A 57,671-nucleotide genomic window follows, 5' to 3' on the forward strand; every position below is an offset into this window, starting at 1 on the left:
CAACGCGAAAAAAACAAACTCACTCCACGCGAACGCATCGCTTATCTCACCGATAAAGACAGCACGTTTACCGAACTCGGCGCTTTTGCCGGTTATGAGATGTATGCGGAATATGGCGGTTGCCCCGCCGGTGGTACGGTTGCCGGTATCGGCTATGTAAGCGGGCGGCAATGCATGATCGTGGCCAACGACCAGACCGTAAAAGCGGGTGCCTGGTTTCCCATCACCGGTAAAAAAAATCTCCGTCTCCAGGAAATAGCGATGGAAAACCATCTGCCCATCATCTACCTGGTGGACAGCGCCGGTGTTTTCCTGCCGATGCAGGATGAAATTTTTCCTGATAAAGAACATTTCGGCCGCATCTTCCGCAACAACGCTAAAATGAGCGCCATGGGCATCACACAGATTGCAGCAGTGATGGGCGCCTGCGTGGCCGGCGGGGCTTACCTGCCGATCATGAGCGACGAAACATTGATGGTCACCGGCAACGGCTCCATTTTCCTGGCTGGTCCCTATCTCGTGAAAGCCGCCGTTGGGGAAGACATCGATGCCGAAACACTGGGCGGCGCAGCCACGCACACCGAACTGTCCGGTATAGCCGATTATAAATTCGACACCGAACAGCAATGCCTCGACCAGGTCCGCCGCATTATGTCGCTGCTCGGAGAAACTCCTCGTGCCGGCTTCGACCGCATCGAACCCAAAGCACCCGCAAAAGACCCGTCCGAACTATATGGCCTGTTCCCGCACGACGGCAAACCTTATGATATGGTCGACCTGATCGAACGCATCGTGGACGACTCGGCTTTTGATCAATTCAAGGAAGACTATGGTAAAACCATCGTATGTGGTTATGCACGAATTGATGGCTGGGCCGTGGGAATTGTGGCCAACCAACGCAAGATTGTGAAAAGCCGCAAAGGTGAAATGCAGATGGGCGGCGTTATATATAATGACAGTGCCGACAAGGCCGCACGTTTTATTCTTAACTGTAACCAGAAAAAAATTCCGCTGGTCTTTTTGCAGGACGTTACGGGTTTTATGGTAGGCAGCCGCAGCGAACATGCCGGCATTATCAAAGATGGTGCGAAGCTCGTGAATGCCGTGGCCAATTCCGTGGTGCCGAAGATCACCATCATTCTCGGTAATTCATTTGGTGCGGGCAACTATGCCATGTGCGGAAAAGCTTATGATCCGCGGTTTATCTATGCCTGGCCTTCGGCCAAAATTGCGGTGATGGGTGGTGAACAGGCGGCCAAAACCTTGTTGCAGATCCAGACAGCCGGCCGCGAAGTGGATGCGGCTGAAGAGAAAAAACTGCTCGATGAGATCAAAAACCGGTATGATACGCAGACCACTCCTTATTATGCTGCCGCACGGCTTTGGGTGGATGCCATCATCGATCCGCTGGCCACCAGGCAGGTTATTTCCGAAGGAATAAAGGCCGCCAACCAGAATCCTGTGATCCCCGAACTGAAATTAGGCGTGTTTCAGGTATAAAAACGACGGATTTTGCTTTTTTTCGGTACTTTAGCAGGCACGAAAAACTCTAAAAAGAGAAAAACCATGACAAAAACTGCTTTATATCGCTACGCCCTGCTTGGCGTATTAGCGACTGGTCTGATGACCTCCTGCCAGGACAAGGACGAAAACATTACAGAAGAGCCTGTTGCAGATCAAACCTTCTCCGAAGAATTTGACAACCTTGCTGCTGCTGAAGGCAGAGGCTGGATTTTTGCCAACAAAAGCGATGAAATTCCTGTAGGTATCGAAAAAGGATGGATCACCACAAGTGCGGTTCCTCCTCAATCCGGTTCCGGGTTCCTGCTGTCTACCTATGAGGCAAGCGAAGGTGATGTGATCAATGCATGGGCGGTTTCTCCCGAGATCACTGTACAGAACGGCGATAAAGTTTCTTTCTATACCTTCTCTATCAACGACTATGTTGATCCGCTGGATATCTACCCTGACCGTCTGCAACTGCGTCTTACCACCAAGCCCGGTGATGACATGCTGAGCGACGATCCGACAAGCGCAGGTGCTTTCACCATCAACCTCGTAGACGTTAACCCCTTGCTCATTGGCTCTGAGGCCGGTTATCCCAGCCGCTGGACTAAATTTGAAGCAACTATCTCAGGTTTGAACAAGCCTGTAAAAGGCCGCGTTGCTTTCCGCTATTTCGTTTCTGACCTTGCGGCAAACGGATACGGCATCGGTATCGACAAACTGGAATACACCAGTGTGAACCACTAAGATTTCATAAATAATCATAAACGTTTAAGGCAGCTTTGGCTGCCTTTTTTCTTTTACCTTGCACACCATGATCACAATGTATACGGATGGAGCAGCCAGGGGGAATCCCGGACCGGGAGGTTATGGTGTCATCCTCATGTTCGGTGACAAACGCAAAGAACTTTCACAGGGCTATCGCCTCACAACCAACAACCGGATGGAGTTACGCGCCGTGATTGCCGGACTGGAAGCACTGAAAAAAGACGGATTACCCATAACCGTTTATTCCGATAGCCAGTACGTAGTGAACTCCGTGGAAAAAGGATGGTTGAAAAACTGGCTGGCTACGAATTTCAAAGGAGGAAAAAAGAATAAAGATCTCTGGACGCGATACGCCCAACTCGCCGCGAAACACCAGGTGCGTTTTAAATGGGTAAAAGGCCATGCCGACAATCCCTTCAACAACCGTTGCGATGAACTCGCTACCCAGGCAGCCGACAACGGGCCCCTGCTAATCGATACCGGGTATGAAGCAGAGATAGGCGGAGGACTTAAGGCATAATGGCGTTGTTGGCTTTGACCTCAACAAGGGTTGCGGGTTCGTGAAAACATCCAAGAGTTAGGTACGAAGTTGACCTTAACCTATCAAAGAAACCTGACGCTTGCTTGTTGGTCGGGAGACCAACAAGGGCAAAAAAAAGCGTGAAAGAACCTTCCACGCCTGAATATCATTTATTCACCTATTGACTTATTCACTTATTGTCCCACTGCCACAGTGGTTGTGCGCAGCACCTTCTTCGTAATCAGGTAGTGACTGCCGAACAACACACCAGAGAAAAACAAATCACCCAACAACGGCATCAACTCGGTACCGGCATACTGACGGTAAAACGCCAGCGCATCACCATAACACAACATCAGTCCTTCAAATGTCTGAGGGCGTCCGAGACCACCACTACCGGCCCATACCAGCAGGTTGGAGATCAGAAAGAACAATACAGAGCCGGCGACGGTAAAGCCCAGCACGCTCAATACATTTATTTTCTTCATCAGCATACCAAAGAAAGTAAGGCCGATGAACAACAGGTAAATACCCCACTGACCGGGATAAAAACCCTGGATGGCCGTAAGTCCGTTGCGGAACATCACTTCATATAATACATCAGAAAGGAACAGCGATACCAGCGGCAGAATAAATGCCATACGTTTGTTGCTGATCACAGCGCCACCGAATATGGCCATCGCCATTTGCGGAGCAAAACCATAAGGACGGTCGCTCCAGATACGGTACAGACTGGCGGTAAGAATCAATATAACAAAAGCCCAGATCGTTGATTTACTCAGTTTCATGATTTTCGATGCGGTTTAACTGCAAAGTAAGGGAATTTAACTGACATAGGTTAGTTAGCCGGCACACCGGCGCGGAACACCACCGCCGGCTCCAACGCGCGGATCTTTGTTTTTTGACCCGCAAAAGCCGCTGCTGCCAACTCCCCTTTCCGCAGTTCAATGGTGTTTTTCCCGTCAGACAAGGACACACTGCCTTCTGTAAGCAGGAATATTTCCGCAGTATCCGATTCCACTGTGAGCGTATCGTCTTTTCCCAGTGTTATTTTACTCAATTCAAAATCGGGGGCAGGCGTGCGGTAACGAAGCAATGCACCTTCCTTTTCTCCGTCCAGTATCTTCACTTCCGTTGGTTCACATCGTGTATGCTTAAGCAATTCCGGCACATCGATGTGTTTGGTGGTGAGACCGCCGCGCAGTACGTTGTCTGAACTGGCCATGATCTCCACATTTTGTCCTTCGAGGTAAGCATGCGGGACACCTGCATCCTGGAAAATAGCCTGCCCTTTTTGCAAATGCACCAGGTTAAACAGGTAAACAGAAAATATCCCCCTGTCTGTAATGCCTTCATGGTTGAAGGTGAGTGCCGCTCTTGCCGCCCAGAAGTCGGCAGAGGAGCGATTGAGCTGTCCCGCCTGGTATTGTGGCAGAATGCGGTCCAGCAATGGTTTCAGTTGCTGGTTCACCTGTTGCTGCGGCATCTCCATTACATAGCGGTAGAGTGCTTTGTAATCACTCTCTTCGCCAAAAACCGGCAACAAATTATTCAGCTCCGGCACTTCGCCCAATGTTTTTTTCAGTTCCGCTACGGGTTTAAATCCATGCAATAACCAGAATTCACCCATGGCTACCATGAGTTCGGGTTTATGATTATCATCTTTATAATTGCGATGAGGCGCATCTGGAGGAATGCCGGCGGCATTCTCTTTTGCATAATCCTGCACCGCCGCTTCTTTGGACGGATGCACCTGGATCGACAACATATCTTTTACATCCAGCAGTTTCAGCAGGTAAGGCATATTACCAAAACGCCGGGCTGTCGCTTCTCCCAATAATTTTTTATCCGATTGTATGTATTCGAGTAAGGATTGTTGATCGCCGCCGGGCCAGATCAGGGTGGAAGTGGCTTGCGGGTGTACGCCAAACCAACATTCTGCAAATGGCTGATGTGCGGGATTTTCAATCTGCAGCATGTCGGGGATAAAAACGTATCCGCCCCAGTCATAATGCCGTACGGTTCCTCTCAATTGAGCAATACCTTTCATGATTATTAGATTATCCGTAAAGATACAATATGGCAGCGCACAATGAATTGGGAAAATGGGGAGAAGAACAGGCCGCAACCTGGTTGCAGCAGCAAGGTTATGCCATCATCGCCAGAAACTGGCGGCACAGGCATCACGAGATCGACATCATTGCACACGATGGTAAAAAACTACATTTTATCGAAGTGAAAGTGCGGCGAAGTACGAGCATGGGTTATCCCGAAGAGAGTGTAACAAAAAGGAAATTCAATCACCTGAAAAAAGCAGCCGATGAATACCTGCACCTCCACCCGGAACACAAGTGGATACAATATGATATCCTCTCCATAGTGTGCCCGAAAGGAAAGGCCCCCTCGTTCTTTTTACTGCGTGATGTGTATTTGTAATGTTAATCGACAGCTATGAGCTTCCCGTCCTTATGCATGGATTCGATTTCGCTGATCGAAAAGGCTTGCTTTTCACTATCGTAAAGATCCTGCGACTTAAGATTTTTCAAGCCGCTTTTTTTATTGGTCTCCAGCATATGATAAAGTACATACACGCTGTCTTTACTTACGTCTGTTACTTTATAAAGGGTGAACCGCTCCGGCGCTTCTTCGATCGAATAAACATCGCCTGCCTGGGGGTGTGCGACCTGTTCGCGAAGGCGTGCCTGATCTTTTTTACCGGTGATGACAGCTGCAGTAATCAGCAGACCGAGCAGTATAAGTCCCGAGTACATATATACAGGCGGGCGGCGGTTTTGTTTTACCTGGTTATAAAATTCGCGGTATTCATCATTGAATTCTTTGACGGTCAGTGTCTGTTTGCAATGCGAACAGACACTAACACCTTTTTTGCCTATGGGGAAAAAAGGAATCCAAAATACATGTGCGTAACGTTGTACAACCACAAACTGCACTGTTGAAAGCTGTCCGCAGTGTATACATTTTCCCTGGAAAGTTTCTTGCGAGATTGCTTTGTTGCGGGTACCAAATATGATCATGCCGGAGGATTGGTTTAGATTTTGCCGGATTGCTCTACCCAGCCTTTTATCTTTTCTACCATCTTGTAAGTGGCGGGGCAGTATTCTATGTTTTGCTTGTGAATATGTATGTAGTCCACCATTTTCTTTTTAGGTAAATGCGGGAAGCCTGCGCAATCTACCGGGCGTATTTCATAGATGCTGCATTTATTATCCTCGAGGTTGAGGAATTGGCAGGGTTGTTTAACGTTGAGCCAGTCGCGGTTGCCACCCCGCTCCTGCCGCAGCCATTTCTTTTTGAATTCGTCCTGCGTCATGTTGAAATGTGCACTGATGCGGCGGATATCTGCCGGGGTAAAAGTCGGCGTCATTGTTTTACAGCAATTGGCGCAACTCAGGCATTCCACTTCTTTCCATACCTCGCCTTCTGCGCGTGACGTCAGTTTGTCGAGCCCGCGCGGAGGATTCTTTTCCAGTTTGGAGAGGAACCGGCGGTAGCGGCCTTTAGTATCTTTCATCACTTGTTGAAAATCGCGGAATGTAAACATGGGAAATAATTCAAAAGTCAAAAACGTGAATGGTCAATCGTGAAACGTGAATGGTGAATGGTCAATAGCGAAACGTGAATGGTGAATGGTCAATAGTGAATAACAGCTGAGAATCCCGAAGCCTGCCCCTTCGAGAGGCCAAAGCTTCGGCCTCAGGTATCTCCTTCCGAAACCTCTGGCTTCAACCTTACTCCTTAGCCCGAAGTATCGGGCCTTAGGCCTTCCCTCTCTCGCCTCCATTCGAAGATAAAAGAAAATTGCCGTCCAAGCCCCTGATTGGTTATTTTTGTCCATATCCAAAAAAACTGACGTATATGCGATTATTCTTTTTGCTTGCGGGCTCTGCAGCCCTGGCATTGGCCTTAGGCTCCTGTGGTTCAGGTAGCGGCTCTGCCACTTCTACTTCTTTCTGCGATACTGTTTGCCTCAAAGACACTTTGAAATATGAAGGCAGCAGCGCGATGAAACCTTTCGTCCATATCGTTCCGACCAACTGCTCGCCCGACTCTGTAACCTGGGGCATGGAGCGTAGTGAAAGCGATCACAGCTTTGCCTTCAGCGAATACCTCCGCCCGGGTATGAAGATCAACAAAGATTTTGTAAAAACTTCTTTCCGCGATACTGCCATGGCTTATGTTCAATTCAACGACTGCCAGAGTGGGCGCGGTTACCTCCTCAAACTTCCCTATGGCAAAGGCCAGAACATCCAGGTAAAACCAACGGCCGTTACACCATTTGATAAGAAATTCTCTATCACCGGTGACCTGGTCGTATATACTGACCGTGGCAACATCTTCGTGGAAGAAGTTGCTACCGGCAAAGAAGCCATGATGACCTTCGGCAAACAATTAGACATCAACTACGAAGATCTTCACCAGACACTCGACTCCGTCAACATCACAGCTACCCGTATCTGGGCCAAAGTGAAAATTGACGACAAGTGGCAGGAAATGGAAAAAAATATTACGCTGAAATAATTTATCCCGTGCGGGATGTGGGAGGCATATAAAAAAGGATTCAAGGCTTATCTGCAGTTGGAGAAATCATTATCCGACAACTCAACGGAGGCATATCTCCGCGACATTGATAAGCTTACGCAATACCTGCAGGAAAAGAACAACCTGCTGACGCCGGCCCAGGTCCTCCTGGAAGATTTACAGCAATTCATTCACTGGATAGCGGGCCTGGGCATGACAGCATCATCCCAGGCCCGTATTATTTCCGGGATCAAAGCCTTCTACCGCTATTGCGCTGCGGAGGAAATCATCACGGCCGATCCTACCACCCTGCTTGCCACACCCAAACTCAAACGCACATTACCGGATATTCTCAGTTTTGAAGAAATCGAAGCGATGTTTGACCAGATCGATCTCAGCAAACCCGACGGCACGCGCAACAAAGCCATGCTGGATACGATGTATAGCTGCGGACTACGTGTAAGCGAAGTAGTCAATTTACGTATTTCACAACTCTACCTCGATGTTGGTTTTATCCGTGTGATTGGCAAAGGCGACAAAGAAAGACTGGTGCCTATCGGCGATAATGCCATTAAAAATATCCGGTTGTACGCCGAACATGTACGCGTCCATATTCCGGTAAAGCCCGGCAATGAGGACATTGTATTCCTCAATCGCCGCGGTACGCATCTCAGTCGCGTGATGGTCTTTTTAGTGATAAAAGAGCTGGCGGCAAAAGCGGGTATACAAAAAACGGTATCGCCGCATACGTTTCGTCATTCCTTTGCCACCCACCTGGTGGAAGGAGGTGCCGACCTGCGCGCTGTACAGGAAATGCTTGGGCATGAAAGCATTACCACCACAGAAATCTACACGCACCTCGACCGTGAGTTCCTGAAAAAAACATTGGAAAAATATCACCCCGCCTTCTCGCGTTAAAGCCTGACGACTTTAGAAGAAGCCTGATATTGACCATCCGCGCTGCTCAAGCGAAGAATATAGGTCCCGGCCGGCCATTGCTGCACTGGCTGCCAGGTATAACGATTTACACCTTCTTTCGCTTTGATGTCAGTGTTCCATAACAGCTTCCCTCCCTGATCAAATACCTGCAAAGTATACGACGATGTTTTTCCAGCCGTCCATTCGATGGCCTGCTGCTGACCGCGGGGCAGAGGATTGGGGTAAGTTAAGAATTGAGTGTTTGCGGAAATCCTGTCTTCTTTTTTCTGCTCATTAATTGTAATCATGGTCAGACCGCAAACCATGTAACATACTCTCCTGATACGGTTTGTAGCTACTACCGTTACGTTCTCCTCACATACCGCTTTCCGTTGCATTTTGATGCTATCGGGCATATAGCCATCCGTTAATGAAAGTTTTACCGGTAGATAACCAATGGCGGTGACCTGCACGGTATACGAATTTCCATTTACCAATTTTTTCTTTATCACCTGTCCACGTTCGTCGGCCGCCTGCCGGGAAGAATCTTTTGCGCTTATGAGTTGAAGACTGGCGGCAGGTATGCCTTGCCCGTTCTCTTCATCGGCGATAGTGAGTACATTTTTTATTTTCTTCAGCGTAACAACGATAATACCTGAACGGCCATTTTGATGACATCCAATTAACGTATCATTCTTCAGGATATTCACCGATTCGATGGTATTGGGATCGATCGCGGCAACCTGCTCTTCTGTAACAACAATGCCGTCTACTACCCACAAAGGTTTATTGACTGTATCACGCTCACCGACTTTACAGCGCAGCTTAATTCTTGTCGCACCATTTTCCGGCGGACAGGCCTGCGCGAAAGCAAATTCGCTTATCAGCAGGAAAATGGAAAAGTAGAAAATTCTCATAAGCTTTGTTTTAAGTATTATCTTTTTTCGCTTTGACCGAACTTCATTTTCATGCAAAGGCGCTAAGAAATTAAGCCGCGGAGATTGGTATCAATATTCCTGCAATAAATTCGAGCCCTTTTATACTGTTTCGTGAAGACACGAACCAGGGATCATCGTACACACCATTGACTTACTCACTATTCACTATTGACTATTCACTATTGACTATTCACTATTGACTATTCACTATTGACTATTCACTATTGACTATTGACTATTCACTATTCACTATTGACTATTGACTATTGACTATTCACCTGTAGCTCATCTCCTTCCCCATCACCTTCGCCGCCAGCTTCTGCGCATTCTCGACAATGCAGATAAACTCCGCACGGTATCCCTCCGGATCGCGGTACTGCGCATTACGCGCCAGGTGTAATACCTGCTGATAGTTTGCACTGCCCTTGTATTCAGACGCGCGCAGCAACATACCAAACTCTGCTACGGCTGCAGCGAAACGGAAATTCTCGGATGCTTTTTCATAATTCTTTTCATTGTTGGCTACCACTGTTTCCATCAGTTGGCTTGTCTCGCTGTCGGGTTGTTTGTAACGCAGTTTCACGGTCATCAGTTCTGTTGTATTAGCAACTGCTACTACCGGCGTCTGCTGATATTTCAATGAATCGGGTTGCGCAAGCAAGGGATCATTTATTCCTACCGGAATGATTTCATAAAATGCCGTAACGGTATGACCACTGCCGAGTTCGCCTGCATCTTTTTTATCATCATTAAAATCTTCCTTCGCCAGCAGGCGGTTTTCATAACCAACAAGCCGGTATCCCTGTACCACCGCAGGATTAAATTCGATCTGCAGTTTTACGTCTTTGGCAATGGTAAATAAGGTGCCGCCGAATTCTTCCACCAACACTTTTCTTGCTTCGGCAATGCCATCGATGTAAGCATGATTGCCATTGCCCTTATCGGCCAATTTTTGCATTTTATTGTCTTTGTAGTTACCCATGCCATAGCCAAGTACAGACAGATAAATACCGCTTTTTCTTTCTACTTCAATCATTCTTTCGAGCGAGGCATCGCTGCTGGCTCCTACGTTGAAGTCGCCATCTGTGCAAAGGATCACGCGGTTGTTACCACTGCGCATGAAATTTTCTCGCGCGGTTTCATAAGCAAGGCGGATGCCTTCTCCACCTGCAGTTGAACCACCGGCTTCCAGGTTATCAATTGCATCGAGAATTACTTTTTTATCACTACCCGGTGTCGGTTCCAATACCAGTCCCGCAGCTCCGGCATATACGACTATCGAAACCATATCCTGTTCACGCAGCTTTTCCACCAGCAGTTTCATCGATGCCTTTACCAATGGTAATTTATCGGGCGAACTCATCGAACCCGATACATCGATCAGGAAAGTAAGATTGGATGCAGGCAATTTATCCATCGGAATATTTTTTCCCTGCAACCCGATCATCACGAGTTTATGCGATGAATTCCACGGCGCGGTGGCTACTTCCGTGTGCACACTGAAAGGGTCTTTGCCTTTCGGTTGCGGATAATCGTACTTAAAATAATTCACCAGTTCTTCCACACGGATCGCATCGGCGGGAGGCATTTTGCCGTTATTGATAAACCTGCGCATATTACCGTAAGCGGCTACATCTACGTCGATGGAAAAGGTGCTGAGCGGATTGTCTGTTGAACGAACAAAACGGTTGTCTGTTATGCGGTCGTAATCTTCGGTATTCCAATCCTCGTCTCTGTGATATCCCTGGCCGGTAGCCTGCAACCCCGGAGCACTTGCCGATAAATACGTTGTTGGACCCGGCGCACCGGATTTACGTTTACCATAACCTGTCACCACCACGTCTGCCAATTCGTTTGAAGTAGCTTTGAGCACAACGTTGATCGTGGTTCTGCCCGCGACTTTTACATCCTGCAGTTTAAACCCGACCATCGCAAACGAAAGGGTGCCCTGATTATTGGATACGGTAATGGTATAGTGACCTTTGGTGTCAGAAGTAGCGCTGGTTTTGGTCCCTTTCTCCGTAATGCTCACGCCCGGAACCGGAGCTCCTGAATCATCTGTGATCACACCGGAAACTGTATGAGAATGGACGGGTCTGAATGCGAGCCCCAGCAACAGCAAAGGCATCAACATAAAAAGTAAACGCTGCATAATAGGTATTTTGCTTATTGGATGCAGTGTTCGGAACGATTGCACAAATCGTTGTTATAATTTAGTAATTTTAGGCCCTTGGCATTTCTGAAAAATACATCCAGCCACGCGCTCAGCGATGGTCAGTTGGTTCAACAATACAAAGAAACCGGCGACCTGGCTATATTGGGCGAACTGTACCAGCGATATATGGAGCTGGTATATGGTGTGTGCCTGAAGTATTTCAAGGAACCCGAGACGGCCAAAGATGCCGTGATGCAGATTTTCGAAGAGCTGGTGACCAAACTCCGCAAGCACGAGGTGGAAAACTTTCGCGGATGGGTGCATCAGGTGGCTAAGAATCACTGCCTTATGCAATTACGCACACCCCGCAACCTGAAAACTGTAGAGTATAATGCGGAAGTTATGCAAAACGAAGAAAGTGTGCATCTGAATGGCATATTAGAGAAGGAAGAGCATTTTAAACAGTTGGAAAACTGCCTGGGCACGCTCACCAGCGATCAGCAGGAGGCGATCCGGTTGTTTTACCTGGAAGGGAAATGTTATAATGAAATCGTAGAACAGACCGGCCGTGAATGGAACCAGGTGCGGAGTTTTATACAGAACGGCAGGCGTAACCTAAAGAGCTGTATGGAAAAGAGTGAATCGGCAATCGTGAATCGGCAATCGTGAATCGTGAATATGGCTGTTTACTTAATACCTATAACTTTTTGATTTTGACTTTTGAATTTTGAATTATAAAGACAACATACCGTCATTTACCGCCGCTGATATCGAACGATATCACCGCGGTCTGCTGAACGCTGCCGAAATGCACCGCATGGAAAAAGCAGCGCTCGAAGACCCGTTCCTGGCAGATGCACTGGAAGGATATGAAATATCCGGTACGCAGGCGCAGGCAGACCTCACTGATCTGCAGAAACGCCTGGAAGCCCGTATACAGGAATCTGCCGATGAAAAAGTCATTCCCATTTCCCGCGCCGGCAGCAGAAATTTCCCCTGGATGCGCGCCGCCGCCGCTGTTATACTTATCGCCGGAGCAGGCTGGCTCACCTATCGTTTTGGTTTTGATACCAACAACGATAAAGGCAATGTTGTACAAAACATTCCTGCCAAAACAGATAATACGGTTACCCCGACTCCAGATTCCGTATCCAACGGATTCAACGCAATTACACCAACCGATTCAAAAAAATATACCATCACCGCTGATAAGCCTGCAGCAAAAACACCTGCTGATAATCCGGGTGCGGAACAACCCTTGTCCCAAGCCACAAAAGACGATCAGGCTTCCGCTGTCAACCAGCCCACTGCCACTCAAAAAGAACTTGCCGAAAACGACAGCCGTGCCAAACAGGAACAGGCCGCTAATGTATCGGCCAAAACATCCGTGAATGCGGAAGAAGTCAGCAATGCGCAAGCCGTCAAAGCAAGAGCTGTTGCCGCCGCACCGCAAAAAAAGCAGGCTGACGAGCGGAAGCTCTATGAAGTTGATGCAGCCAATGCCAATAATCAGACCCGTAATCAACAGGCTTTTATTCCACGCAACGTATACCGTGGCCGCGTATTGGATGCCAACAATAATCCATTGCCCTTTGCCAACGTTACCAACGTGCAGGATGGCATTGGCACCTACGCAGATGCCAAAGGTAATTTTGTGCTTACCTCTCCCGATTCCACCATGAATGTGAAAGTGAGATCGGTTGGTTTTGAAACAAACCAGTTGTCGTTACAACGCAATGGCATCGCCAATCGCGTCGTGCTCGCAGAGGATCATTCACAGGTACAGACCATGGTGCTGAACAACCGCCAGCTCAATACCAACCGTTCCCGTTCTTCCACCATCGTATTCGAAGAACCAGAGCCATTGGATGGTTGGGAAAATTATGACGCTTATCTCGCCAACAATATCCAGGAGCCCGAAGCTTCTACCCAGCTCAAACGCGCCGCTTCCGGCGGAGAGGTATCCGTTTCGTTTGAAGTAAACGAGTACGGCGAACCCGTTAACTTTAAGATCGAGAAATCACTTTGCACCATTTGCGACAAAGAAGCGATCCGGCTGATCAAGGAAGGACCACGCTGGAAACGCAAAGCGGGCAAACGTGTTACCGTCAGCGTTCCTTTCGGATAAATTCAAACGCACTCCGCATCTGATTTGCCTTAACTTTGCCGGGCATTCTCGTAAACAACTTAAACTATTTGCATGAAACGTTTAGTTATTGCCATGGGCGCAGTCCTGTGCATGTGCACAGCCAACGCGCAACTTAAAACCCCGGCTCCCAGCCCGTCTCAAACCGTAAAGCAGGAGTTTGGTCTCTCTTCTATCGAACTCAGTTATTCCCGTCCCGGTGTTAAAGGACGCAAAGTATTCGGCGACCTCGTTCCTTATGGTAAAGTATGGCGTACCGGAGCCAACGGCGCTACCGTGCTCACCTTCGGCGATGAGGTGACCATCGGCGGCACCAAAATCCCTGCCGGCAAATACGGACTGCTCAGCATCCCTGACAAAGACAACTGGACCATCATCATCAGCAAGCAAACCGACGTTACTTCTCCTGCAGCTTACAAACAGGAACAGGATGTTGTACGCTTCACGGCAAGCGTAAAAAAGGCACGCAAAAAAGCGGAGAACTTCACCATTCAGTTCAACGAACTCAATCCTACCAGCCTGCAACTGCAGATCCTGTGGGATAAATCGGAAGTAAGCTTCCCCATCACCACCGATGTAGATAGCAAAGTGATGGCCTCTATCGAAAAAGCCATGAAATCAGAAAAGCCGCCTTATTTCCAGGCTGCCGTGTATTACATGGAAAATGGTAAAGACCTGAACCAGGCACTCGAATGGTTCAACAAAGCCGTAGAACAAAATCCCAATGCTTTCTGGATACAGTATCAGTGGGCCAATTGTCTTGCCAAATTGGGTAAGAAAACGGAAGCAAGAGCCGCTTCTACGCGTTCACGCGAACTGGCTATGGAACAGAAAAATGAAGATTACGTAAGACTGAACGATAAGTTCCTGAAAGAACTTGGCAAGTAAGCACAGTTTATTTTCTTTATAAAGAAAAGCTGCGTCATGACTGACGCAGCTTTTTTATTTCCCTGAAATAATTGTTTCATCCGCAGGTTCCGGCCATATCTTTTGTAAAAGATTACTAAGCAGCACGAGTCCAATGGCCCCGATCATGTTTAACCAAAGGAAACCGAGACTGATCACTTTGTATTGCGAAAGCACAAATAAACCGATGGTCATCAATTCGATTACGATGGCGGCTGCAAACACGGCTCTTCCCTGCACTTTCTTGCAATAAAACGCCACCAGGAAGATACCGAGTATCGTTCCGTAGAAAAGAGACCCCAAGATGTTCACGGCTTCGATCAGGCTATTGCCGATGTTGGCTGCAAACATCGCCGCTATCACACAAAACAGTCCCCAGGCGAAGCTGTACCACTTGCCTGCACGGTAATCCTGTATTGGTGTACAGTCTTTTTTAATATAACGTTTATGAATATCCACCACTGTACACGAAGCCAATGAATTCAGGGCTGCCGCTATACTGCCCCACGAAGCGAGGAAGATCACCGCGATCAGCAAGCCCACCAAACCTACGGGCAGGTAATCGACCACGAAGCGCATGAAGATATAGTTGGTATCTTTTTCGGCTCCACCGTTTTGTTTTACCAACCCTTTCACCTGCATCCGTACAGAGTCGGACTGGCGCTGCAGCACTTTCAACGATTGCAGATGATGTTCCGACTTGTCTTCGGTATATTGTTTCAGCACGATGTCTTTTCCGAATTGCAGATGATCCATGCGGGTTTGCAATTGATGCAGCGAATCTTTATAAACCGATTGCTCCAGCCGGTCGATCTCTTTTTGGTTAAAGAAAACCGGCGCACCGCGAAACTGATAAAAGGAAAACACCAGCACACCGATCAGCAGGATAAAAAACTGCATGGGAATTTTCACCAGTCCGTTTAACAACAAACCCATGCGGCTTTCCGTAACAGACCGTGCCGTGAGGTAGCGGCCCACCTGCGACTGGTCGGTACCGAAATAAGACAAGGCAAGAAAGAAACCTCCGATGATACCGCTGAACAGGTTAAACTGATCGCCCCAGTTGAAGCTGCCGCCTTCCATGCCGGTTGTGATCACATTCAATTTGCCCAGCCGGCCTCCGATATCGAGTGCATCTGTAAATCCTACACTGCCGGGCAGACTGTGCACCACATACCATCCCGCGATAAACATGGCGGCGAAAATAATCAGCAGTTGCAATTTTTGCGTATGCGCAACAGCCTTTGCACCACCGGTTACAGTATAAATGATCAGCAGGCCGCCCATGAGCAGATTGGTGAGCGTGAGATTCCATCCCAGCAGGGCCGATAACACGATGGAAGGCGCTACCACACTAATGCCGGTGGAAAGCCCGCGTTGCAACAGGAAAAGTAAGGCGGTAAATGTGCGGGTGCGTCCGTCGAAACGCTGCTCGAGGTATTCGTAAGCAGTGATGATGCGGAGCCTTTTAAATACCGGCACAAAAGTGATACAGATCACGATGGCGGCCAGCGGCAATCCGAAATAGTATTGCAGAAAACGCATCCCGTCGGTATAAGCCTGCCCGGGTGCGGCAATAAAAGTAACGGCGCTTGCCTGTGTGCCCATAATGCTGAGCAGTACGAGCCACCAGGGCATGTTGCGGTTGGACAAAAAATATCCCTCCATATCCTTGGAGGAACGGCTTTTGTACATCCCGTACAACACAATACACGCAAGCGTAATAACGAGTACTATCCAGTCTGTACGGGTCATGAAAAACGTTGGGTGAAGAAATAGAGTATCGCGATCATTGCCACCAGCGCTACCAGTACGATTATGTACCAGGCAGTCCAGCTGCGGAATAAGGGAACCCTTTCTTCAGGTCCATTTTGCATGGCAGTTGTTTTATTCGTGAGCCGTCAATCGGCAATCGTTGCGCTCCCTGAGGCCGATACTTCGGCCTCCCGAAGGGGCGCTCGTCAATCGTGAATGGTGAATGGTGAATGGTGAATAGATAATCGTTACTGAGATCTCACCATTTCCACATTGACACATTTACACATTATTTCCTTCCTCTTGTCCATCCCAGGAACACAATCACCGTTCCGATGATCAATCCTAATATTAATCCGAGTCTTACTTTTTTTATCAGGGCTCCCAATACTACGCCCAATATGATAGCGACGATAAACGCCATCTCTCCTCTTCTTCTATCGGGCTGAAGGGTACTCATCTTCAAAATGCTTTTTTACCATTCAATGCGATCAGGTTGGCCAGCAACCGGTAGGCACCCGGAACACCCGCCGGCAATTCACGGAAGAACACCAGGCCCGTGTAAGTGAAATATCCTTTTCCATAACGGGCCACCAGCAAACTTCCTTCATCTGGCCGTTCGCCGGGATCATTCATTGTTAAAATAGTTTCAAAGTTTTTGTCCCAGTTCACACCGTGATAGATACTCCGCTCCTGGATCCAGCCTTTGAAATCTTCCTGGGTGATTTTATTGGGAAAATTCAATACCGGATGATCCGGCTTCAACACCGTTACCGGCGCATCTTCCCGTGTTACACGGGTACGGGAGATATCAAACGGATAAGGGCCAATGCGCGCACGCACCGGACCGATATTCGTACTCGTGTTGTACTGCACGATCAGGTTGCCGCCGTTGTTTACATATTCCATCAATTTGTCATAGTACTGGTTCAGCCATTCATTTGTATTGTAAGCCCGCACACCGGTTAAAATGGCGTCAAAACGCGCCAGGTCATTACGGGCCATTTCTTTTTCTGTCAGTAACGTCACTTCGTAGCCCATTTGCTCCAGCGCAGCCGGCACTTTGTCACCCGCGCCCACAATATAACCGATCCGTTTGTTGACCGTTTTGAGATCGAGACTCACCAGCCTTGCCGTAGCATCTTTGTAATAAACGATGTAAGGAATATGCGGGTATTGAATACTCCGGCTGTACCGGTCATAGGTCACGCCATTTTTTCCCCGGGCCTGCAACAATACCTGCTCTGAATTGCCTTTTTTCAACGGCCGCACTTCGGGTGCAAAATAATCAGACGGATTATTGGCTGTGCCGTATGCAAAACGGTCTTTCGAAAACCACCAGTCGGCAGTATGTTGCAAGCTCATTGCGTACTCAGCGCTATCGTTCAGGTTGGTTTTGAAATGTGTCCATACTTTGGTGACCGTATCATTTACCCAAAGATTGTTTTCATTGACAAAATTCAGTTCTACCGGTGGCAATACGACAAACGGTTCATACAATTCTCCTTTCACCGGATCCGTGAATTTGTATTTTACGGGAAGGGTCAGGTTGAGTGACTGACCGCCGATTTTCACGGTTGCCATTGCTTCGTAAGCAGGACTTACATCCGGCTGCCCGATCAGCAGTTGATCTTTTACGTTAAAATAGCCTTCTTCCATTTTATTGGCCAGCCAATACGGCTGCGTCACCGGTTTAGTGGCAGGAATGACAAAGTTTCTGGTGAAATTAATATTCTGGTTGGCAACCATTCTTTGCGCAAATACGGTATCAAATCCATTCAGCGCAATTTTTTCGAGTACGGCATCGGCACCCAGCCTGTTGTTGAAAATAAAATTCACGCGCATGGTGCCGGTTTGCACACCAAACTGGCTCGCGGTAGTTGCTTCGGCAAAAAGTCCGGCACATTGTTGGATCAATTGCGCCGTTTCCTTCAACTTTTGTTCTTTCCAATAGCCTTCGGGCAACCCGGAAATATTTTTATACAATTGCACTAATCCTTTCACGGATTGCTCGGGATGGCGCAGGTCAAACGAACGGATCAATGCCTCCACTTCATTGCTGATGGCGGCGCCTCCTTTTATTTTGTTCCAGCTTGCATCTATATTATCCAGCAGATCGTTCACCGGAGCTTTGCCGCCGGTGGTTTTGAAACGTTCGAATGATTCGCCGCGGCTGGCGGGTACGCCAAAACCCTGGCTTTTGTGCTGGCTGCGGCTTTCTGCAGCGATCTCGCCATAACTTTTTCCCAGCAATGGATTGAATCCGCCAACGTCTAGTTTGAATTGCGTATCATCCTGTGTATTGGTGCCACCAAAGTTGAAAGAGTTGAATAAGATACGGGTGGCCTGCCAGGGTTGTACATATTTTAATTGTTCCGGAAAACGCTTGGGATCGGCAGCGGCCGTAAAGGCTTCGTTGGCCAGGATAGCAGAGGCCGTATGGTGGCCATGTCCGCCTTCGCCGGTAGTGGGGAATCTGGTGATGATCACATCCGGTCGGAAACGGCGGATCACCCAAACCACGTCTGCCAGGATTTTTTCTTTATCCCATTTGGTAAATGTCTCTTCCGGGTTTTTGGAAAAACCGAAGTCGTAGGCCCGGCTGAAAAATTGTTCTCCGCCATCGATGCGGCGTGCTGCCAGCAGTTCCTGCGTGCGGATCAACCCCAATTCAACACCCTGTTCATCACCGATCAGGTTTTGTCCGCCGTCACCGCGGGTGAGCGACAAATAACCTGTTCTGTACAATTTATCTTTGGCGAAATACGTGATCAGTCTTGTATTCTCGTCATCAGGATGCGCGGCCACGTACAACACAGTACCCAGCACATTCAGTTTTTGCAGGCCCTGGTAAATATCGGCGGAGGTCCAGGTGGAAGGAGTCTGCGCCATGGCCCGCTGCATTAAAACCGTCAACAATAAAAACAAAAAACATTTCTTCATACCACCGGATTATTCAGCGAATATAAAGCATGTTGGGGAGCCTTCGGTTTTTGAACCTTTTAAGTACCTTTCACACAAATTACGGCACAATGATCAGACCGGTCCTGGTTTTACTAACGATGAGTACGCTGCTTGCCTGCCATTCTTCCCGCAAAGCGGCTGCTCCCAACCCTCCTATCGATTCTTATCATTATTCCATTGAAAAAACAGTAACCGGCAATAAAGGTGCTGTCGTTTCCGCGCATCCGCTGGCAAGCGAAGCCGGGGTGTTGGTATTAAAAAAAGGAGGTAATGCGGTGGATGCCGCCATCGCCACGCAACTGGCGTTGGCCGTGGTATATCCCGGAGCCGGCAACCTGGGCGGCGGCGGATTCCTGGTGGCGCATCTGCAAGACGGAAAGGAACTGGCGATCGACTACCGCGAGATGGCACCTTCGGGTTCCTCACGCGACATGTACATAGATAAGGATGGCAAAGCGCGCACCGATCTCAGCCAGGACGGACACCTCGCGAGTGGCGTGCCGGGAACAGTTGCCGGATTGTTTGAAGCCGCGCGATACAGCAAACTATCGTTTAAGGAATTAATAGACCCTGCCATAGAACTGGCTGAAAAAGGATTCGTGATCACCGAACGCGAAGCAAGGTCGCTGAATGGCATTCAGCAAGACCTGCAGCAACTCAATACACGTCCCAATGCTTTTCAGAAAAAAGACAAATGGAAAGCGGGCGATACGCTGGTACAAAAAGATCTTGCGGCCACGCTTCGCCGTATCCGGGAAAAAGGAGCAGCCGGTTTTTATGAAGGAGAAACGGCCCGCCTGATCGTGGAAGAAATGCAGCGGGGAAAAGGTATTATCAGTTACGCCGATCTGAAAAACTATGTAGCCCGTTCACGCCAGCCCCATCGTTTTGATTACAAAGGTTACGCGGTCGTGAGTATGCCGATGCCAAGCAGTGGCGGCCTGCTGCTGCACCAGATGTTGAAAATGATCGAAGGAAAAGACATTGCCACAATGGGATTTCATTCGCCGCAGGCGGTGCAATTGATGATCGAAGCGGAACGCCGTGCTTATGCCGACAGAGCCGAGTATATGGGCGACATGGATTTTTACAAAGTACCGGTTGCCGCCTTAACCGATAAAAAATATATCGCTGACCGCATGAAAGATTTTACCCCCGGCAAAGCAAGCGACAGCAAGATCATTGGCCCCGGAAAAGCTGCGGCAAAAGAAAGTGAAGAAACCACTCATCTCAGTGTGATCGACGGAGATGGCAATGCCGTAGCGGTAACCACTACCCTCAATGGTGGTTATGGCAGCCGCGTGGTAGTAGGTGGTGCCGGTTTTTTTCTGAATAATGAAATGGACGATTTCAGTATCAAACCAGGTGTGCCGAATATGTATGGCGCTGTGGGTGGAGAAGCCAATGCCATTGCGCCCGGCAAGCGCATGCTGAGTTCGATGACGCCTACGATCGTATTGCAAAATGGCAAACCTTATATTGTAACCGGCACGCCGGGAGGTACTACAATTCCTACTTCGGTCTTTCAAACGATTGTCAATATTCTTGATTTCGGTCTTTCTGCAAAAGATGCCGTGGACAAAGCCAAATTTCATCATCAGTGGCTACCGGATGCGGTGTTTGTAGAAAAGGATTTTCCTGCTGCCACACAGGAAGCCCTGCGCAAAATGGGTTATAAGATCGACAGCCGCGGCGATATCGGCCGTGTGGAATTGATCCGTGTATTACCGGATGGAAAATTTGAAGCGGTGGCGGATAAGCGCGGCGATGATTCGGCGAGCGGCTGGTGAGGACAATGTGTAAATGTGAAAATGTGCAGATACGGAAATTAGAAATACAAATACACTTGGGACCCAAGGTACGGATTGCGACCTACCTACGAATACGTTGAGGAGAAGCGATAAAACACGGCAACCCAAACACATTTACACATGGCCCCGGGCGAAGCCAGGGCACATTTACACATTCTTCCCCCGGTTACTGCGGTTTATAAAAAAAGCCTACTTTTGCCTGCCCCTGAACGGATCCAATCCGGTAGCCCGCCCTGCCTGTCTTCTTATGCCAAAGCCACTTTAATTAAAAAAATCAGCATTCGCCGGTGGCGATAACAACTGTAGTATGAAAACAATTGCCTTGATCCTGTCTTTTCTGGTAGCCGGTTTTAGTGCCCGGTCTCAGGTTAATTTTCTCGCTTTTGCCGGAGCGCACGGCAGCTCGGCGCAATATTTTGTCAAGGGACAACGCCAGGACGTATCTTATAAACCAGGCGGTATCGCCGGACTGGGTGTCAAAATCCCGTTCGAAAACAAACTCTTTTTCTCTCCGGCCGTTTTTTACAGCCTGAAAGGCTATAAAGTAGATTATACCCGTTTCTCAGAAACCCCGCGCCTCGATGCGGTGGCCAACAATACCACCATGCACGCCATCGAAGCGGCCTTCCTGTTCCAATTCGATTTTTCGGCTAAGCCCGGCCATTTCTTTATAAAAGCCGGACCCACCCTGGAAATGTATGTATCGGGTAAGGAAAAATTAAAACTGGATGATGGAACAAGTGTCGACCGTTCCATGCCTTTCGGTTTTCAGACTTATGGCCGTTATGGTGCCAATCTCATTGCACAATTCGGCTATGAAACAGCAGGAGGTTTCCTGATTGCGGCACAGTATACACGCGGTCTTACGGACCTGAGCAACCAGGATGGCGGACCAGATATCCGTCAGCGCGCTATCGGTCTGACCTTCGGAAAATACTTTCACCGTAGCAAGAACTGATTGCCATAAGCTTACGAAGGCAAGGATTAATTTATGTAAACATTCTTGCATATTTCATCAATTGCTGTACCTTTAGCCCGTATCCAAGTAATATAACCAGCAACTACAACCTGATTATATCACTCTAACCGCCTACGATTGACTACACTTCACTGACTCAATATCCTCCCAAGAATCAGGTAAATATCCTCGAGACATCACCCCGTCATTTTTTTCACGACCCATCAATGTATGAAAGGGATGTTGTATACATGTACCTCTTGGAAGCGGCTGTTTTTTATTCTCCTGGTGTGGACCCTGGCTACTCCTTTAGCCCGTGCACAAAACCCTATTGTGGTAGAAAATGCACTGACCGGTAATCCTCCTTCAGAATGGGATATCAACGGCGCAGGAGATTTGTCAATTCAGGGCTTCGCTACGGACATCAGTGTTAACCGTGGCGAACGTGTGCATTTTAAAATAAAAACGACTGCCCCCGCTTATACCATCGACATTTACCGCTTAGGTTATTATAATGGCAACGGCGCACGTAAAGTGGGCTCAGGCGTTGTCACCGCCACCTTACCCCAAACACAACCACCCGCATTTGAAGACGCCCTCACCGGTCTCGTTGATTGCGGCACCTGGGATGAATCCGGCTATTGGGATGTGCCTGCAACAGCGGTTTCCGGCATATATATCGCACGGCTGAAAAAGACCAGCGACGGTGGTGCCAGTCATATCATCTTCATCGTACGTGATGATGCCAGTACTTCCGATCTTTTTTTCCAGACTTCCGATGCCACCTGGCAGGCTTATAATGCCTACGGCGGCAACAGCCTTTATGTAGGCAGCACTTCCTACCCCGCAGGCCATGCTACCAAAGTAAGTTATAACCGTCCCTTCCTCACACGCGATGGCGGCGGCGGCGGTGGTGCAGCCGAAGATTGGGTGTTCAACGCCGAATACCCGATGCTACGTTTCCTCGAAAAAAACGGGTTCAACGTAAGTTATACTACCAATATCGATGCGGCACGCCGCGGCAACCTGATACTTAATCATAAAGTATTTCTTTCCGTAGGACACGATGAATACTGGTCATCCGAACAACGTGCCAATGTAGAAGCAGCCCGCAATGCCGGCGTTCACCTGGCTTTCTTCAGTGGTAATGAGATCTACTGGAAAACACGCTGGGAAAACAGTGCCTACGGTACCAATAATAGTTACCGTACACTGGTATGTTATAAAGAAGGCACTTTAGGTGAAACGGTTTGCGGCACCAAGTGTGATCCAACTCCGGCATGGACAGGTCTGTGGCGCAGTGGCTGCGAATATCCCGCGGGCGGTGCCTGTTTGCCGGAAAATTCCCTGAGCGGACAGATCAGTTGGGACGGCAGTACCTCCTCGATCAAAGTACCTGCCGCTTACCGCAATCTGCGTTTCTGGCGCAATACCAGCATTGTCAATCTCGGTTCCGAAGACGAAGCCACGCTTCCCTTCGGCACACTTGGTTACGAATGGAATTTTGAACAATATGCCGAAAGCAATCCGCGTGGCCGCATCACCATGTCGAGCACGGATTTCAACGGTAAAACACATAAACTTTCTCTTTACCGCCATACCAGCGGAGCACTGGTATTTGGCGCTGGTACCGTACAATGGGCCTGGGGTCTCGACGATAAACATGACAGAGGCAACCTGCCCGCCGATGTGCGCATGCAACAGGCCACTATCAACCTGCTGGCCGACATGGGTGTGCAACCAGCTACTCTTCAATCGGGCCTCGCGGCGGCTACCAAATCCACTGACAACACGGCTCCTGTTGCCGCTATTTCCACGCCCGGCACGGGAAGCTCTTATCAAAGCGGCAGCAGCGTCACTATTTCCGGCACAGCTACCGACATAGGCGGCGTAGTCGCCGGTGTGGAAATTTCAACAGACGGTGGCACCACCTGGCAGATCGCCAACGGCCGCACCAACTGGAATTATACCTGGTTTGCCAGCGTGCCCGGCAGCTTCGTGGTGAAAGTACGTGCCTTCGATGATTCAGGAAATATGCAGCCTGAAGGAACAGCACCTTCAACATCCGCTATCAATGTCACGATCACCAACCCGCAATGTCCCTGCAATATTTTTCCAAACAGTGCCATCCCTTATTCGGCCAACAACTACGATAATGAACCGGGTATTGAGATCGGCGTGAAGTTCCTGGCAAGCCAGGCAGGTTATATTACGGGTCTGCGTTTTTACAAAGGAGTAAATGATGTGGGCACACACACCGGCAGCCTATGGACTACCGATGGTGAACTGAAAGCCCGCGCCATTTTCGTAAATGAATCGGCTTCGGGATGGCAACAGGTACTGTTCAGCAGCCCGGTGGCGATACAGGCCAACCAAACGTATATTGCTTCTTATCATAGTCCAACAGGTTTCTATTCTTATACACCGACCTTCTTTCTGCAGCCTTATCCTTCGGGTTACCTGACCGCAGCGGGAGGTTCCGTCGCCAATGGGCTGTATCAGTATACCTCCACTCCCACTTTCCCCGGCAACAGCTATCAGCAAAGCAATTACTGGGTAGATATTGTGTTTGATCTTACGGCTGGTCCGGATGTAACGCCGCCGGTTGTGTTATCGTCCACACCACCGGATCTTGCTTCATTGGTTCCGCTTGACGCTACCATCAAGGCAACTTTCAATGAAGCCATTCTTCCGGCTTCTGTAACCACGGGAACATTTGAATTGCGCGGCCCCGGCAACGCACTGATCAGCTCCACAGTGTCTACGGCACAAAGCCAGGTGACCTTAATACCTTCAGCAGCGCTGGCTTATGCCACTACCTATACCGCACGTATTTCCGGCGGTGTTACGGGCATAAAAGACCTGGCAGGCAACAACCTCGCGGCAGATTACACCTGGTCCTTCACCACGGCAGATCCGCCGCCGCCTCCGCCTACTGATGGCACCGGCGGACCAATACTGATCGTGAGCAATTCCACGAATCCGTTCAGCCGTTATGCCGTAGAAATTCTCCGTGCAGAAGGTATTACCAGTTTTGCCACAAAAGATATTTCCCAACTGAGCACAGCCGCTGATCTCAACGGATACGACGCGGTAGTACTCGGGGAAATGACATTGAATGCGGCACAGGCGACCCTGCTTACCAACTGGGTAACCGCAGGCGGTACGCTCATTGCCTTCCGCCCGGGTGGCACGGCCCTCAGCTCACTGATGGGCATCACCAAACTGAGCGGCACGCTTTCCGACAAATATTTATTGGTCAATACAGCAACAGGTGCTGGCACAGGCATTACCAATCAAACATTGCAATTCCATGGCGCAGCAGATCTCTATTCGCTGAGCGGTGCTACGGCTGTTGCTACGCTATACGCCAATGCCAATACGGCTACTACTTATCCCGCTGTCACCACACGCAACGTGGGCGGCAACGGCGGCCGTGCTATTGCTTTTACCTACGATCTCGCCAAGTCAATTGTTTACACACGTCAGGGGAATCCTGCATGGGCAGGACAGGAACGCGATGGCCAGAGCGGCCCTATCCGCTCCAACGATTTATTTTTCGGCGGCACCGAAACTGACTGGATCGACTTAAGTAAAGTAGCGATTCCGCAGGCTGATGAGCAACAACGTTTGCTTACGAACCTCGTTATCAAAGGAGCGCTGCACCGCAAACCATTGCCACGCTTCTGGTTCCTGCCAAGAAATCTCAAAGCCGCTGTGGTAATGACGGGAGACGATCACACGTACAACGGAACACCGGGCCGCTTTACCCATTATCTCAGCCTCGGCCCCAACACACCACAGGATGTACGTGACTGGAAAGCGATCAGGGCTACTTCGTATATCCTGAACAATACACCGATTACGAATGACCAGGCTGTTGCGTTCGAATCACAGGGCTTTGAAGTAGCATTGCACCTCAATACCAATTGCAGCAATTTCACTTCTGCCAGTTTCTCTTCCAATCTTACCACACAACTGGCACAGTTGGCCAATCAGTTACCCGGCATAAGTCCTCCCGTTACCAACCGCACACACTGTATTGCCTGGAGCGACTGGGCTTCTGCACCGAAGATCGAGGCGCAGAACAAGATCCGCCTCGATGTAAACTATTACTACTGGCCTGCCTCATGGGTACAAAACAGATCGGGTATGTTTACCGGTTCTGGTATGCCCATGCGTTTTGCCGACCTCGATGGCACACTCATCGACTGTTACCAGGTAGCCACACAAATGACCGATGAGTCGGGCATCGACTACAACACGTTCAGTGCACAATTATTTGACCGCGCACTGGGAACAGAAGGATACTACGGTGTGTTCTGCGCCAACATGCATACCGACAGCGCCATGCATGCGGGATCAGAGGCGATCATTGCACAGGCACTGGCCCGCAACATTCCGGTGATCTCTGCCAAACAATTGCTGACATGGCTGGATGGACGTAACAATTCTACCTACGATAATATTGCGTGGAATAATAACCAGCTTACGTTTAACCTCAATGCCCGCACGGCCGCTTACAACCTGCGCGGTATGCTGCCGATGCTGGCAGACAATGGCCAGCAGCTGAGCCAGATCACGAGAAACGGCGGACTTACCACCTTCACCACCGAAACAATTAAAGGAATTGCCTACGCATTCTTTGAAGCGCAGTCCGGCACCTATGTAGCGACTTACGGTCCTGTTACCACCGGTACGATCCGCGGCTCCGTAACCTTACAGGCACGCCCCGCCGCACCACATGCAAGCTGGCAGGTACCACTGACCGTTAATCTGTATGCACCGGGCAACAATACCACGCCGGTATTGACCTATACTACCACAACAGACAATAGCGGCAAGTTCTCTATCTCCGGTGTACCGGCAGGCACGTATAACATCGCTGTTAAAAACAGCCACACACTGCAACGCGTAAAAAGCAATCAGGCAATCGTGGCAGGCGATAACGCCATCGCATTCGGCACATTGTCCGAAGGCGATGTAAACAATGACAACTTCATCACGCTGATTGACCTGACCACGCTGCTGTCGGCTTATCTCAAGAGTAATGGTGATGCAGGTTATGTGGCAAACGCTGATCTCAACAATGACGGATATATTTCCCTGCTCGATCTCACGACCTTATTGTCGAACTATCTGAGCCAGGGAGAAACACCATAAACGCTGTTAAAAGACAACCATTAAACTGTAACAATTAATCGTTATTACCATTTAAAATGATTTGTATGAACCCGAATACTACACTCCCCCGTATTTTCAGCCGTTCAGTGCTGATGCTGTTGCTGGTATTCATTAGCCGCAGTATGCTGGCACAAAACGTGAACATTATCGTATCGCCTGCCACTACTTCCACACAGGTAGGCCAGACGTTTACCGTTTCCGTAGTAGCCGATTTTACCGGCACCGCTACACTCAATGGTATCGATGCATTCCTGAATTTCAATCCTGCGGATTTGCAGGTAGTAGGCACACCTACGGTGCCTGCTGGTACGCAAGCCATGCTGGAAGGCGTGTCAGTTCCGTTTACTTCGGTAGCTAACATGAACAGCCTCGGTCGGGTGGATCATGGTCGTTTTACGACTAACGGCAACATCGCTGCCCACCCCAGCAGCGACTTCACGCTGTTCTCCGTAACGTTCCAGGCTTTGCGAGTACCACCGGGAGGCAATACCGCGCTTTCGTTCAATACAGCATTGCCGCGTCAGACCAACGCTGCTGAAGGCGCCACCGTTGTGCTGAACCAGACCATCAATGGCACGGTGACCATCACCTCCAATTGTACACCTCCTACTGCTACGATCAGCAATACCACCAGTTGTAATGGTCAGCCCTTTTCGCTGACATTGGCCAATGCTACCGGTACAGGTCCTTATGACCTTACGGTAAACGGCAATCTCTACAGCAATGTAGCTGTTGGCGGTTCATTCGGTCTTTTTACACCGCCGGTTGAAAAGGTTTACACTACCAACCCTGTTACCAGTTCCTATGGTCCGGACACCGACCCTCCCAGTGCCGGTGCGCCTGCAGTTGAGCTGGGTGTAAAATTCCGCACCAGTGTAACGGGTTTTGTAAAAGGCGTTCGTTTCTATGCACCGGACATGGTTTCGGGTACGTATACCGGCAACCTCTGGAGCGCTTCGGGTGTACTGCTGGCCTCCGCTGTTTTCAGCAATGTAAGCCCCAACGGATGGCAGGAAGTCACCTTCACCACACCTATCCAGATTCCGGCGAATACCACTTATATCGTCTCTTATCACAGCACCTACGGCCGCTATCGTGCAACCGTAGGCGGTTATAACAGTGCTGGTGCATCGAATGGTTCTATCACGATCCTGCGCAATGGTGTGGACGGCGGTAATGGTTTGTTTAAATATGGCCCGACCGGTTTTCCCAATCAATCTGTAAATGCCACTAACTATTGGGTGGATGTATTGTTTTCACCTGCTGTATACTCTTTCAACCTCACCAGTGTAGCGAGTGCCGACGGATGTACCAACACCGGTTCGCTGCAAACGCTGGTGGTTACATCCGTTGAATGCGGAACACTGCCTGTACGTTTTGTTTCACTGGCCGCTGCTGCACAGGAGCCGGACCGTATCGTACTCAACTGGAGCACTGCTGAAGAACTGAATAACCGTGGCTTCCAGGTTGAGCGTTCAACGGATGGTGTGAACTGGACCGCCATTGGTTTTGTACCAAGCGATACACGAAGCCAGGACATCCGCCGCTATACCTATACGGATGAGCGCCTCGCTCCTGCACGTTACTATTATCGCGTGAAGCAGATCGACTTCGATAACAACTATCGTTATTCCATTGTGGTATCTGCCACACTGGGCAGTGCCGCCCGTTATATCCTTGAGCAGAACGTTCCCAATCCTGCAAATGGCCAGACGGCCATCCGTTATACACTGGCAGAAGGTGGCCAGGTGATGCTGACCCTGCTGGATGCCAGCGGCCGCCAGGTAAAGGTATTGGCCAGCGCCCGCCGCGAGGCCGGCAGCTATGTGGAGTATTTTGAGCCCGCAGGTTTGGCGAAAGGTGTTTATTTCTATAAATTAGTAGTGAATGGATTTTCTGCTGTAAAAAAGATGTTCATTCAATAGTCCCGGTACACACAATTTAATACTTGAGAAAGCGAGACGTCTCCACCCTGCGGAGGCGTTTCGCTTTTTTTATATCTCTGTATCTTTGCGGCATGGCAGAAGACCTCGCAATAGCAACAGGCTCCAAAGAAGAGCAATACATGGCCCTCCTTCCCCAGATAAAAGGATTATTGGAGGGCGAAACCGACCTGATCGCCAACCTGGCCAATATCGCCGGTGCTTTGAAAGAACAATTCAACTGGTTGTGGATCGGATTTTACCTGGTAAAAAATGATGAGCTGGTACTCGGTCCTTTCCAGGGACCTGTTGCCTGTACGCGTATCCGTAAAGGTAAAGGAGTGTGCGGCAGCAGTTGGGCGCAGGCACAAACATTGATCGTTCCGGATGTGGAAAAATTCCCGGGGCACATAGCCTGCAGCAGTCTTTCGCGTTCGGAAATAGTCGTGCCGCTGATCAGGAATAATGAAGTGGTGGCTGTGCTGGATGCCGACAGCATTGACCTCGATACTTTTGACGAAACGGATCAGGTATATCTTGAAAAGATCGTGAACATGGTGGAGTGGTTGCCGTGAATCGTCATCCGAAGCCTCGGGAACGAATCGTGAATTCCTTGGTTCGTGTATACACGAACCAAGGATCGAATTTACTACTTAAAACTTATGCCTACCTGGATCATCAACGTAGCCGGAAAAGTGCAAGGCGTATTCTTTCGCAAGCATACACAGGAACAAGCTTTACAATCAGGCGTTACCGGTAAAGTGCGTAATCTTCCGGATGGAAGCGTGCAAATCATTGCAAGCGGTTCGGAAGAGCAACTGCAGGCACTGGCTACCTGGTGCCGTACCGGACCTTCACGCGCAAGAGTAGAGGCTGTAGACGTGCAGCCATCGGATGATCAAACCTTCAGCGGATTTACGATCGATCGATAAAATCAGCCCGGTAAATTCTTTTCCTTCTTCAGATTGACCAGCATATCCTTTACCATTTCCGGTAACTGGAATTCTTCTTTCCAGCCCCAGTCGCGGCGGGCCACCTGGTCATCGATACTTTGTGGCCAGCTATTGGCAATATCCTGGCGGTAATCAGGTTCGTATTGAATGGAGAAATCGGGAATATGTTGCTGAATCTCCGCGGCAATTTCTTTCGGAGAAAAACTCATCGAAGAAAGGTTGTAAGAAGTGCGGATGGAAATTTTTTCCGCTGGTGCTTCCATGAGTTCGATGGTTGCACGGATGGCATCGGGCATATACATCATCGGCAGGTAGGTATCTTCCTGCAGGAAGCTGGTGTATTGTTTTTCTTCCAATGCTTCATGGAAAATTTCTACCGCGTAGTCTGTGGTGCCACCGCCGGGTGCCGACTTATAAGAAATAAGCCCCGGATAACGAAGGCTTCTTACATCCACACCAAACTTCATATGGTAGTAGTTGCACCAGAACTCGCCGGCGTATTTGCTGATGCCGTACACCGTTGTAGGTTCGATGATGGTTTGTTGCGGGCAGTTCTGCCGCGGTGAAGTGGGGCCGAATACGGCGATCGAGGATGGCCAGTAAACTTTGGTCAGCTTTTCCTCGCGGGCAATATCGAGCACGTTGAGCAGGCTCTGCATGTTCAGGCTCCAGGCAAGATTGGGATTTTTTTCGCCGGTGGCGGAAAGAATGGCCGCCAGCAGATAGATCTGTGTGATGTTCTGACGGATCACCTGCACGTGCAGCATTTCCTTGTTCATAACGTCGAGGGAAACATACGGTCCGGTACCTTCGAGCAATGGATTTTGTTCGCGCAGATCCGACGCTACCACATTGGCATTTCCATAGATTTTACGCAATGCCAGCGTGAGTTCTACACCTATTTGCCCGGATGCACCGATAACCAGTATTTTTTCCCTGACCATATCAACGTTCGTTTTTGCGGGTGCAAAATAATTAAAAAAAAGGCGACCGGGGTCGCCTTTTTTTTAAGTCAAAATTCAAAAGTAAAAAGTCAAAAAATGACCGTGCGATATGTATGCTTTCTTCGTCTTGCGCGAAATGACTATTAATCACAATACACTTTTGAATTTTTACTTTTGACTTTTGAATTTACCTCACAACGGTTATCTTCTTCGTCTGTGTTCCGTTCGCCGTTACCAGCTTCACCACATACACACCGGGAGTAAGATGCGCGGCTTTAAGCGACATCCGGTGCTGTCCTGCGGGCAATACCTGGCTGGCCAGCCTGCTCACCTCATGTCCCTGCGCACTATAAATGCGTATGTCAACATTCCCCTTCTGTGCGATGCTGAAGGTCAGCACAGATTGCGCCGATACGGGATCGGGATATACCTGCAATCCTTCATCGGCGGCTTCGGTGATCCAGCCGCCATTATCCGGCTCGATCATATCCGGATGCGATGAACGCGCAGGATAAGAAGAGGTAGCCGGGATTTTGGGTGATGTGTACGTTGCTTTTACAAATACTTTCTGTGATGGATTGGAGGCACTGGTATTCTTCACCCGTATCTGGTAAAAACCAGTAGAAGATGGCGTATAAGTCAGCGTGAGATTCCCCAGGCCATTTACTGTTTGCAGCAGCGTGCCTGCATTGTTGTAAAGGTTCAGCGTAATGTCTTTTGTATTGTTGGTTGGATAAAGATTCACAGTAATGGTCTTTCCGTTTTCACTGAATATTTTTCCCACGTTGCGCAATGCGGTGGATGTGGCGGGAAGGGCGCCGCCCTGCTGCAAGGAACTTGCATGCGAATCGCCGAGATCATCCGCCATTTCCCATTCCTGCGTGGTGGTTCTTTGCGTTGGGTTGAAGCCGCCTGTAATACCTGCCGGTCCCCAGATGCAATAACCACGGCGTATGTTGCTGCCATCGCAGGGTGGAATCCAGATGGTCGCCTTGCCGGTTGCATCGGTCCAGATATCGGATGCATTGGCACCTGAATAGTCATGCAGTTGTTTATTGGCACCAAAATCAGTTTGTATTGTTGCGGACTGCCAGGTATTCCAGTTATCGTTCACGCCAATGATTGCGTAACTGTTTTCAGGCCCCACATTGTAACCGCGTTCGATGATCAGCAAATCATTTCCGGAGGCTCTCACCTTGTAAGAACCTTTTTTAAAGTTCAGTTTCTGATGACACCAGATGATATTGGCGATGTCGTCTCTTACCGGCAGATCCGTTGTATTGGTTGGCAAATGCGAATAACGTTTGCTGAGCCCGCCTACATTAAACAGGTCTTCAAAGAACACCTGGGGCGAACCGTCTACGGCAAAGGCGATGGCATAAGCAACGGCGAGCCTTACATCAAAAGGATCGATGTGTCCGCCGCCCAATTCATTGCCGGTGTCCCAACCTGTGTAGTTACCATTGGCGTCTTTGATCGGACGGAACGTATCATGGTTGTTGACAAACGGAACCGTACGGTAACGGTTGCCTTGTTGTGAACCGGGAATGTTGGCGAGGTTGTAACCGCCGCCGCCGCTGGTCATGTTTTTCAATTCCTGGCGCAGGCTGAAATCGAAGGTACCAACGAGGTCTTCCGAACCGCCATTGCTGTAACGCACATCATTGATCCATGTATCGAGTTGTGCGCTGCTGCCCACATACTCCCCTACCGCAAACATCTGCGCGCCACCGTTGGCCCAGCCGGCATTGTATTTCACATTCCAGATAAAATCCTGCATGGCCCAATGCGGGAAATGTTTGACGGCATCGAAACGGAAACCGTCCACGCCTGTCTGTTTTTTCATCCAGATGATCCAGTCGCGGGCATTGTTGCGCATGTAATCGCTGGTCTGTGTGGGATTGAAAGTGGCGTTGGAACTTTGTCCGTAAGCGCCGGAATAATAACATACATCCGGACCGAAAAAAGGCGAGCACCAGTCGCCGCTTGTACATACGTGTCCCGGATTGCCATGGAAATTCTGCCAGTTCTTGGGCCATCTCCCGGAGCGGGCCATGTAGTTGGCAGCCGTTTCCGAAGAAGCGGGCGTTACATAACTGACGTTGCGGAAATTCTTGTAGCTGTTACCATCGCCGTTGGCATACATGGGGTCGGAGCCACCAAGGCCGGTGGAAGAACCCGCATTGTCGAGATGATTAAATACCACGTCCTGGATCACGTCCATGCCATTGGCATGTGCCACACCAACGAGACGCAGGAATTCATTCTTGTTGCCAAATCTTGTTTTGACATTTCCTTTCTGGTACTTGTCGCCAAGATCATACTGATCGAAGGGAGAATAGCCGTTACTGTTGGTACCGGCGTTTTTGATGGTGGGCGGGATCCAGAGACCATCGATGCCGAGGTCGCGGAGGCGGGGCGACAGATCGGCGAGGTAGTTGGCCCAGCCATCGGGATAATTGGTGTTCCAGTAATCCCACCAGAATCCTTGCAGGACCACTTTACCATTCCAGGGATTTTGTGCTGCCGGCACGAAGAATAAGTGGGCCGACAGGAATAGCAGCACCAGCTGCAGACGAAACTGTAGTAACATTCTTTTCATACAGCAAAAGGTTTAAAAATGAGCAATCGGTTTTAAATGTGTACTAAATACACATTTAACTTAAAGGTACATTATTTCTTTTCGCGCAGGAAGCGTAAAATCACGGATAATTTTTCCGGAATGTTCCGGTTAACTTTGTAGTATGAAACCATTTTTGACCGAGCTTTTTAAAGGCCAGTCGTACGACGACAAGAACTTTTTCCTGATCGCAGGTCCTTGTGTTATTGAGAGTAAGGAGTTGCTGGAGGAAGTAGCCGACAAGGTATCCGGCATTTGCCGCAACCTGGGAATTCCCTATGTTTTTAAATCCTCTTACCGCAAGGCCAACCGCACGAGTGCCAGTTCGTTTACAGGCATCGGCGATCACGAGGCCTTGTCGTTGCTCAAGGCAACAGGTGAAAAGTTTGGCCTGCCGACCACTTCCGATATTCATGCGCACGAAGAAGCTGCGGTAGCCGCGGAGTATGCAGACATCCTGCAGATACCGGCCTTCCTTTGCCGCCAGACCGATCTGCTGATCGCTGCCGGTGAAACAGGAAAAATTGTGAATGTAAAAAAAGGACAATTCCTCAGCGGCCCGTCGATGAAGTTTGCGGTGGAAAAAATCCGCAGTACGGGCAACGATAAAATTATACTGACCGAACGGGGTACCACCTTCGGCTACCAGGACCTCGTTGTCGACTACCGTAATATTCCCTGGATGCAGGAACACCAGGTGCCGGTGGTGATGGACGTTACGCATTCATTGCAACAACCAAATCAAACTTCCGGTATTACCGGAGGTAATCCGCAACTCATCAGCACCATCGCTTCTGCTGCATTGGCTGCCGGAGCAGACGGTCTGTTTATCGAAACGCATCCCGACCCTGCCAATGCCAAAAGCGACGGAGCCAATATGCTGCGCCTCGATCTGATGGAAGCGTTGTTGGAGAAGCTGGTGAAGATCAGGAAAGCTGTTGTGTAAATGTGCCCTTCCTTTAGAAGGGGCCATGTGTAGATGTGTAAATGTTCAGATCATGGTCTGGGTTTTCGGAAAATAAATAACCGTCCTAAAGGCACAACACAAATCAATTTACACATTTTCATATTTACACATTTTCACATCACTAAAAAAGCCGCCCAAAGGCGGCCTTTTTTAATATCTCTTCCGATCAGCGCAAATCAACTTCTTCCACGCCGGGGTATTGACTTTTCTGGAAACTAAATTGTGCATCGCTTACCGCGGCATCTGTTTTCATGTTGTTGATGGTATAGGTATAACGATTGCCACCATTCTCCAATACACGCATGCTGTAAATGGTCTTGGTGTTTTTATCAATCTGTACATATACTTTATGGAAATTCTTGCCTTTGTCGGTTGGCGTCAATTCAATTTCCTGGAGTGTACGGTTACCCACTTTTTTCTCTCCATTCAGGATGTAAAGAAAATCTTTGTCGTAAAAATTGGTAAATAACTTTTGCGGAGAAAGAGAACCACCTGAAGCATCGGCATTGTTGATCGTTACTTCTTTGGCGCTTTTATCATAGTTCCAAACGGTTTTGCCGTCGCAGAAAATTTCCTGACCCACAAATGTCACTCTGTATTTGGTACCTTTCATCACCAACGTACCAGTTTTGGAAGACTGTACTTTACCGCGGGCATCTTCTACTTTATAGGCAAAAGAGGCCTGCACACTTTTAAAAGATTTGAATTTCGCACTTACAGCGTCCAGGACCTTTTTGGCCTCCGGGTCACTTTTTTGTGCTGACACGACCAGTACCGACGAAAGTAATACGGCCAGAATTGAATACAATTTCTTCATTTTTAGCTATTTACATTTTTTTGCTTCGCAAAGATAAGTATTTGCATTACCTAGACAGTCAAGGATCATACCGGGTTGCAACCTGCCATCTTTCTTAACACCTTTCTAACCCAGGTCCAGTATCTCCTGGAGTTCAGATTCCGTTTTTACCAATACATCACGCGCCTTGCTGCCCTGGTTGGGACCAACGATGCCGGCAGCCTCCAACTGATCCATCAGGCGGCCGGCGCGGTTGTAACCGAGTTTCATGCGGCGTTGTAACAGTGAAGTGGAACCGATCTGGTTTTGCACGATCAGTCTCGCAGCATCTTCAAAAAGCGAGTCGCGGTCGCCGATATCAAAATCTTTTCCTTCCAGGTCTTTCTCATCGATATATTCCGGCAGCAGGAACGGTTCAGGATAGCCTTCCTGGTAACCGATGAAGTCGGTAACCTTATCTACTTCCGGTGTGTCGACAAATGCACACTGCAGGCGCACAATCTCACCGTTATAACTGATCAGCATATCACCCTTACCGATCAACTGCTCGGCACCGCCTGCATCCAGGATGGTGCGGCTGTCGATCTTGCTGCTCACCTTGAACGCGATACGCGCCGGGAAGTTGGCCTTGATGGTACCGGTGATGATGTTTACGGAAGGACGCTGCGTGGCAATGATCAGGTGAATACCTACCGCCCGCGCCAATTGTGCAAGGCGGGCTATCGGCATTTCCACTTCTTTGCCTGCCGTCATGATCAGGTCGGCAAACTCATCCACCACGAGTACGATGAAAGGAAGGAATTTATGTCCTTTCTCAGGATTCAGCTTACGCGAAGCAAACTTTGCGTTGTATTCTTTAATATTTCGGCATCCGGCATCTTTCAGCAGGTCGTACCGCTGATCCATCTCGATACAAAGGGCATTCAGCGTATTGATTACTTTTTTTGTATCGGTTATGATGGCATCTTCTTCGTTGGGCAGGCGTGCGAGGAAATGATTGGTAATGGTGCTGTACACACTCAATTCCACCTTCTTCGGGTCCACCAGTACAAACTTCAGTTGCGATGGATGTTTTTTATACAAAAGAGAAACGAGGATCGCATTCAGCCCGACCGACTTACCCTGTCCCGTGGCACCTGCCATCAGCAGGTGAGGCATAGCGGCCAGGTCAACGATAAAGTTTTCGTTGTCGATCTTTTTACCGATCGCGATCGGCAGGGAGAACTGGCTGGTCTGAAATTTTTCAGAAGCCAGCAGCGTCTTCATGCTCACGACTGTTTTACGTGCGTTGGGCACTTCGATGCCGATCGTTCCTTTACCGGGAATAGGTGCAATGATACGTATACCCAGGGCGGCAAGGCTAAGTGCGATATCGTCTTCAAGATTCTTTATACGCGAAATCCTTACACCTGCAGCAGGTACGATCTCATACAAAGTAACCGTTGGTCCTACCGTAGCGCTGATCTTTTGTATCTCGATAGAATAATTGCGAAGCGTGGAAATGATCTGGTTTTTGTTGGTCTCCAGTTCTTCCGGATCCTGCACGATCTTCTCGCTGCCATGTGTTTCCAGCAGTTCCAGCGAAGGATATTGATAGTCGCGCAGATCGAGTGTGGGCTCGTAGGGTTTTAATTTCTCCGGTGCAGGTTTCAGTTCCTGCGGAATATCTTCCAGTTCTTCCGCTGCGCTTTTGATTTCTAATTCGAGTCCATCTGCCGGTTTTGTAACAGCGGGTGGTTTTACAGGCAATGGCTCTTCTTCGATTATTTCCTCTTCTTCTATTACTTCTTCTTCGTACGCGTCTGCTGCTTCTTCGGGGAAAACGGGTTCATGCATCAGGTCATCGACGATCTCTTTGCTGATAAGATCCTCTTCCACGGTCATGCGGGCTTGGGGTATTTCTTCGGGTATTTCTTTTTCGATGAGGCTGAAATTGTGCAGTGGTTTTTCGTCCGGCACACCGGATTGCATGGCTATGGGCGCATCTCCTTTCAGGGCATTGCCGCCGGTGGCAACCGGCCGTGCGGGAATATCTTCGTCATCGTCCTCCGTTTGCTCCTCTGTGGTTTCAGGCAGCTCGAAAGGCTCTTCTTTTGTTTTCGCTGCAACTGGTATGGCTTCTTCATCATAGGCAGGTGCATTGGCCGCACGCGCGGGCACATTGAAGTTGGGATTGAATTGCCAGATAACATAGGCGAGAGCCACAACCAGCAGAATGGCGGCCGTGCCGATGGAGCCGAACATACCGGTCAACCATTGACTGATCATCTTACCTACGCCGCCGCCCCAGGCAAATTCACTGTTGCCGGCTACAAATGCCAGCGAAACGGAAAGCGTGAGCAAACCAATGGTCACATATTTAAGGTTGCGCGAGATGGAAAATACTTTGCGTTTGAACAGCAGGTTGACGCCTACTACAAAAAAGAAAGTGGAGAAGAGCAGCGAGGCTACGCCAAATGCTTTGAAGACAAAAAAATGCGACACCAGCGCGCCGAGATTGCCCAGCAGGTTGGAAGCCTGTTGTTCATTGCCAAAAAGAATAGAACTGCCCATGGCCACGCTTGCCTGGTCCTGACGCCATGAAAAGAAATAGGAAATGATGGCTATCGTTAAAAAAGTAGCGATCAGGAGGAACACCACGCCGGTGATTTTCCAGGTGCGTTCATCCCGTGCAAGGGCTTTCCAGTCAACCTGTTCTTCTTTTTCTGCTTTCCAGGTTGGTGGGGCAGTTTTTTTGGCAGGTGTTTTTTTCTTCGGAGAGGTTTCTTTCTTCAGCTTATTCGCCATAACGACAAAGATAATACAGTTTAAAGTTAGGCCCCTTCCCAGGGCCTTATATGCAAAAAATGAAAGTTTTTTATGTAGGTTTGGCTGACCAACGACCTTAGCTTATGAACCGGCTGACCCGCGCCTCCTGGCTTTTCTTTTTCCTGCTGCAGGGCTCCCTCCTGTATGCACAGGCACCGCCCGACAGTGCGTGGGTCGATATCAGCAGCGTTCGGCTTTCGCGCGACATCCGCGACCGGGCACCTGCCGTTTTCCTGCCTCCCGGCGGTTCCCTCCGCGATCTGTACACACCTCAATTGTTTCAAAACGCCGTTCAACCCGGTCATTTCCTGCGTCCAAAATATGTGACGCATACGCTGGTGCTGCGGTTTCATCTGTTCAACAGTGCCGATTCCACCGTGGGCGTCTGGTTCTTTCCGGGATTCAGTTATTGGGAAATAAATCTCTACAAACTGGATAATGACCTGCTCGTAAAAGTACGCCGCCGCCTCCCCCGCTGCCGCGACAGCATCGGCTATCGTTATCTGAGTCTTCCTGCCCATGATTCCGGCACCTATTTCGCAGAAATGATCCCGGTTAAAACGCACCTTAACAGCATAAGGCCGAGACTCATCACTAACGAATTCCTGCCCTCCTTTATTTCAGAAAAGAACAGCACAAAAGATGACGGCAACATCGTGACCTATTTGTTCTGCGGGCTCATGCTGATGATGATCCTTTATTCACTGGCCAGTTACTGGCAGGGTGCCAACCGCGAATTTCTCTATTATGCCCTGTATGCTTTTTTTATCGGCTGCATGTTATTTACCAAAGGAGCCTACGCTTACCGCACAGACCTGATGGGCTATTTCCTGGAAGAATACCTCGACTTCATTCTGCAATGTACCGGTATTCTTTTCTTCATGATCTTCATGCGGAAATACCTCGATACAAGGCAGAACCATCCTTTCCTCGATAAACTTTATAAAGTCGGCATCGTCATCCTCGTGATATCGATGACCTTCTACACCTATCTCAATTATTTCTCCGATAATTTCTGGTTGGAAAACCAGGTGGAAAACGGCACTAAAATATTGTTGCTGGTCCTGGTGATCGTTTTCCTGGTATACAGTATCCGGCATTGGCAGGACAAACTCCTGCGTTTTTTATTCTGGGGAAACCTGTGCCTGCTGATCTTTTCGTTGTTCTCGCTCGTGCTGCTGATCTCAAGACCCGTTGTTACGCTGATTGGCGGGCTACTGGGTTCTGCTTTATTCCACTATGAGATTGGGCTTTTCCTCGAACTGGTATTCTTCCTGATAGCGCTCAATCACAAGAACCGTATCCGCATTGCCTTGCAGGCCCGCGAGCGCGAGCGGCTCAAAGCCGAGAACATGCTCAAAGAATACGAAAAAGAAATTGCCGTGTACAAAGCACAGCAGGACGAACGCCAGCGTATTTCCGCCGACATGCATGATGAATTGGGATCGGGCATGACGGCCATCCGCCTGATGAGCGAGATCGCACGGAATAAAATGAAAGAGAACACACCTGTTGAAATAGACCGCATCTCCCACTCCGCCGATGAAGTGCTCAATAAAATGAATGCGATCATCTGGAGCATGAACAGCGGCAACGATACGCTCGACAACCTCGTATCTTACGTCCGATCCTATTCACTGGAATACTTCGACAATACAGCGGTCGATTGTAAAGTATCCACACCTCCGGACATCCCTGATATCCAGATCAGCGGTGACAAGCGGCGCAACATGTTCCTTTGTGTAAAAGAATCGCTGAACAATATTCTGAAACATGCAAAAGCCACGCAGGTGACAATCCGTATTGCCCTCGATACGGAACTACTGATCGCCATTCATGATAACGGCGTTGGCATCAACCTGGAAAATATCCGCCAGTTCGGGAATGGTTTGAAAAATATCAAACGGCGGATGGAAAGTATCGGCGGACATTATTCGATCCGCAGGGAAGAAGGAACGGTAACGGAATTGCGCCTGCCTATTTCCGCGAGCGACTTACCGCCACAGCCAGCAACAACCAGCCGGCAATAAAGAACAATCCGCCAAAAGGCGTGATGATGCCGAGTCTGCTGAGCCCGACTGTATCGGTTGCTTTCAACATAGTGAGTACATACAATGATCCGGAGAACAGAAGGATTCCCAATCCAAAGCAGATGCCTGCCCAACGCAGCGCACCTGATGCAAAACGTTCATAGAGGATGCCGGTAAATACCAACGCGATCGCATGATACATCTGGTATTGCACACCCGTCTGAAAAGTACCCACCGTTTCGGGCGGCACCATTTCTTTGAGTTTATGTGCACCAAAAGCTCCCAGTATCACGCCCAGTCCGCCAAGCAGCGCACCGGCTGTCAGATATCGTTTATGCATGGAATATTTTTTCTACAAACTGCTCTAGGCATTCCTGGCTTTCATCAACGGTTACCGTTGCCTGCTCATAATAAATGCGACGGTCGGCGTATTTTTTTGCAATGAACTGATGCAACTGGTCGTCGGTCAGTTCGCGCAACAGCGGGCGATGCGTTTTTTCTTTTACCAGCCGGTGAAACAAGGTGTCGGGGCTGGTATTGATCCATACGGTAATGCCCGACCGGTTCATGTATTCGATATTGTTGAAATAACACGGCGTACCGCCACCGCAGGCCATCACAAAAGACTCGTGGCTTTCGGTGATGATGCTGAGGGTTTGTTTCTCTGACTCACGGAAATATTCTTCTCCTTTTTCAGCAAACACTTCGTTGATGGAGCGGCCCTCGGCATTCACGATCTGTTCATCAAGGTCAAAAAAAGGCAGTCCGAGTTTTTCACTCAACTGGCGGCCCCAATGTGTTTTGCCGGAGCCCATAAATCCTATGAGAAATATTTTCAACCGGATTGTTTATTTAAAAGCGTTGAACCCTGTTACATCCATACCGGTGATCAGCAGGTGAACATCGTGTGTGCCTTCGTAGGTGATCACACTTTCGAGGTTCATCATGTGGCGCATTACGGAATACTCGCCGGTAATGCCCATGCCTCCCAGCATCTGACGTGCATCACGGCAGATATTGGTAGCTATTTCGCAGGCGTTGCGTTTGGCCATACTCACCTGCTGTGGAGTCACCTTGCCTTCGTTCATCAGCACACCGAGGCGCCAGTTGAGCAATTGCGCTTTGGTGATCTCTGTCACCATTTCAGCCAGTTTCTTTTGCTGCAGCTGGAATGCACCGATGGGTTTACCAAACTGCACACGTTCTTTGGAATAACGCAATGCAGTATCATAACAATCCATGGCCGCACCTACTGCGCCCCAGGCAATGCCGTAACGCGCTTTGGTGAGGCAGCCCAGCGGACCTTTCAAACCCTGCACGTTGGGTAGCATATTTTCTTTGGGAACTTTTACATTGTCGAACACCAGTTCGCCGGTAGCGCTGGCGCGAAGGCTCCACTTACCGTGTGTGGTCGGTGTGCTGAATCCTTCCATACCGCGCTCGACGATCACACCCCGGATTATGCCTTGTTCATCTTTTGCCCAAACAACGGCCACTTGTGCAAATGGTGCATTGCTGATCCACATTTTGGCACCATTCAGGATCACGTGATCACCCGCATCTTTGATGTTGGTGAGCATGCTGCTCGGGTCACTTCCGTGATCGGGCTCTGTAAGACCGAAGCATCCGAGCCATTCGCCGCTCGCGAGTTTGGGTAAATATTTATTGCGTTGTTCTTCATTGCCGTAAGCGTAGATGGGATACATTACCAGCGAACCTTGTACGGAAGCAGTGCTGCGTACACCGCTGTCGCCGCGCTCGAGCTCCTGCATCATTATACCGTAGCTGATATAATCGAGACCGCCACCGCCGTATTCAACCGGCACAGTAGGACCGAAACAACCGAGGTCACCAAGTTGCTTTACAATATGCTCAGGGAACTCCGCTTTTTGTGCATAGTCTTCGATGATGGGAGAAATTTCTTTCTTCACATAATTCCTTACGGAATCACGGATCATCAACTGTTCTTCGGTCAGCAGTTCATCTACATTGAAGTAGTCAGGGCTTGTAAAAAGGTCTGTACGAGCAGCCATAGGAGCAATCTTTATTTAGTTGCCGCAAAGGTATTGTAAAGTTTGTAGTTTGGGAGCCTTTGTTTCGATGAATTCAACTGTTGGGACTGTCTTTCAGAATGCGTAATTCGCGGGGATAGTAGTTGTTGATGCGGTTGGGCAACGCGTTGATCCAGCCTAGCGGATACCCCTGGAAGTTAACGGTCTGCCATCCCCTGCCGGCTGTTTCAGCGGTGAAATCGCGGCGTTGGAGATAAAGAATGGCGGCATCCTTATCGAGTGAAGCAGCCGGCACAGCAGGCCGTAACAGGCCGCTGAGCGCCAGTGCGTGATCGGGCACCAGCTTGTCGCGCATCAATTCGCCCAGGCGTACACCTGAATACACCACGCGCATTTTTTCCAACAAAAGAGAAAAATCAGCAGCCAGCGGCGAAGGCCATGCATACACGGTTTGCTGATGCCGCACCGTGCTCATGTCTGTCATATCAATCCAGGGTTCGAGCAGTTTTTGTTCGGCTTTTGTAACGGAATCGGGCTTTTTACGCAGCTTTCCGGCAAAACCCTGCACGCCGTCCTGTTTTTCTACCATGGTCAGGAAAAAACCTTCGCCTTTTACTTTGTGTGGCCAGAAACGGTAACCGGGCAATCCGTTTTTACTGAGGGTAGTAACGATACCGCTGTGCTCCGGCACCTCCAGTGCAATACCTTTCACCTGCCACTCCTCCTGCATCCAATCGAGGATAGCTTCATCTTCTTCGGGAGAAAAAGAGCAGGTGGAATAAATCAATGTGCCGCCTTCGCGCAGGGCAGGCCATACATCGGCCAGGATGCGTTGCTGTCGCTGACTGCATAGTTGTACGGCATTTTCGCTCCATTCAATGATGGCTTCGGGCTCTCGGCGAAACAAACCGCTGCCACTACACGGTGCATCCACGACAATCACATCAAAAAAACCTTCGAGCGATTGAAAATGGGCGGGATCATTGTTCGTCACCATTACATTGGCACTTCCCCAGCGGATGATGTTGTCACGCAGAATGGATGAACGTGATTTGATCACTTCATTGCTTACCAGCAGACTCCCTTCGGGCAGCAATGATTGAATATGTGTAGACTTGCCACCGGGTGCGGCACTGAGGTCGAGGACTTTTAAGGGACCATCCTGCTGCGGAATTTTTTCAAAAGCCTTTTCCAGGAACATGCTGCTGGCTTCCTGCACGTAATAACAACCGGCATGAAACAACGGATCGAAGGTAAACGAAGGACGTTGCGGAAGATAGTAACCATAACGGCTCCACGGAACAGGCGTCAGTTCATTCAGCGAACCATCAAACAACCGCGACGGCTTTGCAGGATTGATGCGAATGGAGGTGATTGCTTCGGCATTGGCATGTGTTTGTTCAAACGCATGCCGATCGAAACCATCGATGCCTTCCAGCGAATTGATCAGTGAAACGGGAACCTGCATAGCGCAAAGATAAGATGGCTGTGTACTACAGATTTTTAATCTCCGCTACCAGGTCCTGCAATACTTTTTTAGCATCACCGAACAGCATGGACGTACGTGGCTGGAAGAACAGGTCATTCTCGATACCGGCATAACCGGGCTTCATGCTGCGCTTGTTAACAATTACATTTTTAGCGAGCTCCACATCCAGTATGGGCATTCCGTATATCGGGGAAGAAGGATCTGTTTTGGCAGCGGGGTTTACTACGTCATTTGCCCCCAATACGAGTACCACATCGGTGGTGGGAAACTCTTCGTTGGCGTGTTCCATCTCGAGCAATTTCTCGTAAGGAACATCAGCTTCTGCGAGCAATACGTTCATGTGGCCGGGCATACGTCCCGCTACGGGATGGATGGCGTATTTCACTTCCACGCCTTTGCTCTCGAGTAACTTTTCCAGTTCGTGACAAATATGTTGCGCCTGCGCTACTGCGAGACCATAACCCGGCACAATGAATACTTTATTGGCATAGGTCATTACAACGGCTGCATCGCTGAGGCTGATTTCTTTGTAGGCTCCCTGTTCTTTGGCCGCGCCGCCTCCGGCTTTAGCACCACCGCCGAAGGAGCCGATGAGTACGTTGGCGAGTGAGCGGTTCATGGCCTTACACATCAGGATGGTGAGCAAGGTGCCTGCCGCGCCCACGAGAATACCACCGGTAAGCATGACCTTATTATCATAAAGGAAACCGCCACAAGCCGCGGCTACCCCCGTAAAAGAGTTAAGCAGGGAAATCACTACCGGCATGTCCGCACCACCGATCGGCAATACGAAGAAGATACCGTATAAGGCAGACAAGACCAGGATGCCGTAAAAAATATACTTGAAAGAAGAAGGCAACCAGGTGTTGGCCGTAACAGACTCCTCCTCGTAAAAAGAAGGAAATTCAAAACGGCTTGTATGATAAACCATGTAAACGCTGAGCCCTATGATGATCAGCAACAGGACAATATTAAAAATATGCTGACCACGGAAAGCGAAATCTTTCACACGGCCGTTGAGTTTACCCCATGCGATGATGCTACCGGCAAAAGAAACGGTACCGATGACCAGGCCTGCCAGGATGATCACGAGATGCAGCGCCAACTGAGCGCCGGAACCTTGTAATGAAGTTTCGCTGCCGAATGCAAAATTCTCTGCTTCGGTCAAACCGATTTCCAGGTAGGGGCGCAGATGTTCATAAAAATGATTGAACTCTACGATCGAAATCAGCATGGCACAGGCGCCGCCCATACCATTGAACAGGCTCACCATTTCCGGCATCGCCGTCATCTTCACGCGTTTGGCGGCGAGGAAGCCGATCAATGTACCAATGGCAATACCGCCGAAAATCCAGCCATAGTTGTGTAGCTTTTCCCCATCTTCTTCATAGAGAAAGATGGTGGCCAATATGGCGATGGTCATACCGCCGGCTGCCACCAGGTTGCCTTTGCGGGCGCTGGCTGGATTCGATAACATTTTCAGGCCCAGGATAAAGGTGATGGAGCCGATGAGGTAAGAAAGGGTAAGTATATTCAATTCCATATATTCAATAAGTCAATCAGTGAATAAGTCAATCGTGAATAAGTGAACCAGCTTTGCGGCTTACTTTCTTTGCGCTTTGCGTGAAACAGCGCAGGATTCACGCAAAGGAGCATAAGGTGCAAAGTCGCAAAGAGCTATATGAATCGTGAATGCTATTTCTTTTTCTTTTTGAACATCTCGAGCATGCGGTCGGTTACAACAAATCCGCCTACTACGTTGAGCGTACCTAATACCACGGCCAGGAATCCAAGAATAAGCGCCAGGTAATTGTCGCTTTCGGCTTTGCCCATTACGATGATGGCGCCGATGATCACTACTCCGTGAATGGCGTTGGCACCACTCATCAGCGGTGTATGCAACACACTCGGCACGCGGCCGATTATTTCGATACCCACAAAAATCATCAGTACTACGATGTAGATGATCTGCTGATTTTCCGTGATCCAGTTGAGGAAGCCCATTTAGTAGTAAGTTTTAAGTATTAAGTCGTAAATTATGGTATCAGGTGTAAGGCTTAAGGTGGAAGGAATTTATTTAAGATTTGTCTCACCATTCACTATTCACCATTGACCATTCACTATTCACTATTCACCATTCACTATTGACGATTGACCGTTTTGACTCTTTCATGTTGAATTTCACCATCAAACGTAATGCAACTGCCTTTCACCAGATCATCTTCCCAATTCAATTGCAGTGCTCCTTCTTTGGTCGTGATCAGTTGCAGAAAGTTAAGAACGTTTTTCCCATACAACTTACTGGCATCTGAAGGCATGGTGCTTTGCAAAGATGAATTACCGATGATGTATGCACCACCTGCTTTCACCGTTTCGCGGTCGCGGGTCTGCGGGGTGTTGCCACCGGTTGACGCGGCCAGGTCGATGATCACCGAACCATTGCGCATCGAAGCCAGCATTTCATCCGTAATAAGGATGGGTGCTTTTCTTCCCGGGATTTGCGCGGTGGTGATCACAATATCTGCTTTGGCAATATGTGCGGCGATCAGGGCCTGTTGCTTTTGTTTGTATTCTTCAGTTTGCTCTACTGCATAACCACCTGCTGCCGATGCATCGGCGGCGCCTTCCACTTCAATGAATTTGGCACCGAGACTCATTACTTCTTCTTTTACCGCAGGGCGTGTATCGAATACTTCCACTACGGATCCGAGGCGGCGCGCGGTGGCAACTGCCTGCAGACCTGCCACACCGGCTCCGAGGATCAGTACTTTGGCCGGAGCGATACTGCCCGCCGCGGTCATGAACATCGGAAAGTAACGGCCGTAGGTATTAGCGGCCAGCAACACCGCTTTGTAGCCGGCAATGTTTGCCTGGGAACTCAATACATCCATCGACTGCGCACGCGTGGTACGCGGCAGCATATCGAGTGAAAAAGAGGTAATGCCTGCTGCTGCCCACTCCTGCATACGCGCATGCGTGAAAAGCGGTTGATATACCCCGATAAAAATAATACCCGGTCGGACAGACGCGGGTAGCTGAGGTGTATGAATAGATAAAACAATATCTGCCTGTGAAAATATTTCTGTGGCGTGACTGATGCGGCCTCCGGCCTTTTCGTATTCGGCATCATCGCAAAAGGCCTGTTCGCCTGCGCCGCTTTCCACCAGCACATTGACGCCTTTTTTGGTCAATGCCGCCACGGCTTCCGCTAATAACGATACCCTTGTTTCAGGTGCTGGTTCTTTGAGCAATCCGATCGTCATGAAGTTAGTTTTACACTTGTACGGATAAGAATTTCCGGTACGCACCGAAGATATAGAAAACGGCGTTTACCGTCAATTTAATATTGTATTAGAAACGAATGGAAAAATGCTGCTCTTCGTGAAAGGCGGGACGAAACAAAACGATACCGATGAAAAAGAGATCGATCGAACAACGCACACGTTCATGGCTGATCACCTGGTGCCAGGCCTGCTCCATTTCCGGGCTCCAATGAATATCGTCCAGGATCACGATCGTATCGTCGTGTATATAAGGAAGTATTTGTTCAAAGTAACGCACCGTGGGTTCGAAGCGATGATTGCCGTCGAGAAATATTAAATCCTGCGCCGGAAGTTGCGCCAGCGCCGGTTGCAGTGTTTCATCAAAATTGCCCTCGATCACTTGTATGTTGCCGAGGCCGAGCTTGTGGAAGTTCTCCCGCGCACATTGTGCAATAGCCGGCGCGCCTTCCATGGTAGTAACGGCTGCCGTTGGCTGTGCCAGCGAAAAATAAGTGCTGGTAATTCCGAGCGATGTTCCCAGTTCAAGTATATGTTGCGAGCCGTAATGACGGGCTATCCTGAACAGCAGTCGCGCCAGCTTGCGTGGTTTGGCGGCATGTTTTGCGATGGATTTAACCTGCCGGCTGCTCCCCGCTCCCGTGGCCGATCCGGCGCCCAGGTCGGCTACAGCCAGCCACCGTTCATCGCGAAGCAGATCAGCGCGCAGCGCTTCCGCTTTGGCATATTCGGGATATTCTTTTTTATCCATGAACACATCCCGGATCATGCGGAATACAAACGGTGAATGCATGCCATGCCCTTTACCGTTCAACGCGGTAAAATAATACTGCAGGTATTTAACAGCGAGGCGCGCGGGAGAATACATGAAGGAATTGTTGCGGTGATCAGATCCTCTCCCATACCTGGAAGGAATAATTGTAGGCGTGCTTTTCATCCGCCTCATGATTTTTCTGGCTTACCAGTTTCCATTTGGCCGGATCGATCGCAGGAAAGCTGGTATCTCCTTCGGGGGTAGCTTCCACGCGTGTAATGTAAATGCGGCGGGCTTTCTCGAATGCCAGCCTGTATATTTCCCCTCCACCGATCACCATCGGCTCTTTCACGTCCATTTCTTTTACCAGGAAAAGTGCATCATCCAGGCTGCCTACTACCACGGCACCTTCTGCTTTCCATCCTTTCTGACGGGTGATGACGATGTTTTTGCGTCCGGCAAGCGGCTTGCCCAGCGCTTCAAATGTTTTGCGGCCCATGATCACGGGCATTCCCCAGGTTACATTCTTGAAGAATTTGAGATCATTGGGCAAATGCCACAACAACTGGTTGTCTTTTCCGATAATGTTATTGTCGGCGGCCGCTACTACAAGGGAAATATTCATGAAAGAAATTATTTATACGGCCACGGGCGCCTTGATCGCAGGATGATGCTGATAGTTTTCCAATTCAAAATCTTCAAACGTAAACGACAGGATATCTTTTACCGCAGGATTTATTTTCATTACGGGCAGCGGAAAAGGCTCGCGCGTTAATTGCAGTTCTACCTGCTCGCGGTGATTATGATAGATATGTACATCGCCGAATGTATGAATGAATTCTCCCGGCTCGAGATCGCAGACCTGTGCGATCATCATTGTCAGCAATGCATACGAGGCAATGTTGAAAGGCACACCGAGAAATACATCCGCACTGCGCTGGTACAACTGGCAACTGAGTTTGCCATTGGCCACATAAAACTGGAACAGCGCATGACAGGGCATCAGGGCCATATCAGGAAGATCGGCCACGTTCCAGGCGCTTACGATGAGGCGGCGGCTATCGGGATTTTTGCGGATCTGGCTGATGAGATCGGTGATCTGGTCCACTACTTTTCCGTCGGCTCCGGCCCAGCTACGCCATTGTTTGCCGTATACCGGTCCGAGTTCCCCGTTGGCATCGGCCCATTCGTCCCAGATCTTAACCCCGTGTTCTTTCAGGTAGGCAATATTCGTTTCGCCGCGGAGAAACCACAGCAATTCATGGATAATGCTTTTCAGGTGCACTTTTTTGGTGGTCACCATCGGAAATCCCTGCTGAAGGTCGAACCGCATCTGGTAGCCAAACACGCTGGTGGTGCCGGTGCCGGTGCGGTCTGTTTTTTCCGTGCCATTATCCCGGATATGCCTGAGAAGATCGAGGTACTGCTGCATGGGTGCAAGTTAGCGAAAACCTGCCAGTGCCGCCGGGCGCTGTGAGCAACCTGTGGATACTAATGTACTGCCTGCAGGGCAACGACCGGCGAACTGCTCAGCGAACCCGCCAGGCGGCCGATTTCGTGCACGGCCTGACGGTAGGATGCGAGCTGCTGTTCCGTTTCAGTAAGTCGCCCCCGCAATTCTTTCAGTTCTGCATGCAGTTGCTGTTGCTGGTTTTCATACCCTTCTGCCAGCGAACTTTTACTGGCTTCAAGCCGGTTGCGTTCGTCCTGCCAAAGCTGCGATTCCGCGAGCTGCTGCTCCCGTTGCTCTTGTAACTGAATTACTTTTTCTTCCAGCTTTGCCTGTTGCAAGCGCAAAGCGGCCAGTTCGGCTACCGCCTGTTCTTCTGATTGCGTGGCCTGGTGATAGCGCCGGATGCGTTCTTCCAGTTGTTGTTGCAGGAAGCTGAGCTGCAATGTTTTTTCGTCCATCAGGTCTTTCACGTAAGCTTGTTCTGCCAGGCGTGTAAGGAGGGTTACTCTTTCTTCCTTCCATTGCTCCTCGTTTTGTGCACCATCGTTGTTTTCGGATAAATGGTTCCGCGCCTGTAAAACGGCATTCTCTCTTTCCAATGTTTGAAACGCGTTGTTCAGTTCGCTGAGTTTTTCTAATAAGGTTTCGCGGTCCATTGCCGCAAGGCTTTCATCAGTGAACAGGGTTTCTGTTGTTGTTTCCATCGGATTGTGTGCAGGTGAATGTTGCATTGACAGGATATTTTGGGAAGTGATCAAAACGGTGTATTTCTCCCGCAACGATTGGAGGTCGCGATGGAGAACGGTATGGCGGGCAGCAGCCAGCGTCAACTGCCGTTGCTGCCGCCTTACCAGACCTGAATGGTCAACGAAGAGATATTGTTGCGCCTGCGGCGAAAGGCCCGGGACAGGCATAAAAAAAGCGTGTTTCCCCTGCACGACCGGCTGCAGGGCATGGCTCCGTTTCTGGCGGTAATGCCACCAGATAGTGATGATCGCCACAATAGCGGCCACGGGTAAACCGATCCAAAGTGTCACCTGTATGAAGGGGGCTAACTCAGCAAAGCTGCCTGCGCCAATAAACATAGTATGCCCTGTTGATGAAGTAGAGTTAGTGCATAACTATATAGCAGTATATGGATGAGGAGATAAAGCAATTCATGACGCAGCAACCGCGCAACAATGATACCAAAGGGAGTTAATGGGTATAACTATTGAACAAGGTTGAAGGCGTAAGGCTGAAGGTGTAAGGTAAACAGCCGCCCGATACTTCGGGCGTAAGTTATAAGTTGTAAGTATACAGCCCGTATATGGCTGACGGCGTAAGGTTGAAGGCGTAAGGTAAACAGCCGTTATGGTTCCTGAGGCCGATGCTTCGGGCCGAGGTTTCGGCCTGTCGAAGGATAAGTTATAGGTATCAGGCTAAACGGCCAGGGCTGTTTAATTCACTATTGACCATTCACCTTTGACCATTCACCTTTGACCATTCACCTTTGACCATTCACCATTGACGAAAATTCAGTCACCGGTAGCTGAAGCTTCCGAAGCTCTCCGCCTGAGTTCGCGGTCGATCAGCAGCAGTTCGCGGCCGGTCTGCCCTTTTACCGATGTATTCTCCTGCGCGCGGCGCATCAGGTAAGGAATTACATCGGAGATGGGACCAAACGGCAGGTATTTGCTTACACTGCATCCCGCGCTGGCAAGGTTGAATGTGATGTTGTCACTCATGCCATACAATTGGCTGAAATGCACATGCGGATGATTGAGGGGCAACCCTTTTTGCTGCAGGATACCCGCAGCCAGCAGGTTGCTGTATTCGTTGTGCGAGGCTACGATCAGCGCGATATGATCAAGATGATCCAGGCAAAACCGGATGCCGTCATTGTAGTCTTTATCGGAATGCTCCTTATCGGGCTGAATGGGTGAAGGATAATTTTTCTCTGCCGCTCTCCTGCGTTCTTTTTCCATATAAGCGCCGCGCACACATTTGGCACCGAGGATAAAATTACGTTCCACTGCCGCCTCCTGCGAATCGCGCAGGAATTGCAGCCGGTCGTGCCGGTATAGCTGAATGGTATTGTATACAACGGCACGTTCTTTATTGAACGTATCCATCATTAAGATAGTCAATGCATCGACCGGATCCTGTATCCAGCTTTCTTCCGCATCCACCAGCACACCAATGCCTTTCTCCGCAGCGGCTTCGCAGATGCGCATCATGCGCACGCGTACTTTGTGCCATTCTTCTTTTTCAACGGGAGATAATTCGTCTACTGCAGTGAGATAACGTTTCATCAGGGTGCCCTTGCCCGCATGCATATCGTTGTCCAGTTTTTCCAGCAAACTGAATCTTGCGAAGCCGGTCACTTTGATGCTCATGAAAGGAATATTCGGTTGCGTGGCGGCATAGTTGATCACGCGGATGAATTCTTCGGTGGCATGGTCGAAGCCGTGTTCACCGTCATCACCACCTTCCACACCGTAATCGAGGATCACCTGCACATTGTAGCGCGAAAGTGTTTCAGCCACTTTAGCCGTCTGGTCCAGCGTTTCACCGCCGACAAATTGTTTGAATATGGTATTTCTGATCAGGCCTTTTACCGGCAGACCGGCACGGATGGCCCAGGGAGTGAAGCGTGTGCCCAGTTTTACGAGCCACGATTTTCCCATAGAAGCAAAAAGAAAACGGGCTTTCTTTAATTCTTTATCCGATTTGTACGCAAAGGCAAACTCTGTATTGTCGAAGGAGATTCCCGGATGTAGTTCCATATAGCTCTTAAAAAATAATCACAAATGTACGTTAACTTATCCCATGGTCATCACCGGGGCTTATCTTTGCGGGAAACACGTAAGACATGGAACCAAAGACCGCCAGCGCCAGCCTCACGATCATGACCGAGCTCGTTCTTCCCAACGATACCAACGTTTTTGGTAACCTGATGGGCGGACGGCTGATGTATTGGATGGACATTGCTTCGGCCCTTGCTGCGCAAAAACATTGTAATGCGCCGGTGGTAACGGCTTCCGTGGATAATATTTCGTTTGAAAACCCCATTCGCCTGGGAAATGTGGTCCATATCGAAGCCAAAGTAACGCGCGCGTTCAACAGCTCCATGGAAGTACACATGAAAGTGTGGGGTGAAGACCTGAAGCAACAGAAGAAATACAAAAGCAACGAAGCCTACTATACATTCGTAGCGCTCGACGACCACAATAAACCTCAGCAGGTTCCCGGACTGATCCCGGAGACAGAGGAAGAAAAAAGATTGTTTGAAGGTGCGCTCCGTCGCCGCCAGATCCGCCTGATCCTCGGCGGAAAGATGAAACCCGACGATGCAAAAGAGCTTAAAGCACTGTTTGTAACAGACTAAGCGGTTCCGGCATTTTCTTTTACCACTACCAGGTCGGCCAGGTTAACCTGCATCGGCAGCAGCCCGATTTTCACCACGGCTTTTTTGCCGCGGAGTTCGAGCACCTCCCCTACCTGGTGGTTCTTTTTCATTTTCACTTTATCACCGATACGTATCTCACCACCAACTTCTGAGAATTTCTCATCGATCTTTTTTTGCATCTTGCTCACCACTTTCTGTTCGTTCTTTTTGAACAGCAGTGCCTCCATTTCTTTGATCACTTTCTTTTTGTCATCGGTCTTGCGCCACTCCACCAGCATTTGTTTCAGCTTGCGTTCCATATCTTTCAGATATGTGATGCGGTTCTCTGAAATGCGGTTTTGTTCTTTCAGCATTTCCACCTGCTGTTTGTGGCGTTCGCGGTCCATCACCTGCTCCATTTCTTTCCGCAGCTTCTCATTTTCCTTCAATAATTTCTGCAGTTCTTTATCCTTCTTCTCTACTTCACGCAGGTCTTGTTCGGTGCGGTTGAGTAATTTATCCAGGCGATATTGGTCATCATCCACCAGTTTACGTGCGCGCTGGATCAATGATTTTTCCAGGCCGATGCGCTCGGCGATGGCAAATGTGTAGGAACTGCCGGGTTTACCTACCAATAGTTTGTATTGCGGTTGAAGATTTTTTTCATCGAAAGCCATGGCACCGTTGAGAATGCCTGCGGTTTTACCCGCCATCACTTTCAGGTTGAGGTAGTGCGTGGTAACAATGCCGTAGGAATGTTTGCGCGCCAGTTCCTGCATGATCACTTCGGCAAAGGCGCCACCAAGGCTTGGATCGCTACCGCTTCCCAATTCGTCGATAAAGAAAAGTGTTTTGCCATTGGCGTGCTCCATGAAATGTTTCATGTGGAGCAAATGACTACTATAGGTACTGAGTTCAAATTCGATGCTTTGCGTGTCGCCGATATGGATCATCAGTTGACGGAAAATACCGAACTGCGAAGACGGATGCACAGGCACCAGCAATCCCGCCTGTACCATCATCTGCAACAGTCCCACCGTTTTCATGGTGACCGTTTTGCCACCGGCATTGGGACCGCTGATCACGAGGATCCTGCTTTGCTCATCGAGCGTGAGGTTCATCGGGATGGTGGGTTTGCTGCTTCGCTGATTATAGAGATACAACAACGGATGCACGGCCTGAACCAGGTGAACATGTGCTTTATCTACAAGTGTTGGAAATTCACCACGTATTTCGCGTGCAAGTCTTGCTTTGGCCCGGATGAAATCATATTCACCCACAACGGAATGGTAAGTATTGAGCAGCGGTGACCATGCCGACAGGCGGCTTGTGAGCTGGCGAAGAATGCGGTACACTTCTTTGCGTTCCGCATTTTCCAGTTCGTATACCTGGTTATTCAGTTCGATGGTTTCTTCCGGTTCGATAAAAGCCGTTTTGCGGCTGTCGCTTTCACCGTGAAGAATGCCTTTGACCGTTCTCTTTTGTTCGGCGAAAACCGCCACCACGCGGCGGCCGCTCATGAAGCTTTCTTCTATCTCCGCCAGGTATCCCTGCTTGTTGAGTTTGGCTACAATTTTCTCAAACAGGCGGCGCAGTTCATTGCGCTTGCGGAACAGCGAAAGGCGTATATCGCGAAGGTCCTCGGATGCGTTGTCTTTTACCTGGCCGGATTCATCAAGCACCTCGTCGATCAGTTCGATGATATTTTTTTCATAATACGTACCATCTACCACTTTCAGCAGGGCCGTATAAACAGTGCGGCGTTCGGCGTCGAACCAGCGGAATATTTTCTCCATGCTTTCCGCCAGTTTGCGGATACCCATCAGGTCTTCACCATTGAGTACGGCACCGGGAATGGAAAGCAGTTTGAGTTCTTTGGCCAGGTTGAGGATATAATCGTTGGGAAAATGGATACCGTTGATCAGAAGCTGGTGATACTCATGGCTCTGCCGCAATTCGGTATCGATATAGTCCTTGCGTGTATGGATGCGCAATTGCTCCGCTTTGTTGCGGGCATACTCCAGTTGGCAAAACCCGCTGAGGAGGGTCTTAACCTTGTCAAATTCAAGTTGCTGATAAGCGGATTCAGGAAAAAGTTTCATACACGTTACATCAAAAAAGCCAGCAAAGTTAGAACTATTCAGGCTTAGAACCCAAATAAGTACCCTAAGCCAATTGATTGTTAAACAACAGAACCAAAAAACCGGCCGGTTGTTATAAACGTAGATGCATTGAAAAAAAATCAGGAAATTTGTCCTGCAAAACAATATGAAACACCTAATTACCTTTATGCTGGCGGCTGCGGTGGGACTTGTCTCCTGCGCGCAGAACAATGCCCGTCCGGCGAAAAACGAAACAAAAACATCTACCGCTAATACTACCAACACAATGGCGACAACTGATACAGCTACATTGGCAAACGGGTGCTTCTGGTGCACCGAAGCGATCTTCGAACAACTGGAAGGCGTGATCAGCGCCACCTCCGGCTATACCGACGGCCAGACGAAAAATCCTACCTATAAAGAAGTGTGCTCCGGCGAAACCGGACATGCGGAATGCCTTCAGATCGTCTATGATCCTTCCAAGATCAGCTTCGACGAATTGCTGGAAGTATTCTGGAAAACGCACGACCCTACCACACTCAACCGCCAGGGCAACGACGTAGGTACGCAATACCGCAGCGGTGTGTATTACCACAACGAAGAGCAGAAAGAAAAAGCGGAACATTACAAGGCCGAACTGGACAAGAGCGGCGCGTTCGACAAACCAATCGTTACCGAGATCAAACCCTTCAGCGTGTTCTATCCTGCTGAAGATTATCATCAGCAATATTTCGAGAACAACGAAAATGCCAATCCTTATTGCAGCATCGTGATCCGCCCGAAAGTGGACAAGTTTAAGAAGGTGTTTAAGGATAAGCTGAAGAAAGATTAATTTGACGATTTGAAAATTTGAAGATTTGGAAATTGTTATAGAATTATCAAATTTTCAAATTGTCAAATTCTCTCATTAGACTTTCAATTTTCCCTAACATTTGTTTGGTTAGTTTTCCTGAAAAGAAAGTCTATGAGAAGAATCTTTACACTTTTAACCTTGTTGTTCAGTGGCACTGTATTCGGACAGGAAACGTTCGGATCCTTGAGCTTTCAGCTCGCTTTTCCCCAGGAAGAATATAAAGAAACTTATCCCCGTACCGGCTGGGGCGGACGGCTCGCTGTCATGCATCGCTTTAGCGACAACCAGCCTTTCAGTATCGGTGGAGAACTCGGCTGGCTGCAGAATGGCCATGATTCGCGCCGTTTCCGTGTGCCCTTTTACGGCCGCGACAACCGCGTGCAGGTGACCGCTACCAACAACGTGGCCACTGTCGCCTTTAAAGTACGCGCCGACCTCATCCCTTCGCGTCATGATTTCCAATTGTTCCTCGAAGGCACTGCCGGCACCAACGTGTTTTTCTCCAAAGCCAATTACGACTACGGCAACTACAACAATTACTACTACGACTATTATGGTTATTATCCCGACAACAATACCATGTATAGCAAAAACCGCTGGACGTTCATGTGGGGACCAGGCATGGGGGCCGAAATCAAAGTAGGCAAAAGGAAAGATGCCGCCATCATGCTCAAAGGATCGTACCTGTTCGGAGGCGATACGCGTTATCTCACCGACCCTTATATTTCACCCGACGGCGATGTATTCTTCACGGAGAAAAAATCTCCTACCACCATGCTGATTGCCGAGGCGGGCGTACGATTTACCATCGAATAATTCAGAAACGCGTGTGCCGGAGTTCCAGCAGATTGAGTGCATTGGGCTCAAACCCTTTCACTTCAGGCTGCACGAGATGCACTACTTTATCATACCAGAGTGGAACTACCGGTGCATCTTCCATGATCAATTGATCCGCCTGCTGGTAAAGACGGTAACGGAGCGAGTCGTTGGTTTCGGCCAATGCCTGTTCAAACAACCGGTCGAAGCGGGGATTATTGTAACGCGTATAGTTCGGGGGCGAAGGGTTGCGTGAATAAAAAACGGACAGATAGTTTTCTGCATCCGGATAGTCCGCGATCCAGCTGCCCCGGAAAAAAGGTGCGCGCTGGTTGGCGGTCATCTCAAGCAGCAGGGCTTTCTGCACTACCTCTACCTGTATCGGTATGCCCACTTCGCTGAGTTGTTTGGCAATGAAACTGGCCATATCTGCATAAATGGGAATCGTGAGCAGTTTAACGGGTGGTAAGCCTTTCCCGCCAGGAAAACCGGCCTCTGCCAACAAGCGGTTGCTACGAACAGGATCATAGGTATAACCTTTCACGATGCTGTCGTTAAACGATGGCAATCCCGCAGGAACAAAACCGGATTCGGCCGGTGTGCCCAATGAATTGCGCAGGTAGAGAATCATTTTTCTCCGGTCAAAACCGTAGTTGATGGCCTGCCGCACTTTGCGTGCATACAACGGCGAACCAGCAGGACCGTTCACCGAATCGACCAGGATACCGAGGTATTCGATGTTGAGATAGGGATGGGTGTGCAAACGAACCTTACTCTCCCACTCCTTCCGCAAGGCACCGCGTTTGGTGAGTACTTCATCTTTAAAGGAAGCATCGATATCGTTGATAAAATCCAGTTGTTTCTGCCGGAATAAAAGAAACTCGGTCGCACGGCTGTCGTAGAAAGAAACCTTGATACCATCGAGATAAGGCAGGCGGTTGCCGGCGCTATCGGTTTCAAAATAGCGGTCATTGCGCGCCATCACCAAAGCCTGACCTTCCTCCCAGGCTACAAAACGGAATGGTCCGGTGCCGACAGGGTGGCGACGGAAGTCACGTCCGTATGCTTCAACAGCCTCCCTGGGAATAATCGAACAATATTGCATGGAAAGAATACCGAGAATGGGATGGTACGGCTTGAGCAGCACCAGCTGAAACGTGGAGTCGTTCAATGCAACGAAAGGCTGCACACTGTCGACCTTATTATTGAATATCCATGCACCGGGACTTGCCGTTTTCGGATCGCGGATACGTGAGAGACTGAACACAATATCGGAGGCATTTAACAAACGGCCTTTACCGTTGGGAAAAGAAGGATCGTCGTGGAAATAAACATCCCGGCGCAGATGAAAAGTATAACGAAGGCGGTCTTCGGACACCTCCCAGGAAAGTGCAAGTGAAGGCACGATGTGCAGGCTGTCGTCCACTTCCACC

The 57,671-nt window shown here is 49.3% G+C and carries 48 protein-coding genes (2 of these 48 running past the window's edge); 20 read left to right on the forward strand and 28 right to left on the reverse strand.

The genetic code is table 11. From position 1 onward, the window contains the following. The 3 genes from H608_RS0105110 to rnhA all read left to right on the forward strand — a co-directional run. Positions 1 to 1,500, forward strand: partial view of an acyl-CoA carboxylase subunit beta gene (locus H608_RS0105110; protein WP_028786732.1) — the 3' portion only. Its footprint begins 111 nt before the window's first position; 1,500 of the gene's 1,611 nt are visible here — the last part of the coding sequence; its start codon lies beyond the left edge, outside the window; it ends in the stop codon at positions 1,498 to 1,500. 66 nt (positions 1,501 to 1,566) lie between these two features. Then, positions 1,567 to 2,253, forward strand: coding sequence for a choice-of-anchor J domain-containing protein (locus H608_RS0105115; RefSeq protein ID WP_155990058.1), 687 nt, complete (start codon positions 1,567 to 1,569; stop codon positions 2,251 to 2,253). A gap of 67 nt (positions 2,254 to 2,320) precedes the next feature. Further along, positions 2,321 to 2,794, forward strand: coding sequence for a ribonuclease HI (rnhA, locus tag H608_RS0105120; protein ID WP_028786734.1), 474 nt, complete (start codon positions 2,321 to 2,323; stop codon positions 2,792 to 2,794). Positions 2,795 to 2,988: 194 nt separating this feature from the next. On the opposite strand, the gene H608_RS21345 is transcribed toward rnhA, so the two are convergent. Then, positions 2,989 to 3,582: a DUF6580 family putative transport protein gene (locus tag H608_RS21345; RefSeq protein WP_051268059.1), complete on the reverse strand. Its 594-nt coding sequence runs from the start codon at positions 3,580 to 3,582 to the stop codon at positions 2,989 to 2,991. A 50-nt stretch (positions 3,583 to 3,632) separates the two neighbouring features. Next, a complete protein-coding gene (gene manA / locus H608_RS0105130; protein WP_028786735.1) occupies positions 3,633 to 4,844 on the reverse strand; it encodes a mannose-6-phosphate isomerase, class I in 1,212 nt (403 codons plus the stop codon). A 29-nt stretch (positions 4,845 to 4,873) separates the two neighbouring features. Here manA and H608_RS0105135 point away from each other — a divergent pair, with 29 nt between their 5' ends. After that, positions 4,874 to 5,230: a YraN family protein gene (locus tag H608_RS0105135; protein WP_028786736.1), complete on the forward strand. Its 357-nt coding sequence runs from the start codon at positions 4,874 to 4,876 to the stop codon at positions 5,228 to 5,230. A 2-nt stretch (positions 5,231 to 5,232) separates the two neighbouring features. Here the strand turns inward: H608_RS0105135 and H608_RS23445 are convergent, their stop codons facing one another. After that, on the reverse strand, positions 5,233 to 5,829 hold the full coding sequence (locus H608_RS23445) for a zinc ribbon domain-containing protein (protein ID WP_051268060.1): 597 nt from the start codon (positions 5,827 to 5,829) through the stop codon (positions 5,233 to 5,235). A 14-nt stretch (positions 5,830 to 5,843) separates the two neighbouring features. Then, positions 5,844 to 6,356 (reverse strand): YkgJ family cysteine cluster protein, encoded by a 513-nt coding sequence (locus H608_RS0105145; RefSeq protein WP_051268061.1) that lies wholly within the window; start codon positions 6,354 to 6,356, stop codon positions 5,844 to 5,846. Between the two features lie 314 nt (positions 6,357 to 6,670). On the opposite strand from H608_RS0105145, the gene H608_RS0105155 reads away from it, so the two are divergent. Both H608_RS0105155 and xerD read left to right on the forward strand, forming a co-directional pair. After that, positions 6,671 to 7,333, forward strand: a complete 663-nt coding sequence (locus H608_RS0105155; RefSeq protein WP_028786739.1) for a hypothetical protein — start codon at positions 6,671 to 6,673, stop codon at positions 7,331 to 7,333. 15 nt (positions 7,334 to 7,348) lie between these two features. After that, on the forward strand, positions 7,349 to 8,251 hold the full coding sequence (xerD, locus tag H608_RS0105160) for a site-specific tyrosine recombinase XerD (protein WP_028786740.1): 903 nt from the start codon (positions 7,349 to 7,351) through the stop codon (positions 8,249 to 8,251). Here the strand turns inward: xerD and H608_RS0105165 are convergent. Together H608_RS0105165 and H608_RS0105170 are read right to left on the reverse strand one after the other, a co-directional pair. Next, positions 8,248 to 9,168, reverse strand: coding sequence for a T9SS type A sorting domain-containing protein (locus H608_RS0105165; protein WP_028786741.1), 921 nt, complete (start codon positions 9,166 to 9,168; stop codon positions 8,248 to 8,250). The two genes, xerD and H608_RS0105165, sit on opposite strands and share 4 nt — an antisense overlap. 295 nt (positions 9,169 to 9,463) lie before the next feature. Further along, on the reverse strand, positions 9,464 to 11,341 hold the full coding sequence (locus H608_RS0105170) for a vWA domain-containing protein (protein ID WP_038007248.1): 1,878 nt from the start codon (positions 11,339 to 11,341) through the stop codon (positions 9,464 to 9,466). Between the two features lie 78 nt (positions 11,342 to 11,419). Between H608_RS0105170 and H608_RS0105175 the strand changes: the two genes are divergently transcribed. The 3 genes from H608_RS0105175 to H608_RS0105185 all read left to right on the forward strand — a co-directional run bounded on the left by H608_RS0105175 (position 11,420) and on the right by H608_RS0105185 (position 14,378). After that, the gene (locus H608_RS0105175; RefSeq protein WP_028786743.1) at positions 11,420 to 12,013 is read left to right on the forward strand and encodes an RNA polymerase sigma factor; all 594 of its coding nucleotides are present in this window, start codon (positions 11,420 to 11,422) and stop codon (positions 12,011 to 12,013) included. Positions 12,014 to 12,071: 58 nt separating this feature from the next. Then, positions 12,072 to 13,472: a carboxypeptidase-like regulatory domain-containing protein gene (locus tag H608_RS0105180; RefSeq protein ID WP_028786744.1), complete on the forward strand. Its 1,401-nt coding sequence runs from the start codon at positions 12,072 to 12,074 to the stop codon at positions 13,470 to 13,472. 72 nt (positions 13,473 to 13,544) lie between these two features. Next, positions 13,545 to 14,378, forward strand: a complete 834-nt coding sequence (locus H608_RS0105185; protein ID WP_028786745.1) for a DUF2911 domain-containing protein — start codon at positions 13,545 to 13,547, stop codon at positions 14,376 to 14,378. A 54-nt stretch (positions 14,379 to 14,432) separates the two neighbouring features. Here the strand turns inward: H608_RS0105185 and H608_RS0105190 are convergent, their stop codons facing one another. From H608_RS0105190 to H608_RS0105205, 4 genes are all read right to left on the reverse strand, one after another. Next, positions 14,433 to 16,151, reverse strand: coding sequence for a sodium:solute symporter family protein (locus H608_RS0105190; RefSeq protein ID WP_028786746.1), 1,719 nt, complete (start codon positions 16,149 to 16,151; stop codon positions 14,433 to 14,435). Beyond that, positions 16,148 to 16,273 carry a hypothetical protein gene (locus H608_RS24810; RefSeq protein WP_281169162.1) on the reverse strand — a complete coding sequence of 42 codons (126 nt, stop codon included), beginning with the start codon at positions 16,271 to 16,273 and terminating at the stop codon, positions 16,148 to 16,150. Before H608_RS24810 ends, H608_RS0105190 begins: the two co-directional genes overlap by 4 nt. 167 nt (positions 16,274 to 16,440) lie before the next feature. Then, positions 16,441 to 16,611: a hypothetical protein gene (locus tag H608_RS24555; protein ID WP_169395512.1), complete on the reverse strand. Its 171-nt coding sequence runs from the start codon at positions 16,609 to 16,611 to the stop codon at positions 16,441 to 16,443. A 2-nt stretch (positions 16,612 to 16,613) separates the two neighbouring features. Continuing rightward, positions 16,614 to 19,094, reverse strand: coding sequence for a PIG-L family deacetylase (locus H608_RS0105205; RefSeq protein WP_028786747.1), 2,481 nt, complete (start codon positions 19,092 to 19,094; stop codon positions 16,614 to 16,616). A gap of 89 nt (positions 19,095 to 19,183) precedes the next feature. Between H608_RS0105205 and ggt the strand changes: the two genes are divergently transcribed. The 6 genes from ggt to H608_RS0105235 all read left to right on the forward strand — a co-directional run bounded on the left by ggt (position 19,184) and on the right by H608_RS0105235 (position 29,922). Beyond that, a complete protein-coding gene (gene ggt, locus H608_RS0105210) occupies positions 19,184 to 20,905 on the forward strand; it encodes a gamma-glutamyltransferase (protein WP_028786748.1) in 1,722 nt (573 codons plus the stop codon). A gap of 328 nt (positions 20,906 to 21,233) precedes the next feature. Next, positions 21,234 to 21,884: a porin family protein gene (locus H608_RS0105215; RefSeq protein ID WP_028786749.1), complete on the forward strand. Its 651-nt coding sequence runs from the start codon at positions 21,234 to 21,236 to the stop codon at positions 21,882 to 21,884. Between the two features lie 333 nt (positions 21,885 to 22,217). Continuing rightward, positions 22,218 to 27,047 carry a N,N-dimethylformamidase beta subunit family domain-containing protein gene (locus H608_RS21355; RefSeq protein WP_162142843.1) on the forward strand — a complete coding sequence of 1,610 codons (4,830 nt, stop codon included), beginning with the start codon at positions 22,218 to 22,220 and terminating at the stop codon, positions 27,045 to 27,047. A 65-nt stretch (positions 27,048 to 27,112) separates the two neighbouring features. Beyond that, the gene (locus H608_RS0105225; protein ID WP_028786750.1) at positions 27,113 to 28,993 is read left to right on the forward strand and encodes a DUF4082 domain-containing protein; all 1,881 of its coding nucleotides are present in this window, start codon (positions 27,113 to 27,115) and stop codon (positions 28,991 to 28,993) included. A 92-nt stretch (positions 28,994 to 29,085) separates the two neighbouring features. After that, positions 29,086 to 29,565, forward strand: coding sequence for a GAF domain-containing protein (locus H608_RS0105230; protein WP_028786751.1), 480 nt, complete (start codon positions 29,086 to 29,088; stop codon positions 29,563 to 29,565). An 87-nt stretch (positions 29,566 to 29,652) separates the two neighbouring features. Then, positions 29,653 to 29,922 (forward strand): acylphosphatase, encoded by a 270-nt coding sequence (locus tag H608_RS0105235; protein ID WP_028786752.1) that lies wholly within the window; start codon positions 29,653 to 29,655, stop codon positions 29,920 to 29,922. A gap of 2 nt (positions 29,923 to 29,924) precedes the next feature. On the opposite strand, the gene H608_RS0105240 is transcribed toward H608_RS0105235, so the two are convergent. Beyond that, positions 29,925 to 30,887, reverse strand: a complete 963-nt coding sequence (locus H608_RS0105240; protein ID WP_028786753.1) for an NAD-dependent epimerase/dehydratase family protein — start codon at positions 30,885 to 30,887, stop codon at positions 29,925 to 29,927. Positions 30,888 to 31,074: 187 nt separating this feature from the next. Then, a complete protein-coding gene (locus H608_RS0105245; RefSeq protein ID WP_038007253.1) occupies positions 31,075 to 33,489 on the reverse strand; it encodes an alpha-amylase domain-containing protein in 2,415 nt (804 codons plus the stop codon). A 142-nt stretch (positions 33,490 to 33,631) separates the two neighbouring features. On the opposite strand from H608_RS0105245, the gene kdsA reads away from it, so the two are divergent. Continuing rightward, a complete protein-coding gene (gene kdsA, locus H608_RS0105255; RefSeq protein WP_038007256.1) occupies positions 33,632 to 34,453 on the forward strand; it encodes a 3-deoxy-8-phosphooctulonate synthase in 822 nt (273 codons plus the stop codon). A gap of 187 nt (positions 34,454 to 34,640) precedes the next feature. Here the strand turns inward: kdsA and lolA1 are convergent, their stop codons facing one another. Together lolA1 and H608_RS0105265 are read right to left on the reverse strand one after the other, a co-directional pair. Next, the gene (gene lolA1, locus H608_RS0105260; protein ID WP_028786756.1) at positions 34,641 to 35,291 is read right to left on the reverse strand and encodes an outer membrane lipoprotein periplasmic chaperone LolA1; all 651 of its coding nucleotides are present in this window, start codon (positions 35,289 to 35,291) and stop codon (positions 34,641 to 34,643) included. Between the two features lie 105 nt (positions 35,292 to 35,396). Then, positions 35,397 to 38,057 (reverse strand): FtsK/SpoIIIE family DNA translocase, encoded by a 2,661-nt coding sequence (locus H608_RS0105265; RefSeq protein WP_028786757.1) that lies wholly within the window; start codon positions 38,055 to 38,057, stop codon positions 35,397 to 35,399. A 104-nt stretch (positions 38,058 to 38,161) separates the two neighbouring features. Here H608_RS0105265 and H608_RS0105270 point away from each other — a divergent pair, with 104 nt between their 5' ends. Continuing rightward, complete coding sequence (locus tag H608_RS0105270) at positions 38,162 to 40,108, forward strand: sensor histidine kinase (RefSeq protein WP_028786758.1); 1,947 nt, start codon at positions 38,162 to 38,164, stop codon at positions 40,106 to 40,108. Here the strand turns inward: H608_RS0105270 and H608_RS0105275 are convergent. The 12 genes from H608_RS0105275 to H608_RS0105330 form a co-directional block, all read right to left on the reverse strand. Beyond that, the gene (locus tag H608_RS0105275; RefSeq protein WP_028786759.1) at positions 40,056 to 40,448 is read right to left on the reverse strand and encodes a DUF423 domain-containing protein; all 393 of its coding nucleotides are present in this window, start codon (positions 40,446 to 40,448) and stop codon (positions 40,056 to 40,058) included. The genes H608_RS0105270 and H608_RS0105275 overlap by 53 nt on opposite strands. Then, on the reverse strand, positions 40,441 to 40,947 hold the full coding sequence (locus H608_RS0105280) for a shikimate kinase (protein ID WP_028786760.1): 507 nt from the start codon (positions 40,945 to 40,947) through the stop codon (positions 40,441 to 40,443). Before H608_RS0105280 ends, H608_RS0105275 begins: the two co-directional genes overlap by 8 nt. A gap of 9 nt (positions 40,948 to 40,956) precedes the next feature. Continuing rightward, complete coding sequence (locus tag H608_RS0105285) at positions 40,957 to 42,141, reverse strand: acyl-CoA dehydrogenase family protein (protein ID WP_028786761.1); 1,185 nt, start codon at positions 42,139 to 42,141, stop codon at positions 40,957 to 40,959. A gap of 73 nt (positions 42,142 to 42,214) precedes the next feature. Continuing rightward, positions 42,215 to 43,588 (reverse strand): methyltransferase RsmF C-terminal domain-like protein, encoded by a 1,374-nt coding sequence (locus H608_RS0105290; RefSeq protein ID WP_028786762.1) that lies wholly within the window; start codon positions 43,586 to 43,588, stop codon positions 42,215 to 42,217. 25 nt (positions 43,589 to 43,613) lie between these two features. After that, entirely contained in the window at positions 43,614 to 45,152 is a 1,539-nt protein-coding gene (locus tag H608_RS0105295; protein WP_028786763.1) for an NAD(P)(+) transhydrogenase (Re/Si-specific) subunit beta, read from the reverse strand. Positions 45,153 to 45,304: 152 nt separating this feature from the next. Further along, positions 45,305 to 45,613: an NAD(P) transhydrogenase subunit alpha part 2 gene (locus H608_RS0105300; RefSeq protein WP_028786764.1), complete on the reverse strand. Its 309-nt coding sequence runs from the start codon at positions 45,611 to 45,613 to the stop codon at positions 45,305 to 45,307. A gap of 137 nt (positions 45,614 to 45,750) precedes the next feature. Continuing rightward, positions 45,751 to 46,872, reverse strand: a complete 1,122-nt coding sequence (locus tag H608_RS0105305) for a Re/Si-specific NAD(P)(+) transhydrogenase subunit alpha (protein WP_028786765.1) — start codon at positions 46,870 to 46,872, stop codon at positions 45,751 to 45,753. A gap of 88 nt (positions 46,873 to 46,960) precedes the next feature. Further along, positions 46,961 to 47,827 carry an O-methyltransferase gene (locus H608_RS0105310; protein WP_245565722.1) on the reverse strand — a complete coding sequence of 289 codons (867 nt, stop codon included), beginning with the start codon at positions 47,825 to 47,827 and terminating at the stop codon, positions 46,961 to 46,963. Next, positions 47,778 to 48,269, reverse strand: coding sequence for a dihydrofolate reductase (locus H608_RS0105315; RefSeq protein ID WP_028786767.1), 492 nt, complete (start codon positions 48,267 to 48,269; stop codon positions 47,778 to 47,780). The genes H608_RS0105310 and H608_RS0105315 overlap by 50 nt, the downstream gene beginning before the upstream one ends. 12 nt (positions 48,270 to 48,281) lie before the next feature. Beyond that, positions 48,282 to 49,076, reverse strand: coding sequence for a thymidylate synthase (locus tag H608_RS0105320; protein WP_028786768.1), 795 nt, complete (start codon positions 49,074 to 49,076; stop codon positions 48,282 to 48,284). Between the two features lie 59 nt (positions 49,077 to 49,135). Next, positions 49,136 to 50,182, reverse strand: coding sequence for a coiled-coil domain-containing protein (locus H608_RS0105325; RefSeq protein ID WP_155990059.1), 1,047 nt, complete (start codon positions 50,180 to 50,182; stop codon positions 49,136 to 49,138). Between the two features lie 432 nt (positions 50,183 to 50,614). Then, a complete protein-coding gene (locus H608_RS0105330; protein WP_028786770.1) occupies positions 50,615 to 51,865 on the reverse strand; it encodes a proline dehydrogenase family protein in 1,251 nt (416 codons plus the stop codon). 86 nt (positions 51,866 to 51,951) lie between these two features. On the opposite strand from H608_RS0105330, the gene H608_RS0105335 reads away from it, so the two are divergent. Next, the gene (locus H608_RS0105335) at positions 51,952 to 52,467 is read left to right on the forward strand and encodes an acyl-CoA thioesterase (protein ID WP_028786771.1); all 516 of its coding nucleotides are present in this window, start codon (positions 51,952 to 51,954) and stop codon (positions 52,465 to 52,467) included. Here H608_RS0105335 and H608_RS0105340 read toward each other — a convergent pair. Next, positions 52,464 to 54,569 (reverse strand): endonuclease MutS2, encoded by a 2,106-nt coding sequence (locus H608_RS0105340; RefSeq protein ID WP_028786772.1) that lies wholly within the window; start codon positions 54,567 to 54,569, stop codon positions 52,464 to 52,466. The two genes, H608_RS0105335 and H608_RS0105340, sit on opposite strands and share 4 nt — an antisense overlap. Positions 54,570 to 54,735: 166 nt before the next feature. Between H608_RS0105340 and msrA the strand changes: the two genes are divergently transcribed. Continuing rightward, positions 54,736 to 55,401, forward strand: coding sequence for a peptide-methionine (S)-S-oxide reductase MsrA (gene msrA / locus H608_RS0105345; protein WP_028786773.1), 666 nt, complete (start codon positions 54,736 to 54,738; stop codon positions 55,399 to 55,401). A 132-nt stretch (positions 55,402 to 55,533) separates the two neighbouring features. Further along, complete coding sequence (locus tag H608_RS0105350) at positions 55,534 to 56,238, forward strand: hypothetical protein (RefSeq protein WP_028786774.1); 705 nt, start codon at positions 55,534 to 55,536, stop codon at positions 56,236 to 56,238. A gap of 1 nt (position 56,239) precedes the next feature. Here H608_RS0105350 and H608_RS0105355 read toward each other — a convergent pair whose 3' ends face one another. Next, positions 56,240 to 57,671, reverse strand: the 3' portion of a protein-coding gene (locus H608_RS0105355) for an ABC transporter substrate-binding protein (protein WP_051268063.1). Its footprint extends 206 nt past the window's final position; only the last 1,432 of its 1,638 coding nucleotides appear in the window; its start codon lies off the right edge, out of view; it ends in the stop codon at positions 56,240 to 56,242.

This window comes from Terrimonas ferruginea DSM 30193, assembly GCF_000425585.1.
GTDB classification, from domain to species: Bacteria; Bacteroidota; Bacteroidia; order Chitinophagales; family Chitinophagaceae; genus Terrimonas; species Terrimonas ferruginea.

Coding starts and splice junctions, on each gene's coding strand:
- H608_RS0105115 (WP_155990058.1), top strand. CDS start 1,567: ATGACAAAAACTGCTTTATATCGCTACGCCCTGCTTGGCGTATTAGCG.
- rnhA (WP_028786734.1), top strand. CDS start 2,321: ATGATCACAATGTATACGGATGGAGCAGCCAGGGGGAATCCCGGACCG.
- H608_RS21345 (WP_051268059.1), bottom strand. CDS start 3,582: ATGAAACTGAGTAAATCAACGATCTGGGCTTTTGTTATATTGATTCTT.
- manA (WP_028786735.1), bottom strand. CDS start 4,844: ATGAAAGGTATTGCTCAATTGAGAGGAACCGTACGGCATTATGACTGG.
- H608_RS0105135 (WP_028786736.1), top strand. CDS start 4,874: ATGGCAGCGCACAATGAATTGGGAAAATGGGGAGAAGAACAGGCCGCA.
- H608_RS23445 (WP_051268060.1), bottom strand. CDS start 5,829: ATGATCATATTTGGTACCCGCAACAAAGCAATCTCGCAAGAAACTTTC.
- H608_RS0105145 (WP_051268061.1), bottom strand. CDS start 6,356: ATGTTTACATTCCGCGATTTTCAACAAGTGATGAAAGATACTAAAGGC.
- H608_RS0105155 (WP_028786739.1), top strand. CDS start 6,671: ATGCGATTATTCTTTTTGCTTGCGGGCTCTGCAGCCCTGGCATTGGCC.
- xerD (WP_028786740.1), top strand. CDS start 7,349: ATGTGGGAGGCATATAAAAAAGGATTCAAGGCTTATCTGCAGTTGGAG.
- H608_RS0105165 (WP_028786741.1), bottom strand. CDS start 9,168: ATGAGAATTTTCTACTTTTCCATTTTCCTGCTGATAAGCGAATTTGCT.
- H608_RS0105170 (WP_038007248.1), bottom strand. CDS start 11,341: ATGCAGCGTTTACTTTTTATGTTGATGCCTTTGCTGTTGCTGGGGCTC.
- H608_RS0105185 (WP_028786745.1), top strand. CDS start 13,545: ATGAAACGTTTAGTTATTGCCATGGGCGCAGTCCTGTGCATGTGCACA.
- H608_RS0105190 (WP_028786746.1), bottom strand. CDS start 16,151: ATGACCCGTACAGACTGGATAGTACTCGTTATTACGCTTGCGTGTATT.
- H608_RS24810 (WP_281169162.1), bottom strand. CDS start 16,273: ATGCAAAATGGACCTGAAGAAAGGGTTCCCTTATTCCGCAGCTGGACT.
- H608_RS24555 (WP_169395512.1), bottom strand. CDS start 16,611: ATGAGTACCCTTCAGCCCGATAGAAGAAGAGGAGAGATGGCGTTTATC.
- H608_RS0105205 (WP_028786747.1), bottom strand. CDS start 19,094: ATGAAGAAATGTTTTTTGTTTTTATTGTTGACGGTTTTAATGCAGCGG.
- ggt (WP_028786748.1), top strand. CDS start 19,184: ATGATCAGACCGGTCCTGGTTTTACTAACGATGAGTACGCTGCTTGCC.
- H608_RS0105215 (WP_028786749.1), top strand. CDS start 21,234: ATGAAAACAATTGCCTTGATCCTGTCTTTTCTGGTAGCCGGTTTTAGT.
- H608_RS0105225 (WP_028786750.1), top strand. CDS start 27,113: ATGAACCCGAATACTACACTCCCCCGTATTTTCAGCCGTTCAGTGCTG.
- H608_RS0105230 (WP_028786751.1), top strand. CDS start 29,086: ATGGCAGAAGACCTCGCAATAGCAACAGGCTCCAAAGAAGAGCAATAC.
- H608_RS0105235 (WP_028786752.1), top strand. CDS start 29,653: ATGCCTACCTGGATCATCAACGTAGCCGGAAAAGTGCAAGGCGTATTC.
- H608_RS0105240 (WP_028786753.1), bottom strand. CDS start 30,887: ATGGTCAGGGAAAAAATACTGGTTATCGGTGCATCCGGGCAAATAGGT.
- H608_RS0105245 (WP_038007253.1), bottom strand. CDS start 33,489: ATGAAAAGAATGTTACTACAGTTTCGTCTGCAGCTGGTGCTGCTATTC.
- kdsA (WP_038007256.1), top strand. CDS start 33,632: ATGAAACCATTTTTGACCGAGCTTTTTAAAGGCCAGTCGTACGACGAC.
- lolA1 (WP_028786756.1), bottom strand. CDS start 35,291: ATGAAGAAATTGTATTCAATTCTGGCCGTATTACTTTCGTCGGTACTG.
- H608_RS0105265 (WP_028786757.1), bottom strand. CDS start 38,057: ATGGCGAATAAGCTGAAGAAAGAAACCTCTCCGAAGAAAAAAACACCT.
- H608_RS0105270 (WP_028786758.1), top strand. CDS start 38,162: ATGAACCGGCTGACCCGCGCCTCCTGGCTTTTCTTTTTCCTGCTGCAG.
- H608_RS0105275 (WP_028786759.1), bottom strand. CDS start 40,448: ATGCATAAACGATATCTGACAGCCGGTGCGCTGCTTGGCGGACTGGGC.
- H608_RS0105285 (WP_028786761.1), bottom strand. CDS start 42,141: ATGGCTGCTCGTACAGACCTTTTTACAAGCCCTGACTACTTCAATGTA.
- H608_RS0105290 (WP_028786762.1), bottom strand. CDS start 43,588: ATGCAGGTTCCCGTTTCACTGATCAATTCGCTGGAAGGCATCGATGGT.
- H608_RS0105295 (WP_028786763.1), bottom strand. CDS start 45,152: ATGGAATTGAATATACTTACCCTTTCTTACCTCATCGGCTCCATCACC.
- H608_RS0105300 (WP_028786764.1), bottom strand. CDS start 45,613: ATGGGCTTCCTCAACTGGATCACGGAAAATCAGCAGATCATCTACATC.
- H608_RS0105305 (WP_028786765.1), bottom strand. CDS start 46,872: ATGACGATCGGATTGCTCAAAGAACCAGCACCTGAAACAAGGGTATCG.
- H608_RS0105310 (WP_245565722.1), bottom strand. CDS start 47,827: ATGAAAAGCACGCCTACAATTATTCCTTCCAGGTATGGGAGAGGATCT.
- H608_RS0105315 (WP_028786767.1), bottom strand. CDS start 48,269: ATGAATATTTCCCTTGTAGTAGCGGCCGCCGACAATAACATTATCGGA.
- H608_RS0105320 (WP_028786768.1), bottom strand. CDS start 49,076: ATGCAGCAGTACCTCGATCTTCTCAGGCATATCCGGGATAATGGCACG.
- H608_RS0105325 (WP_155990059.1), bottom strand. CDS start 50,182: ATGTTTATTGGCGCAGGCAGCTTTGCTGAGTTAGCCCCCTTCATACAG.
- H608_RS0105330 (WP_028786770.1), bottom strand. CDS start 51,865: ATGGAACTACATCCGGGAATCTCCTTCGACAATACAGAGTTTGCCTTT.
- H608_RS0105335 (WP_028786771.1), top strand. CDS start 51,952: ATGGAACCAAAGACCGCCAGCGCCAGCCTCACGATCATGACCGAGCTC.
- H608_RS0105340 (WP_028786772.1), bottom strand. CDS start 54,569: ATGAAACTTTTTCCTGAATCCGCTTATCAGCAACTTGAATTTGACAAG.
- msrA (WP_028786773.1), top strand. CDS start 54,736: ATGAAACACCTAATTACCTTTATGCTGGCGGCTGCGGTGGGACTTGTC.
- H608_RS0105350 (WP_028786774.1), top strand. CDS start 55,534: ATGAGAAGAATCTTTACACTTTTAACCTTGTTGTTCAGTGGCACTGTA.